Annotated in this window: 52 protein-coding genes, 15 tRNA genes and 3 rRNA genes (1 of these 70 cut by a window edge); 58 read left to right on the top strand and 12 right to left on the bottom strand. The window is 52.3% G+C overall.

Annotated features, from left to right (window positions below):
• Positions 1-61 precede the first annotated feature (61 nt).
• Entirely contained in the window at positions 62-1768 is a 1707-nt protein-coding gene (locus tag PUR_RS04265; protein WP_179034172.1) for an ABC transporter ATP-binding protein, read from the bottom strand.
• A gap of 262 nt (positions 1769-2030) precedes the next feature.
• Here PUR_RS04265 and PUR_RS04270 point away from each other — a divergent pair, with 262 nt between their 5' ends.
• Positions 2031-2345, top strand: a complete 315-nt coding sequence (locus PUR_RS04270) for a hypothetical protein (protein ID WP_179034173.1) — start codon at positions 2031-2033, stop codon at positions 2343-2345.
• A gap of 141 nt (positions 2346-2486) precedes the next feature.
• Here PUR_RS04270 and PUR_RS04275 read toward each other — a convergent pair whose 3' ends face one another.
• Positions 2487-6533, bottom strand: coding sequence for an S-layer homology domain-containing protein (locus PUR_RS04275; RefSeq protein ID WP_179034174.1), 4047 nt, complete (start codon positions 6531-6533; stop codon positions 2487-2489).
• 255 nt (positions 6534-6788) lie between these two features.
• On the opposite strand from PUR_RS04275, the gene PUR_RS04280 reads away from it, so the two are divergent.
• The 12 genes from PUR_RS04280 to PUR_RS04335 all read left to right on the top strand — a co-directional run bounded on the left by PUR_RS04280 (position 6789) and on the right by PUR_RS04335 (position 20357).
• Complete coding sequence (locus PUR_RS04280; RefSeq protein ID WP_179034175.1) at positions 6789-8927, top strand: right-handed parallel beta-helix repeat-containing protein; 2139 nt, start codon at positions 6789-6791, stop codon at positions 8925-8927.
• Positions 8928-9130: 203 nt separating this feature from the next.
• Positions 9131-9877 carry a YveK family protein gene (locus PUR_RS04285; RefSeq protein WP_179034176.1) on the top strand — a complete coding sequence of 249 codons (747 nt, stop codon included), beginning with the start codon at positions 9131-9133 and terminating at the stop codon, positions 9875-9877.
• Positions 9867-10526: a CpsD/CapB family tyrosine-protein kinase gene (locus tag PUR_RS04290; protein WP_232101713.1), complete on the top strand. Its 660-nt coding sequence runs from the start codon at positions 9867-9869 to the stop codon at positions 10524-10526. Before PUR_RS04285 ends, PUR_RS04290 begins: the two co-directional genes overlap by 11 nt.
• Positions 10527-10579: 53 nt before the next feature.
• Positions 10580-12424, top strand: a complete 1845-nt coding sequence (locus PUR_RS04295) for a polysaccharide biosynthesis protein (protein WP_179034178.1) — start codon at positions 10580-10582, stop codon at positions 12422-12424.
• 24 nt (positions 12425-12448) lie between these two features.
• On the top strand, positions 12449-13624 hold the full coding sequence (locus tag PUR_RS04300) for a glycosyltransferase family 4 protein (protein WP_179034179.1): 1176 nt from the start codon (positions 12449-12451) through the stop codon (positions 13622-13624).
• Positions 13587-14774 (top strand): glycosyltransferase family 2 protein, encoded by a 1188-nt coding sequence (locus PUR_RS04305; RefSeq protein WP_179034180.1) that lies wholly within the window; start codon positions 13587-13589, stop codon positions 14772-14774. The genes PUR_RS04300 and PUR_RS04305 overlap by 38 nt, the downstream gene beginning before the upstream one ends.
• A complete protein-coding gene (locus PUR_RS04310) occupies positions 14665-15789 on the top strand; it encodes a glycosyltransferase family 1 protein (protein ID WP_179034181.1) in 1125 nt (374 codons plus the stop codon). The genes PUR_RS04305 and PUR_RS04310 overlap by 110 nt, the downstream gene beginning before the upstream one ends.
• Before the next feature lie 5 nt (positions 15790-15794).
• On the top strand, positions 15795-16742 hold the full coding sequence (locus tag PUR_RS04315; RefSeq protein WP_179034182.1) for a glycosyltransferase family A protein: 948 nt from the start codon (positions 15795-15797) through the stop codon (positions 16740-16742).
• The gene (locus PUR_RS04320) at positions 16739-17812 is read left to right on the top strand and encodes an EpsG family protein (protein ID WP_179034183.1); all 1074 of its coding nucleotides are present in this window, start codon (positions 16739-16741) and stop codon (positions 17810-17812) included. The genes PUR_RS04315 and PUR_RS04320 overlap by 4 nt, the downstream gene beginning before the upstream one ends.
• Positions 17813-17824: 12 nt before the next feature.
• Positions 17825-18568 carry a glycosyltransferase family 32 protein gene (locus PUR_RS04325; protein ID WP_179034184.1) on the top strand — a complete coding sequence of 248 codons (744 nt, stop codon included), beginning with the start codon at positions 17825-17827 and terminating at the stop codon, positions 18566-18568.
• 5 nt (positions 18569-18573) lie between these two features.
• The gene (locus PUR_RS04330; protein WP_179034185.1) at positions 18574-19188 is read left to right on the top strand and encodes a sugar transferase; all 615 of its coding nucleotides are present in this window, start codon (positions 18574-18576) and stop codon (positions 19186-19188) included.
• 2 nt (positions 19189-19190) lie between these two features.
• Positions 19191-20357, top strand: a complete 1167-nt coding sequence (locus PUR_RS04335) for an aminotransferase class I/II-fold pyridoxal phosphate-dependent enzyme (protein WP_179037743.1) — start codon at positions 19191-19193, stop codon at positions 20355-20357.
• A 321-nt stretch (positions 20358-20678) separates the two neighbouring features.
• On the opposite strand, the gene PUR_RS04340 is transcribed toward PUR_RS04335, so the two are convergent.
• Positions 20679-21032, bottom strand: a complete 354-nt coding sequence (locus tag PUR_RS04340; protein WP_179034186.1) for a hypothetical protein — start codon at positions 21030-21032, stop codon at positions 20679-20681.
• Positions 21033-21105: 73 nt separating this feature from the next.
• Positions 21106-21765 carry an acetyltransferase gene (locus tag PUR_RS04345; protein ID WP_179034187.1) on the bottom strand — a complete coding sequence of 220 codons (660 nt, stop codon included), beginning with the start codon at positions 21763-21765 and terminating at the stop codon, positions 21106-21108.
• Between the two features lie 230 nt (positions 21766-21995).
• On the opposite strand from PUR_RS04345, the gene PUR_RS04350 reads away from it, so the two are divergent.
• Genes PUR_RS04350 through galE form a run of 12 tightly spaced genes read left to right on the top strand, consistent with a single transcriptional unit; the run spans position 21996 to position 35017 of the window.
• Positions 21996-23177, top strand: a complete 1182-nt coding sequence (locus PUR_RS04350; protein WP_179034188.1) for a nucleotidyltransferase domain-containing protein — start codon at positions 21996-21998, stop codon at positions 23175-23177.
• 41 nt (positions 23178-23218) lie between these two features.
• On the top strand, positions 23219-23863 hold the full coding sequence (locus PUR_RS04355; RefSeq protein WP_232101714.1) for an acyltransferase: 645 nt from the start codon (positions 23219-23221) through the stop codon (positions 23861-23863).
• Positions 23860-25056, top strand: a complete 1197-nt coding sequence (locus PUR_RS04360; protein WP_179034189.1) for a glycosyltransferase — start codon at positions 23860-23862, stop codon at positions 25054-25056. The genes PUR_RS04355 and PUR_RS04360 overlap by 4 nt, the downstream gene beginning before the upstream one ends.
• Before the next feature lie 27 nt (positions 25057-25083).
• Positions 25084-26115, top strand: a complete 1032-nt coding sequence (locus PUR_RS04365; RefSeq protein ID WP_179034190.1) for a glycosyltransferase family 2 protein — start codon at positions 25084-25086, stop codon at positions 26113-26115.
• 15 nt (positions 26116-26130) lie between these two features.
• Positions 26131-27288 (top strand): polysaccharide pyruvyl transferase family protein, encoded by a 1158-nt coding sequence (locus tag PUR_RS04370; protein ID WP_179034191.1) that lies wholly within the window; start codon positions 26131-26133, stop codon positions 27286-27288.
• A gap of 8 nt (positions 27289-27296) precedes the next feature.
• Positions 27297-28499 carry a glycosyltransferase gene (locus PUR_RS04375; RefSeq protein ID WP_179034192.1) on the top strand — a complete coding sequence of 401 codons (1203 nt, stop codon included), beginning with the start codon at positions 27297-27299 and terminating at the stop codon, positions 28497-28499.
• Entirely contained in the window at positions 28496-29695 is a 1200-nt protein-coding gene (locus tag PUR_RS04380) for a glycosyltransferase (protein WP_179034193.1), read from the top strand. The genes PUR_RS04375 and PUR_RS04380 overlap by 4 nt, the downstream gene beginning before the upstream one ends.
• 12 nt (positions 29696-29707) lie before the next feature.
• Entirely contained in the window at positions 29708-30271 is a 564-nt protein-coding gene (locus PUR_RS04385) for an acyltransferase (RefSeq protein ID WP_179034194.1), read from the top strand.
• Between the two features lie 40 nt (positions 30272-30311).
• Entirely contained in the window at positions 30312-31514 is a 1203-nt protein-coding gene (locus tag PUR_RS04390; protein ID WP_179034195.1) for a glycoside hydrolase family 88 protein, read from the top strand.
• Positions 31511-32392, top strand: coding sequence for a glycosyltransferase family 2 protein (locus PUR_RS04395; protein WP_179034196.1), 882 nt, complete (start codon positions 31511-31513; stop codon positions 32390-32392). Before PUR_RS04390 ends, PUR_RS04395 begins: the two co-directional genes overlap by 4 nt.
• A 38-nt stretch (positions 32393-32430) precedes the next feature.
• A complete protein-coding gene (locus tag PUR_RS04400; RefSeq protein WP_179034197.1) occupies positions 32431-33978 on the top strand; it encodes a lipopolysaccharide biosynthesis protein in 1548 nt (515 codons plus the stop codon).
• Between the two features lie 4 nt (positions 33979-33982).
• The gene (galE, locus tag PUR_RS04405) at positions 33983-35017 is read left to right on the top strand and encodes a UDP-glucose 4-epimerase GalE (protein ID WP_179034198.1); all 1035 of its coding nucleotides are present in this window, start codon (positions 33983-33985) and stop codon (positions 35015-35017) included.
• A 78-nt stretch (positions 35018-35095) separates the two neighbouring features.
• On the opposite strand, the gene PUR_RS04410 is transcribed toward galE, so the two are convergent.
• The 3 genes from PUR_RS04410 to PUR_RS04420 are packed head-to-tail and all read right to left on the bottom strand — an operon-like array spanning position 35096 to position 36199.
• Positions 35096-35425, bottom strand: coding sequence for a helix-turn-helix domain-containing protein (locus PUR_RS04410; RefSeq protein ID WP_124696397.1), 330 nt, complete (start codon positions 35423-35425; stop codon positions 35096-35098).
• 16 nt (positions 35426-35441) lie between these two features.
• Complete coding sequence (locus tag PUR_RS04415; RefSeq protein WP_179034199.1) at positions 35442-35900, bottom strand: lasso peptide biosynthesis B2 protein; 459 nt, start codon at positions 35898-35900, stop codon at positions 35442-35444.
• The gene (locus tag PUR_RS04420; protein ID WP_232101715.1) at positions 35897-36199 is read right to left on the bottom strand and encodes a lasso peptide biosynthesis PqqD family chaperone; all 303 of its coding nucleotides are present in this window, start codon (positions 36197-36199) and stop codon (positions 35897-35899) included. The genes PUR_RS04415 and PUR_RS04420 overlap by 4 nt, the downstream gene beginning before the upstream one ends.
• A 282-nt stretch (positions 36200-36481) precedes the next feature.
• Between PUR_RS04420 and htpG the strand changes: the two genes are divergently transcribed.
• The 6 genes from htpG to PUR_RS04450 all read left to right on the top strand — a co-directional run bounded on the left by htpG (position 36482) and on the right by PUR_RS04450 (position 43528).
• Complete coding sequence (gene htpG / locus PUR_RS04425; protein ID WP_179034200.1) at positions 36482-38362, top strand: molecular chaperone HtpG; 1881 nt, start codon at positions 36482-36484, stop codon at positions 38360-38362.
• A 497-nt stretch (positions 38363-38859) separates the two neighbouring features.
• Positions 38860-40044 carry a nucleotidyltransferase domain-containing protein gene (locus PUR_RS04430; protein ID WP_179034201.1) on the top strand — a complete coding sequence of 395 codons (1185 nt, stop codon included), beginning with the start codon at positions 38860-38862 and terminating at the stop codon, positions 40042-40044.
• Between the two features lie 184 nt (positions 40045-40228).
• A complete protein-coding gene (locus PUR_RS04435) occupies positions 40229-41158 on the top strand; it encodes an ABC transporter ATP-binding protein (protein WP_179034202.1) in 930 nt (309 codons plus the stop codon).
• A gap of 2 nt (positions 41159-41160) precedes the next feature.
• On the top strand, positions 41161-42282 hold the full coding sequence (locus PUR_RS04440) for an ABC transporter permease (protein ID WP_179034203.1): 1122 nt from the start codon (positions 41161-41163) through the stop codon (positions 42280-42282).
• 253 nt (positions 42283-42535) lie between these two features.
• A complete protein-coding gene (locus PUR_RS04445) occupies positions 42536-42973 on the top strand; it encodes a HEAT repeat domain-containing protein (RefSeq protein ID WP_442953827.1) in 438 nt (145 codons plus the stop codon).
• A gap of 90 nt (positions 42974-43063) precedes the next feature.
• A complete protein-coding gene (locus PUR_RS04450; protein ID WP_179034204.1) occupies positions 43064-43528 on the top strand; it encodes a 2-thiouracil desulfurase family protein in 465 nt (154 codons plus the stop codon).
• Between the two features lie 107 nt (positions 43529-43635).
• Here the strand turns inward: PUR_RS04450 and PUR_RS04455 are convergent, their stop codons facing one another.
• The gene (locus PUR_RS04455) at positions 43636-43764 is read right to left on the bottom strand and encodes a DUF4023 domain-containing protein (RefSeq protein WP_124696411.1); all 129 of its coding nucleotides are present in this window, start codon (positions 43762-43764) and stop codon (positions 43636-43638) included.
• 180 nt (positions 43765-43944) lie between these two features.
• Here PUR_RS04455 and PUR_RS04460 point away from each other — a divergent pair, with 180 nt between their 5' ends.
• The 19 genes from PUR_RS04460 to PUR_RS04550 all read left to right on the top strand — a co-directional run bounded on the left by PUR_RS04460 (position 43945) and on the right by PUR_RS04550 (position 51743).
• Positions 43945-44802 (top strand): gamma-glutamylcyclotransferase family protein, encoded by an 858-nt coding sequence (locus PUR_RS04460; protein WP_179034205.1) that lies wholly within the window; start codon positions 43945-43947, stop codon positions 44800-44802.
• A 367-nt stretch (positions 44803-45169) separates the two neighbouring features.
• Positions 45170-46725 (top strand): 16S ribosomal RNA (locus tag PUR_RS04465).
• A gap of 246 nt (positions 46726-46971) precedes the next feature.
• Positions 46972-49898 (top strand): 23S ribosomal RNA (locus PUR_RS04470).
• 123 nt (positions 49899-50021) lie between these two features.
• Positions 50022-50138 (top strand): 5S ribosomal RNA (rrf, locus tag PUR_RS04475).
• Together the 16S, 23S and 5S rRNA genes with 15 tRNA genes alongside form the textbook arrangement of a ribosomal RNA operon.
• Positions 50139-50201: 63 nt before the next feature.
• A tRNA-Ile gene (locus PUR_RS04480) sits at positions 50202-50278 on the top strand.
• A gap of 3 nt (positions 50279-50281) precedes the next feature.
• Positions 50282-50354, top strand: a tRNA-Asn gene (locus PUR_RS04485).
• A 72-nt stretch (positions 50355-50426) separates the two neighbouring features.
• Positions 50427-50515, top strand: a tRNA-Ser gene (locus PUR_RS04490).
• A gap of 44 nt (positions 50516-50559) precedes the next feature.
• Positions 50560-50634, top strand: a tRNA-Glu gene (locus tag PUR_RS04495).
• A gap of 14 nt (positions 50635-50648) precedes the next feature.
• Positions 50649-50724 (top strand) — tRNA-Val (locus PUR_RS04500).
• Between the two features lie 32 nt (positions 50725-50756).
• Positions 50757-50833, top strand: a tRNA-Met gene (locus PUR_RS04505).
• A 25-nt stretch (positions 50834-50858) separates the two neighbouring features.
• Positions 50859-50935 (top strand) — tRNA-Asp (locus tag PUR_RS04510).
• A 49-nt stretch (positions 50936-50984) separates the two neighbouring features.
• Positions 50985-51060: transfer RNA gene (locus tag PUR_RS04515), tRNA-His, on the top strand.
• 27 nt (positions 51061-51087) lie between these two features.
• Positions 51088-51162 (top strand) — tRNA-Gln (locus PUR_RS04520).
• Positions 51163-51232: 70 nt separating this feature from the next.
• Positions 51233-51308: transfer RNA gene (locus tag PUR_RS04525), tRNA-Lys, on the top strand.
• A gap of 14 nt (positions 51309-51322) precedes the next feature.
• A tRNA-Leu gene (locus tag PUR_RS04530) sits at positions 51323-51410 on the top strand.
• A gap of 8 nt (positions 51411-51418) precedes the next feature.
• A tRNA-Gly gene (locus PUR_RS04535) sits at positions 51419-51493 on the top strand.
• A 6-nt stretch (positions 51494-51499) separates the two neighbouring features.
• Positions 51500-51576, top strand: a tRNA-Arg gene (locus PUR_RS04540).
• Between the two features lie 12 nt (positions 51577-51588).
• Positions 51589-51662 (top strand) — tRNA-Pro (locus tag PUR_RS04545).
• A 10-nt stretch (positions 51663-51672) separates the two neighbouring features.
• Positions 51673-51743, top strand: a tRNA-Gly gene (locus PUR_RS04550).
• A gap of 95 nt (positions 51744-51838) precedes the next feature.
• Here PUR_RS04550 and PUR_RS04555 read toward each other — a convergent pair.
• The 4 genes from PUR_RS04555 to PUR_RS04570 all read right to left on the bottom strand — a co-directional run bounded on the left by PUR_RS04555 (position 51839) and on the right by PUR_RS04570 (position 54148).
• A complete protein-coding gene (locus tag PUR_RS04555) occupies positions 51839-53065 on the bottom strand; it encodes a tyrosine-type recombinase/integrase (RefSeq protein WP_179034206.1) in 1227 nt (408 codons plus the stop codon).
• A 1-nt stretch (position 53066) separates the two neighbouring features.
• Positions 53067-53216: a hypothetical protein gene (locus PUR_RS04560; protein WP_179034207.1), complete on the bottom strand. Its 150-nt coding sequence runs from the start codon at positions 53214-53216 to the stop codon at positions 53067-53069.
• 81 nt (positions 53217-53297) lie between these two features.
• Positions 53298-53714 carry an ImmA/IrrE family metallo-endopeptidase gene (locus PUR_RS04565; protein WP_179034208.1) on the bottom strand — a complete coding sequence of 139 codons (417 nt, stop codon included), beginning with the start codon at positions 53712-53714 and terminating at the stop codon, positions 53298-53300.
• A gap of 5 nt (positions 53715-53719) precedes the next feature.
• On the bottom strand, positions 53720-54148 hold the full coding sequence (locus tag PUR_RS04570; protein WP_179034209.1) for a helix-turn-helix domain-containing protein: 429 nt from the start codon (positions 54146-54148) through the stop codon (positions 53720-53722).
• A 219-nt stretch (positions 54149-54367) separates the two neighbouring features.
• On the opposite strand from PUR_RS04570, the gene PUR_RS04575 reads away from it, so the two are divergent.
• The 8 genes from PUR_RS04575 to PUR_RS04610 all read left to right on the top strand — a co-directional run.
• Positions 54368-54610 (top strand): helix-turn-helix domain-containing protein, encoded by a 243-nt coding sequence (locus PUR_RS04575; protein ID WP_179034210.1) that lies wholly within the window; start codon positions 54368-54370, stop codon positions 54608-54610.
• Positions 54610-54891 carry a helix-turn-helix domain-containing protein gene (locus PUR_RS04580; RefSeq protein ID WP_179034211.1) on the top strand — a complete coding sequence of 94 codons (282 nt, stop codon included), beginning with the start codon at positions 54610-54612 and terminating at the stop codon, positions 54889-54891. The genes PUR_RS04575 and PUR_RS04580 overlap by 1 nt, the downstream gene beginning before the upstream one ends.
• A gap of 5 nt (positions 54892-54896) precedes the next feature.
• Entirely contained in the window at positions 54897-55109 is a 213-nt protein-coding gene (locus tag PUR_RS04585) for a hypothetical protein (RefSeq protein ID WP_179034212.1), read from the top strand.
• Positions 55075-55245, top strand: coding sequence for a hypothetical protein (locus tag PUR_RS04590; protein ID WP_179034213.1), 171 nt, complete (start codon positions 55075-55077; stop codon positions 55243-55245). Before PUR_RS04585 ends, PUR_RS04590 begins: the two co-directional genes overlap by 35 nt.
• Positions 55246-55250: 5 nt before the next feature.
• Entirely contained in the window at positions 55251-55481 is a 231-nt protein-coding gene (locus PUR_RS04595; protein ID WP_179034214.1) for a hypothetical protein, read from the top strand.
• 64 nt (positions 55482-55545) lie between these two features.
• Positions 55546-56370: a DUF7666 domain-containing protein gene (locus PUR_RS04600; RefSeq protein WP_179034215.1), complete on the top strand. Its 825-nt coding sequence runs from the start codon at positions 55546-55548 to the stop codon at positions 56368-56370.
• Positions 56371-56398: 28 nt separating this feature from the next.
• Positions 56399-56815, top strand: a complete 417-nt coding sequence (locus PUR_RS04605; RefSeq protein WP_179034216.1) for a hypothetical protein — start codon at positions 56399-56401, stop codon at positions 56813-56815.
• Positions 56812-57426, top strand: partial view of a DUF2800 domain-containing protein gene (locus PUR_RS04610; protein ID WP_179034217.1) — the 5' portion only. It continues 570 nt past the right edge of the window; only the first 615 of its 1185 coding nucleotides appear in the window; the start codon lies at positions 56812-56814; its stop codon lies beyond the right edge, outside the window. Before PUR_RS04605 ends, PUR_RS04610 begins: the two co-directional genes overlap by 4 nt.

Here is a 57426-nt window from a genome sequence, read left to right on the forward strand (position 1 = left end):
TTACTTATATTTCTACGAGAAACGGTGCCTAAAGGCGATACTCGTATCGCCACTTCGGAAGCTAAAGCTTCTGAAAAGACGGCGATGCCGTTTCTTCTTGGTATAACACGCCACCAGACAGGCGGTAGATATGGTCGCAGACATCGAATACAGACAAGCGGTGGGTGATGGCAATGCATGTTCTTGGCGGCTGGGAGTTCCGGATATTTTGCAGGACCGCCCATTCCGTATCCATATCCAGGGCGGAGGTCGCCTCATCGAGCAGCAGGATGGGCGCCGGCCTCAGCAGGGCCCGGGCGATGGCGATCCGCTGGGCCTGGCCCTCGGATAAGCCGGAGCCATGTTCGCCGATAACCGTATGAATGCCTTCCGGAAGCTTCTCTATAAAGCCCCGGGCACAGGCTGTTTCAATGGCGGCATGTATGTCCTCTTCTGTAGCCGCAGGATTGCCGATCCGCAGATTGTCAGCGATCGTACCGGAGAATAACGTGTTGCCTTGAGGAACGTAGGAAAAATAAGACCGGGTATCAGCCGACAGGCTGACGGGTTCGCGGTCCTTGCCGATGATGCTGATGTTCCCGTTCTGCGGTTCGATCAATGCGAGCAGAAGCCGGAGCAGCGTTGTTTTGCCTTCCCCCGAAGTCCCGATAAGGGCGACAAGCTCGCCGGGATGAATGCGGAGAGAAACATCGGTAAGAATCGGCTTGTTTGCTTCATAGCTGTATGAGACATGTTCCATGCGCAGTTCGGATAAGCTTTCCTTGACGGCCGGGGCGGTCTCTTTTTTAGCTTCCGGCTGCAATTTTTGAAATACGATCAATCGTTCCGCGGATGTGACCATGGCGATGAGGATCGGGAAAGTGCGGGCCAGACCTTCAAGCGGTCCCTGAATTTGTCCTACAAGCTGCAAAAAGGCGGTAAACATCCCGAAACTCGCGGCCCCGGTGGATATTCGGAAAGCGCCCCAGATAAAGGCCAGGAAAAATCCGAGCCGGTAACCGATTCCCATTGTAAGGTCTGCCGCCGCGTTAAAACGGGTGCGTTTAAGTATCCAGAACAATCGGTCCTGCTGGGAAGATTGCACTTTCTCCAAGCTGTTTTTTTCATTCTCGAAGGTTTTAACAATGAGCAGATTCTGGACGCATTCATGCAGCAGGGAGCGATAGCGGCTTTCGGCGGCCTGGATTTGATGCTGCAACTTCTTCAGCTTGCTGCCGATATACCAGCTGATGAGTACGGACACGGGTCCAAGCACGAATGCGAACAGGGCCAGCGTTTTGTCAAAGTACAGCAGCGTAAAAAAGGCGGCCGCGAATTGGACAATCAATGCGACGATGTTCGGCAAGGTATTGATTAATCCATCGGTGACGTTGGCCGAATCGCTTGTCAGGTGGGTCAACAGATCGCCGCTGTGGTATTTCCCGGCGGCGCTCCACTCCGTTCTATACAGCCGGTCCATGAAGCTCCGCTGCAGATCATTGTTGACCGCTTCTCTCAGCTTAACGCTTCTCAAGGTCAGCAAGGAGGAAAGGCCCAACTGGAGAATCAGAATTAAGGCAAAGGCGATGGCGTATAATCCGCTAAGGCGCATGCTGCTCTGCACGGCATGATCGATTACCTGCTTGGAGACGATGGCGAGGGCCGCTCCGCTAAGAGAAATGATGACATTGAGCAGAATGATCGCGGACAGCGCACCCCATTTTCTCTTCATGCACTGTGTCAGCCAGCGGTAAATATCGGTGTTAAAGAGATGCCTAAGTTTGTTCATGCGTAATCTCCCCAATCTGCCGGATTGCTGGAAAAAAGTAACGGTTAAAGCAGGGACTAAAGTGCGGGTATGTTCGCTGAAAGAAACGAACGGAAGTAAATACTTGGATATGCCTCTGGTCTTAAGGTGAAGTCTATCAAAGATAAATCAAAAATCAAGATGTATTTACAAATCCCCCATTCCATTATATTCTTTATAAAGAACTACCTTGTAGTTAATTTAGACTATATGAAAGAGAGGACTCGGAAGTATGGTAACGTGTATGAAGAAATACACACGGCTCACGCTGATTGTGCTGCTTCTCAGTGCGGTTATGCTGCCGGCCTCTGCCTATGCATCCTCCAGCTCGGCAGAAGCGAAGTATTCCTCTTCTTATGCGACCTCCTTTTTATCCTCATTGACCAACGTGTTTGCCTCCTGGTTTGACAAGGAAGCAACAACGTCCCACAGCGGCAACAACACATATGGTAATTGGTTAAGTTGGCTAAAAGGCAGGGACTGCGATGATGAAAGGGATTGGTGGGAGGACAATCAGCATGATTCCTACAAGCTGTGGAAAAAGTATTACTCTTACTGAATTAGTATGGCCCGGGATTTTCCCCGGGCCATTTTTTTAAAATATAAGACTTTATAAGCTGCGCGTTTATCGTTTGGTCTTATATTTTTACGAGAAACGGATGCCGTCCTCTTCCAGAGGACGGCATCCGTTTCTTCTTACTTATTGCTGGATATTTCCGCTCTGAACATCATTGCTCTTAAGAGCCAGCACGGCCTTATTAAGGATATTGTTCTTAACTGTATAGGGCGGCGCATTTGTACCCGCATAGATCGTGGAAATGCCTACAGCGGCGATATTGGAAGTGACGGTATTGCTGATAATCGATACGTTGAATACATCGGCAGGATCATTTCGTTTCCAGTAGTCGTTGATTTTGATCAGCTCTACCGAAGTCCGCGCAAGCTTCATGGCCGTCACCGTATTATTTTCGAGAACGACTCGATTAGCCGTTTCAACCGTAATGGCCGAAGCATCACCCTTGACGTTGAACTTGGAGTTCGTGATCTTCAGATCCAGATTGGCATGGCTTGCGATAAGGGCATTGTTGCCGGTAGCGTTGGAGGCAAAAGTGCAATTATCGAAGCTGTATACGCCACTAGCGACAATCGTTGACCCGAACCGGCTGCCGTCCGCCGCTTCAAATATAGAGTTCGTGTACATGCCCTGCGGTAAAGTCATGCCTTGGGCAGAGTTGAATCCGAGCACCTTGATATTATTGAATGCCGATCCCGGTTTGGGATTGCCGTTGAAGCTGGCGAACGCCGCCTCTCCTGTTACTGTAACATTGGAAACCTCAATGGGTTCTCCGCTTACTGCAAAGCCCGCATCCACTTTCTTTGTAATCTGAATATTCACATTGGAGACTTTGACACCTTTCGGATTCTTGGCGCTGACGGACAGTTTGCCGTTGGTGATCTCCATACCGTCGATGACAATATTGGGCCCTTGGAAGAAGGTGCCGGAATCATTCATCCGGTTACCCAGGAAGGATGCATCATGATAGGCGATAATCCGGGTAGCATCAAAGTGATTGTTTACGACCTTTGCATTTTTGAACGTCTCGGATACCGCAAGTCCGATGGTGCCCTTCGAAGCGAGATGGTTGCCCTCAACGGTCGCGTCATGCCCGTCATACAGGATGACGTCATAAACCGCATTATTGTAGAATTCATTGTTTTTAATAAAAATGTTGGTGTTCAGGTTTCCGTTCTCGCCGTATCCGCCTTCCACATCAATGCCCGACTGCGGCGCGATTCCTTTGATGTCGTGCAGGATGTTGTTCATGATCAGCGCATTGTCGGCGCCACCCACCGTAATACCCTGGCGGCGGTTATAAGCGAACTCGGAATTTTTAACGACCGGATTCTGGGTGACGGTCCGGTTCCAAGCCTCCAGATAGGCGCCGGTTGACGAGGCTTTAATAAATACCAGATGGAAGTAAGCCGCGCCGTCCGGTATCGTCATGATTTCTCTCGCCAAAGCCGGTTGACTCTTGATGAAGGACCCGTCCGTACGATAGAAATACACGGTAAAGTTGCTGGGCAGATTGGCTATATTGGAAATTTCAAAGGTCCGCTCCGTCTTGAAGATGGCGTTGTTAAAATAAATGCCGTCTTTTGTCCGAACCTTTGTGCTGTCGCCGATCGGCTGGCCGCTTGCTCCGATTCCGCCGGAGACGAAGCTGGCGGCGTACAGATCCTTAAACATGGTGCCAAAGCCGCCAAGCACCAGCCCGTCGCCGGTGAAATACATCGCTTTGACGCCATCTATCGTTGTATTCTTCGCGCCTTCAACGAAAATGCCGTATCCGCCTTCGTGGGTGCCCGTATTATAAGGGTCCCGCTGGGAATAGTCATGGGTCTGCTTGTCGCCAATATACGTTCCGCCGCGAAGCGTTACATTGTTGGCGCCGTACCCGACATACATGACATCGTATCGTTCTTTGCCGTTGGTTTCCTTCTGAAGGACGGCATCCATCGGCAGATCGAACAGCATATCGCCGACCATGGCGATCCGGCTGTTCTTGTCGATGAGATAGGTTCCAGGCGGAAGCGTTGTTGCCGTGATGCCTTTCTGGCGGGCCCAGATCAAGGCATTGTTAATGCCCTTGACGGTCTCCACCGGGTGTGTGCCGTCGTTATAGATGCCCCACCGCGCCAGCTCAATCAGATAGTGCGTCGGCGATGCCGACACGGGAGCGCTCAGGGGCGAGCGGTTTCCGCTGGTGTCTACGGCTTCCAACTGAACGGTGTACGCCACGCCGAAATCCAGCCCTTTAGCCTCGTAAAAGTTCTGCAAGAGAGGCTCGGCATTCACTTTTTGTCCGCCCACATAAATATTGTAGCCGGCCAAATCGCTTTCCGTACCGGCCGCCCAGGAGATGGAAACTTTGCTTGGACCGCCCGCGGCCGATACCTGCGCGGGGGTAGCCGGCGGTACAATGTCCTTCGTCCGGATGGAAAGGCCGATGCCGTTTGAAGTCTTCACAACCGTATAAACTGTTTTGAGTGTGAAAGAATATTCTGTTTCCCCGGAGAGTCCTTCCGCTTTGTATCTGCCGTCTGATGAAGAACCGATCAGAACGCCGCCCAGGTAAATATCCACCCGGTTAAAATTGGGGGAGGCGGGATTGTTCCAGGTCAGCGTTACGGATGTGCCGTCGTCCACAGCAGTCAACCCGCTGATTTCCTCGGGAGCCGAGTCATCCGCGGCTTGCGGTGTAGCGGATATCGGGATTGAAGGCCCCGATTCAATCTGGGCGTCATTTACAGCGGTCACATACAGACTGTAGCTTTGGCCGTTCTTCAGTCCGTTCAGCATATAGGTGTCTCCGGTTACCGTAGCGGTATTGCTCTTAGTGCCGTCCCGATAGACATTGTAGCCAATAATGGAGCTCTCGCCGTTCTCCGTCCAATTTAGCAGTACGGCTCCGTCCGAAGCGGAAGCGGACAGTCCGGCCGGAGGAGACGGAAGACTGGCAGGCGCTGTCGTCACGCTTAACTCAGTGCCTGCGGACTCCATGCCGGTCATGTTTACGGTCTTCAATACATAGTGGTGGGTTGTGCCGGGAAGCAGACCGGTTTCCTGATAGAACGTATCGGTTGTCGCTGCCTTCAGGCTTCCTTCTTTATAAATGTTAACGGCTTTAAAATCGGGATACGCCGGGTTGAACCAGGTAAATGACAAGCCTGTTTTACCGCTGAGCGACTTCAAGCCGGAAACTTCCTGCAGCACAGGCGCTTCGCTCGGAGCGGGAGTCGGCTCTGGAGCGGGCGTCATGCCGGGCGCCGGAGCCGGCTCAGGAGCCGGAGTGGGAGTAGGCTCGGGTGCCGGAGCCGCCGCAGCCGGATCGGCAGAGGCGGAAGGAAGCGGCGTTGGCAAAGGCGAAGGCGATGGAGCCGGAGCAACCGGAGGGGCCGCACCGCCCCCGCCACCACCGCCGCCGGCTCCGCCACCACCGCCGATGGCAGCCATCAAACCCGCGGCGGCCGGTTCGCTCGCGGGAACGCCTTCCGGCGAAGCGGATGGGCTGACTGGCGGCGGCGCCGATTCGTCGGGCGATCCGGCGGCGCCGATCCGCAGATCCTGGTAGAGCGTTCTGCCGAGCAGGGCGGCGAATTCGGAGCGAGTCACCATTTTGGACGGCTGAAACTTGCCGTTCTCGTCTCCGGCCGCGATGCCGTTCGTTACCAGCCTGGAAATGGACGAAGCGGCCCAGTGGTTGTCGATGTCGGAAACATGGGCTGCGGCATTCGCGCCCTGGCTGTCCAGATTGAAGGCGCGCGCGATGAGCACGGCGCTGTCGGCCCGGGTAAGCGTCTCGCCGGGGCGGAACGTGCCGTCCGCATAACCGGTAATCAGATTGGACTTCTTCGCGGCTTTAATATAGGGATAAGCCCAATATTCCGACGACACATCGGAAATAGCCTGCGGATCATCCCCATTGGAGTCAACGCCGATGCCGCTTGCCTGCACGATGATTTTTACGGCTTCCGCCCGGGTAATCGGATTGTCCGGACGGAAGGTTCCGTCGTCATAACCGCCGATAAGCTGCTGCTCTTTTAAGCGAGAGATTTCTTGATGTGCCCAGTGTTTGGGCGAAATGTCCGAGAACAGAATCGGACTGGCTGCCTCCGCCTGGGGGAATGTCGGCGTCAGCAAGGCGACGATAATAAAAACAATGAGGGTAAATGCTGTGTTTTTCATATGATTATCCCTTCTTCATGGAAATTTTATCAATGGAAATGGATGCCTGACATAGTTTATCGGAATTCGCAATAACGGATTGAAGACGTAAAATAGGAGATTTAAGGAAAAAAGGCGGGTCTAAAGAACTGTTTTTTTGGAGTGGGACTTAAGCCTTTCCATTCGAAAACAAACGTGATAGTCTAAAATAGAGTGGTTCGTTTTAAAGAACGTATGATATGCGGATGGAATCTGGAACGGGAGGACGAGATCGAAATGAGCAAACCATTATTGAGGTTGATTCTGCCTTTGATCGTTTTGCTGCTTCTTTCGGGGGTGCCGCCTCAGATCTATGGTCAGGATTCACCCGAGCCGCAGCAGCCGGTGACGATTGAGCTGTCCAAGTGGAAGATTTACAATGACGGAACCCATCCGTCGGAAACGACCAAAGGCATCAACGCGGCTTTAGCCATGCTGCATAACAACGGGGTTAAAGTTGTGACACTGCCGTCCGGCACGTACCTGATTGATAAGGACAGCCGTATTAACATGGTCAGCGATATGACGTTTATTTTGCCGGATGACGCGGTGCTGCAAAAGGAAGCAAACGGAAAAGAGCGGTACGAAACGATGTTCCTTGGCTACGGGGTCGATAATGTCACCTTAAAGGGCGGAACATACAGCGGTGATAAGGACCGGCATGATTTCTCCAAAAAGGACAGCCCGCACAGCCCGGGTACGCATGAGAACGGATACGGCATATTGATGGAGGGAGCGTCAGATGTTGTGGTCGACGGCGTCAAGACCGTTAATTTTACCGGAGACGGAATGGCGATCGGCGGCGTTGGCACCTTGATCAAAGACTTGTATGAGGGAGGGTTTGTTCCCGGAGCGCTCGATGCCAAAGGATATGCCGTGAATAATAAGAACAAAATCCGCACCCAATCGCCGATCCCGCTTACCGCTCCCGTTCTTCAAACGGAAAAGATTTTTGAAATTTCAAACGTCAAAAAGCTGCCGTATACGTTTGAAGTCTATTTCTACCAAAGCGGCGGAAAGTTCATCAAGAAGATATCGGCCAAGGCCCGTGACCAAATGGCCATTCCGCCCGGAGCCGCCTATTGTCATCTTGTGCTGAATCAGGCGTCCTCCAAGGGCGGCTATCTGGAAGTGTGGAACCGTGTCGTAAGCCGGAACATTACGGTCCGGAACTCGGAGTCCGCATTCAACCGCCGCCAGGGCATTACGGTCGGCGGAGCCGACAATGTTCTGATTACCGGAAATCGGCTTCACGATATCAAGGGAACGGCTCCTCAGTCCGGTATTGATGTGGAGGGCGGATACGGGGAGAACGGAAATCTGAACACCAACATTACGATTAAAAATAATCAGTTCTACAACAACGCCGCATATGACGCCATTCTTTACGACGGCCGGAACGCTTGGGTGGACGGCAATCATTTTGCATCCAAGGGAACCATTGGACTTGCGATATCCCCGCCATTCAGCAACGCGTGGGTATCGGATAACCATTTTGACGGTACGCGCATCTATGCCTACCATGATGTCTATTTGCAAAATAATGCCATGAACGATTCCGCAACCTTTTTCGAAGGGCCGAATATTGTTATTGATGGAATGAAGATCACGAACGGCATACTCGCCTTAAGCGCAAAAAAGGCCTATGGAATCAAGGTGTCCAATATCGATATCACAATTACGCAAAAAGTGGATGCGGGTTTAAGCGTCAACAATCAACCGGTGCGCCTGTCCAATGTCACGATAACCGGGGAGCCCTCCTTGCGGAGTCTTTCAGGAAACGCGGTTTCCGGAAGTGTGTTTGATCATCTGAAGGTTATAGGCTACAACTCGGCTTATGGGTTGTCCCTGCCCCCTGGGACTTACAAAGACAGCCGGTTCGATGCGTCCGAGGGAGGAAAGTTCGGCACACTTTCAGCCGTTCAGGCCGGAGAGTATGTGTTTGATGGCTGTACTTTTAGAGGGAATACCGACGGTGCGGGCATGCTGTACGCCGAGAACAAGCAATTAAAGCTGACGGTGAAGAACAGCGCTTTCGAGGTGCCCGGCAATATGCAGGCTATCAGTATTCAGGCGGCTCAAAGCGTCCTTGTGGAGAATAATGTTGTGAACGCGGAGCATCTGACTTCCAATAGTACGGAGATTGTTAAAATCAACGATTATTGGAAGCGGAACGAACCGTACGATGTGGGGAGCGCCGTGATCCGGAAGAACAAGATTACTAGCAATCTGCAGGCCGTAGGAATCTCGACGGAGTATGCCGGAATACAGGCGCCTCCTTATACAATAGAAGGGAACACTCTTATTAATGCGCAGCTCTCATTGAAAGCCAATGATAGAGTCAATAATAATATATTGCAGCAGCTTAAATATTGATCGGGCAAAGAAGCGGCTCCAAATGTCATGTGGGGATGACTGGCGGCTGCTTCTTTTTTGTGCGTGTAAACGAACGAATGATGATCTTAATAACAAACAAAATCAACATAATTAAGGGGATAATAGTTGACATGTTCTATATAAAGAACTAAAATTAACGCACAACGTTCTTTATTAAGTTACTCTTTAAAGTGGGTGAAAACATGGAAGATGAGAACGCGGCATATGAAAAAGAATCTCCAGCGAGAGCCCCGGTCAAGGAAATCAATCTGAAAGAATGGGCTTTAGTCATCAAAAGGAGAATATGGATTATTCTCCTGCCGACCCTCCTTTTTGCCGTGCTGGGGGGACTCTACAGTTCACAGCCGGAAGTGCCCCTGTACTCCTCTTCGGCCAGAATCATGATTCCCGCGACTACACCCGAGCAGCTCAGCACAATCAAAGTATTCATTCGGGAACCGGTCGTTCTGGAACGAGTGATCCAGGAGACGGGAATCCCCAGATCGCCTGGAGGTTTGCGCGGTCAGATCAGTGTGGACAGTGTGGACAATTCCATCATTACGCTCATTTCGGTTGTCGACACGGACCCTGCGGTCGCGCCGCAGCTCGCCAATGCCGTCGTTCGCGTCTTTGCCGATGAAGTAAGCAAGCGTATGGGCTTTACCGGGATCAGTGTTCTTACGGAAGCGGCGGAATCGCCGAATCCCACGCCGATTAATCCGCCAAGCGACCGTGCGCTGAAGGTAGGGTTGTTTGCCGGTCTTGTCATCGGTTTGGGTCTGGCCTTCTTGCTGGATTCGCTGGATGACACCCTGCGCTCCGAGAAAGACATTGAACAGATATTAGGCATCGATTCACTGGGGCAGGTCTCCAAATTCCAGCGGAAAAACTTCTCGGGCAATTCCAGACGAAAAAATGAGTATATACGAGGTGAAGCCATTGGCTCATAGGGAGAAAAAATTGGATTCGCGGTCGGTTCACGGCTGTCTTCTCGTTCATAATAACCCCGCGGCGGCTGCCTCCGAGCAGTACAGAAGGATAAGGAACAACATTCGGATTGCTGCGGGTAAAAAAGAGCGGCTTTCACTGGTCATTACTTCTCCTTCGACTGGGGAAGGGAAATCGACTTCTGCCGTGAATTTGGCGATCAGCTTCGCCCAGCGGGGAGATAAGGTGCTGCTTGTGGACGCCAATGTCAGGAACCCGATTCTGAATCAGGTATTTGGCATCAAGCAATGGCCCGGGCTCTCCGACGGATTGGCCACCAGCATTGAATTTGACGAAATCGTATATCCGACGAACATTGATGGGCTAACCGTCATTCCTGGCGGGTCGCCTATGCCGGGAGCGGCCGATCTGCTGGATTCCCAGGCGATGAAGGAATTGCTGGAGCGGGCCAAAGCCGAATATACCGTTATCCTGATCGACAGCCCGGCGGTGCTGGATTCCCCCGACGCGATTGCGCTGGCGGGCCGGTGCGATGGGGTCGTACTCATTCTTCGCAGCGGAAAGACACAGCAGAAGAATGCCTTTGAAGCGAAGCGTCTGCTGGATTTCGGGAAAGTGAAAATTTTAGGCAGCCTGCTTAACCGGAGTTAGGAATAGGGACGATAGCCGCACTTCATTTGTTTTAGGGAAGGGGTGAGTGAACGTTGTTTTATAAGCATCGTCTATCCGTTTTAATTGTTTTGGATTCGTTTATTGTGCTGACGGCTATATTTGCAAGCAGCTTTCTGGTAAACGCTACTCTTAACGTATTTACATATCCGGTGATTGTCAGTTCGGTCACATTGCTCTTCAGTCATCACATCTTCGCTTTTGTGTACCATCTCTATCGCAAAGCCTGGAAGTATGCGGGTGTTGAAGAAAGCCTCCTCATTGCGAAAGTGGTGTCTTTCTCCATGCTGGCGGCGGCTACCGTGCAATTCGTCTTCTCGTTTGACGTTCAATACCGGCTGCTGCTGGTAACCTGGATGCTTCATATGATGCTGATCGGCGGATCGCGTTTTTGCTGGCGGGTACTCAGGACCGCTCAGGCGAAGCAGGAGACGGGCAGCACGACGGACGGCGCCAAACGGACGCTGATCATCGGCGCGGGCTCGGCCGGAACAATGGTTGCAAGGCAGCTGCTGTCCGGATCAGACAAGGAGCTGAAGCCGGTCGCTTTTGTCGACGATCATTTGAGCAAGCTTGGTCTTGATATTATGGGGATTCCCGTTGCCGGCAGAATCAAGGATATTGAATATCTGGCCGGGCGGTATAAGGTTGACCATATTGTCATCGCCATTCCTTCACTGCCCAAAGACCGGCTGAAGGCAATCTGCGAAGAATGCGCCAAGACCTCCGCCAAGACCCAGACGATTCCAATGCTTGAGGACATAGCGAGCGGCAAAGTGGCGGTCAGCCAATTCCGGGACGTTCAGGTCGAGGATCTGCTTGGCAGAGAACCGGTGCGGCTTGATCTTGACAGCATTTCGGGATATGTAACGGGCAAGGTCGTTCTCGTCACGGGAGCGGGCGGCTCCATCGGCTCGGAGGTATGCAGGCAAATCTCCAGATTCCGGCCCAAAAAGCTGGTGCTGCTCGGTCATGGAGAGAACAGCATCTATACGATTGAAATCGAGCTTAAAGCGATGTTCCGGGACTCGGGCATTCAATTTTATACCGAGATCGCGGATTTGCAGGATGAGAGCAAAATTATCAGCTTGATGAAATTTCATCATCCGGATGTTGTCTATCACGCCGCTGCCCACAAGCATGTGCCGCTGATGCAGCGCAATCCCGAGGAAGCGGTCAAGAATAACATTATCGGTACGATGAATGTCGCGCAGGCCGCAAGCCTGTCGGGAGTGGGAACGTTTGTCATGATCTCGACGGACAAAGCGGTAAATCCGACCAGCGTCATGGGTTCGACCAAACGGATCGCCGAAATGATCATCCAGCATATGGACCGGTTCAGCTCAACCAAATTTGTCGCCGTCCGGTTCGGCAATGTGCTGGGCAGCCGCGGCAGCGTGATCCCGCTGTTCCGGAACCAAATTGAACAGGGCGGACCGGTGACCGTTACTCACCCCGATATGGTCCGGTATTTCATGACGATTCCCGAAGCGTCGCGGCTGGTCATTCAGGCGGGCGCTCTGGCGCGCGGGGGAGAAATTTTCGTGCTGGATATGGGCGATCCGGTCAAAATTGTCGATTTGGCCAAAAATCTGATCCGCATGTCGGGATACTCCATCGAGGAGATCGGCATTGAGTTCACCGGCATGAGACCAGGAGAGAAGCTGTATGAAGAGCTGCTGAGGGATACGGAAGTTCATGATGGGCAGGTCTATCCCAAGATTTATGTCGGCAAGTCATACGAAGTGAACTTTGAATCCATCAATCACCTGCTCAAGGTCTATGATTCGCTGTCCATCGAAGAGCTGAGAAGCCTGCTGCTCGATATTGCCAACAACCGGATTGAAAAGGTGCCTCTTATGAAAGCAACGGTCGTCTAGACGCCAAGGAAAGGAAGGCCGCCCATGTCCCGAAAAGTGTTGTTTTGCGCAACCGTCGACTTTCATTTCAGAGCCTTTCATCTGCCTGTAATGGAATGGTTTAAAGAGCGAGGCTGGGAAGTTCATATCGCGGCACGCGGAGAACTCGATCTGCCTTCTGTCGACAGGAAATTCAATATCTCCATTGAACGGTCGCCGCTGCGCAGCGGGAATTGGGCGGCTTACCGACAGCTGAAGGATATTATGAAGCGCAACGACTATGACATTATTCATGCGCATACGCCGATGGGCGGTGTTCTTGCCCGGCTGGCCGCGGCCGGCTCACGCAAGAAGGGAACCCGGATGCTGTACACTGCCCACGGTTTTCATTTCTGCCAAGGCTCTTCGCTTGCGAGCTGGCTGCTCTATTATCCGATCGAGAAAGGTCTTTCACGGCTGACGGATTGTTTGATTACAATCAACGATGAAGATTATCGTCTGGCCGTGGGCCGGGGGTTTAGAGCCGGGCAGATTGAACATGTGCACGGCGTGGGCGTAAATACGGACAAATTCAAGCCCGCTGCGCCCGCTGAAAAAGAACGGCTGCGGCAGCAGTCTGCATACGGAACGGAGGAGGTGCTGATGTTCTATGCCGGGGAGTTCAACGGCAACAAGAACCATCAGCTGCTCATCCGCGCTTTGGCCCGGATCAAGGATCAAGGAGCCGGAATCAAGCTTCTACTCGCGGGGGAAGGTCCGCTTCAGGAGCAGTGTCGCCTGCTGGCATCGGAGCTTGGGGTCGCGGGCCAGGTGGATTTTCTCGGCTACCGGAAAGATATTGACCGGCTGCTGCCCTTGTGCGACGCGGCGGTTTCGTCAAGCCTGCGGGAGGGGCTGCCGGTCAATATTATGGAGGCGATGGCCTGCGGCCTTCCCGTTATCGCCACAAGAAACCGGGGGCATGCGGAGCTTGTGAAGCCCGGGGAAAATGGATATCTTGTTGAACCCGGAACCGGGCAAGAAGAGCGGATGGCCGGATATATGCTTGAGCTTAGCCGATCCTCCGAACTGCGGAGCAGGATGGGGAAGAAGAGTTTGGAGCTTGTCCAAACGTATAATTTGACGTCGGTCGTCAAGGAGCTTGGTTCCATCTACATAGGGCATATGCGGGAGGAGGAGAGCTATGAAGCCGGAAATCAGCATTATCATGCCCATATATAATATGGAAGCCTATTTACACCGTTCTCTGGACAGCCTGCTGAACCAAACCTTCAGCGACCTGGAGATTATCGCCGTTAATGACGGGTCGACGGACGGCAGCCTCTCCATCCTCCGGCAATATGCCGAAAGGGACGACCGCTTGATCCCGATCAACCGGAACAACGGCGGCGTATCTTCTGCCCGTAATGAAGGCATCAGAAACGCAAGAGGAAGGTACATCGCCTTTGTCGATCCGGATGATTGGGTGCAGCACGATATGTTCATGGAGATGCGCGAAGCGGCGGAGCGGGAAGATGCGGACATCGTCATGTGCACTTATATGCGTGAATTCGGAACGCATGCGAAAGAGAAAGTATTCCGGATTCCGGATATGGAGGTATACCGTCTCCAAGAGGTTCAGGATCGGATTACAAGACGGCTGTTTGGTCCGCTAAGAGAGGAATTGGCGGAGCCCGATTATCTGGACGCCTGGGGGACCGTGTGGGGCAAGCTGTACCGTGCGGATTTGATCGAGAGGGCGGCAGCCTCTTTTATCGACCTGGAGACGATCGGAACCAACGAGGATTCGCTCTTCAACATCCATGTATGCCACCATGCCCGTTCCTTCGTCTTTCTGAGCCGCCCGTTCTATCATTATTGGAAGGCCAACACTTCATCTATCACCTCACGCCACAATCCCTTGTTGGAGAGCAAATTCAATAATCTGTACGGCCACATGAAATCTTATATCCGGGAGCGCGGGCTGCCGGAGGAATATACGGCGGCGCTGCATAACCGGATTTGCGTCAATACCTTTGGGCTCGGACTCAATATTATAAGCGAGGATTACAAGGCGTCGGCATTCGCCAAAATCAAGGAGATCCGCGCGCTTGTTGCAAAGCCCGAGGTGGCATCCTCCTTTGCCGGATTTGAACTGCAATACTGCACCGGGGCCTGGAAGATCTTTTTTCTGATGGGCAAATGGAAAATGGCTGCAGGGATGTATCTCATGTTAAACGTAATCAACCGATTGCGTTTCAGGAAGACGGGAGGTGTGGATAATGGAGCCCGTTCGAATTCTGCAGGTCGTCACCGTCATGAACAGGGGCGGACTGGAAACCATGCTCATGAACTACTATCGCCAGATGGACCGCGCCGACATTCAGTTTGATTTTATGGTACACAGGCTGGAAAGGGGGCACTATGACGACGAAATCGAGTCTATGGGCGGGGTCATCTATCGGATGCCGCCAATCAAACCGGGGAATTACCGGCTGTATTTCAATAAACTGACGGAGTTCTTTCATGCGCATCATGAATACAGGGTGGTCCATTCCCATATCAACGAGAACAGCAGCTTTGTTCTGAGGGAGGCCAAAAGAGCCGGTATTCCGTGCCGGATTGCCCACAGCCACCTCAGCGATCTAAGGCTGGACCTGAAATTTCCTTTCCGCGTATACGCCAAATATGTGATGAAGGATAATCCCAACCGGTATTTTGCCTGCTCGAAGAAAGCGGGACGCTGGCTGTTCGGCAGAGAGATTGAGGAACGGAACTCTCTCGTTGTGATGAATAATGCGGTCAACCTTCGGGAGTTCGCCTTTGACCCCGCCGTCCGCGAGAAGGTCAGGAGCGAGTTTCAGGCGGGCGAACGTTTGGTTATCGGCCATGTCGGGAGGTTCAACGAGCAGAAGAATCACTCGTTCTTGATTGACATCTTTCACAGCGTTTACCAGAGGAACCGCAATGTGCTCCTGGTTCTGGTCGGAGAGGGATATCTGGAGCCGGCGATCAGGCAAAAAGTCGAACAGCTCGGATTAAAGGATCATGTCGCCTTTCTGGGTGTCCGTTCGGATATCCCAAGGCTGATGCAGGGCATGGACTTGTTCCTGTTCCCGTCCTTGTTCGAAGGGCTGCCGGTCGTTCTGGTGGAAGCGCAGGCGGCGGGACTGAGATGCATCGCTTCCAGCTCGATTACCCCGGAGTCGGATTTGACGGGCAGGGTGAGGTTCATCAGTCTTCAGGAGCCGGCCGACCTTTGGGCGCGGGAGATTCTGGACAGTTCCTGTGAGCGTGCGGATACATCGGAGCAGCTGCGCGAAAGCGGATATGACTCCGCGAAGACCGCAGAGTGGCTGGCCTCTTTTTACCATACGGAATGTCAGCCGATTCTTAATCAGAGGTGAGCAAAATGGCCCCAACGCTTACGGTCTTTACCCCGACCTACAATAGAGCGCATACGCTGCATTTATGCTACCAGAGCCTGATCAGGCAGTCCTGCAGCGATTTTGTCTGGCTGATCATCGACGATGGCTCGACGGACCGGACAAAGGACCTGGTAGAGGGTTGGATACGCGAGGGCAGGGTGCCCATCCGTTACCATTACCAGGACAATCAGGGAATGCACGGCGCGCATAACGCCGCCTATGAACGGATCGATACGGAGCTTAATGTATGTATCGACTCCGACGATTATTTGGCCGATGACGCCGTGGACACAATCATCTCGTTTTGGAGGGAGCACGGAAGCGGGGAATATGCCGGCATCGTGGGCCTTGACGCCTCGCCTGACGGAGAGGTTATCGGAACGAAAATGCCGGAGAAGCTGAAGGCTTCCACGCTGAGCGGCCTGTACGCCAAGTGGAAGGTCAAGGGCGACAAGAAGCTGGTCTACCGCACGCGGGTGACAAGCGGCGTTCCGCCATACCCGATTTATCAGGGCGAGCGGTATGTCCCGCTCTCGTATAAATACTTGCTGATCGATCAGCAGCTTCCGCTGCTGGTTATGAACGAGGTGCTGTGCCATGTGGAATATAGAACCGACGGCTCAAGCCTGAACATGCTTAACCAATACCGCAAGAACCCGCAGGGCTTCGCCTTTTTTCGGAAAGTGGCGATGCAGTATGCGCCGTCGTTTAAAGAACGGTTCCGCGAAGCCGTTCATTATGTGTCCAGCAGCCTGATCATGGGGAACCGCCAGTTTGTTGCGGAGTCGCCCCGCAAGGGGATGACGCTGCTGGCGTCTCCGCTCGGAATCTTGCTGTACCTGTACATCCGGCGGACGCAGCGTTCCGCGCCGGTCTCCGCGCCGGAAACGCCGAATCCGGCCAGGCTGGTGCAGGAGAGTGACGCGCAATGACCGTGTTATGGATTCACTTGGCATTTGCTTATCTGTTCTCGCTTTCGGCCAGGTATTTCTCCACCCCGGATGCGGCGCTTCCTGTAAACGTCAGACCGAATCGTCTTCTGTTCTTCCTGACAGCGTTGTGGTTCTGCCTCATTTCCGGGCTGAGAAAAAATATCGGAGACACGGAAACGTATATCCACACCTACCGGACCGCCGATTTCACCTGGGAGTACATCTGGAAGACGGGCGACATCGGGTTCAATATTTTTCAAAAGATCTTGAAGATGTATACGGGCAACCCGCAGTATATGATTCTGATTACGGCGTTTGTCACCAACATGCTCATTATTATGGTGCTCTACAAATATGCCCGGCTGTTCGAGCTCGGCGTATTTATCTATATCACTTCCGGCTCGTTTATTGTCTCGATGAACGGAATCCGGCAGTTTCTGGCAGCTTCGATCGTTTTCGCCGCGATGAAATATCTTTTTGAAGGCAACTGGAAGAGGTATATCCCGGTTGTGCTGTTCGCCTCTTTGTTTCATCAAAGCGCGCTGGTTCTTATTCCAATTTTTTTCATCGTCCGCAGAAAAGCCTGGACCGTTTCGACCCTGCTGCTGCTGGGAGTCGCGGTCATCATCGTCTTCGGCTTCAACCAATTTTCGGAGCTGTTGTTCTCGGCGATCAAGGATACGAACTACGGCAAGTATGAGACCTTCTCGGAGGGAGGCGCCAACATGCTGCGGGTGGTCTTTTACGGATTGCCGCTGGCTGTTGCTTACCTCGGGAGGCAGAAGCTGAGCGCAATCTTCTCCGACATCGATGTGATCGTGAATATGGCTCTGATCGGCTTCGTATTGATGCTCGTTTCTACCCAGAACTGGATTTTTGCAAGACTGGCGATCTATTTCAACCTTTATCAGATTTTGCTAGTGGCTTGGATCGTGAAAGCGTTCCGGAAGAAGGATCAGAAGCTGATCTACATGATTGTGCTGGGTGTGTACCTTGTCTATTTCTTTTATGAAAATGTGCTCACTCTCGGCATTGAATATCGAAGCAATTTCATTACTTGGTTTAATTAAGGAGGCAGCCGGATGAATTCTTCGGAGAAGATCCCCAAGGTTGTCCATTATTGCTGGTTCGGACGCGGAGAGAAGCCGAGAAAGCTGCAGAAGTGCATCAAAAGCTGGCATAAGCACCTGCCTGAATTTCAATTCGTGGAATGGAACGAGGACAACTTCGATGTGACGGTTAACCGGTATGTACAGGAAGCCTACGAACAGCGGAAATATGCTTTTGTCAGTGACTATGCCCGGCTGCATGCTTTATATAGTCAGGGCGGAATTTACATGGACACGGATGTTGAGGTCATCAGACCGCTGGACCGTTTTCTGGAGCTGGAGGCTTTTTCCGGATTCGAGGATGGGCATTTTCTGCAATCCGGCACGATGGGGGCGGTCGCCGGGCATCCCTGGATCAAGGAACTTCTGGATTATTACGAAACCCGGAGCTTTCTTCTGCCGGACGGCTCGCCCGATACGACAACGAACACCGCGGTGATCAGCGAGATTTGTATGCGGCACGGTTTGGAGCTTAACGGACAGTATCAGGTGACGGAGAACGGCGTAAGCTTTTTTCCCCGGACTTACTTCAGCCCTTACGACTACATAAACGGCGGTAGCTATCTGACCGGAGAGAGCTATACGATTCATCATTTCGCGCAGTCCTGGCTGCCGCTTCACGTCAGGATCAGGAGCGGCGTGAAGCGGACGGTCAGCCGTGTGGTGGGTCCAAATAATATCGCGAGAATGCGAAAGCTATTTTCTCAAGGGTCGTGAAGAGGATGAAAAGATGGTTTGATCTCGCCGTGTCGGTGCCGGTATTGCTCCTGTTCTCTCCCGTTATCGCGGCGACGGCGCTGCTGGTCCGTCTGAAGCTCGGCTCGCCCGTTCTGTTCAAACAGCAGAGGCCCGGACTGCATGGTCAGCCGTTCGATGTCTATAAATTCAGGACGATGACGGATGAGCGGGACGAATCGGGACAGCTGTTGTCCGACCATATCCGCCTTACGCCGTTCGGACTATTTCTCCGGAAATACAGCCTTGACGAGCTTCCTCAGTTGTGGAATGTGGTCAAAGGCGATATCAGTCTGGTCGGCCCCAGGCCGCTGCTTATGAGCTATCTGCCGCTGTATACGGAAGAGCAGGCCAGACGTCATTTGGTCAAGCCGGGAATAACCGGATGGGCCCAGGTGAACGGACGCAACGCGATTTCCTGGGAAGAGAAATTCAAGCTCGATACGTGGTATGTCGACCACTGGAGCTTCGCTCTGGATCTGAAAATTTTGGTCTTGACCCTGCTTAAAGTAGTCAAATCGGAAGGCATCAGCAGCGGAAATCACGTGACCATGCCTGTATTTCAGGGAGGCGTGAACAAAGAAGAAGGAAGTCGAGGTTGATGATGATGGCAAAAGAACGGATATTTCTGTCCCCGCCCCATATGAGTGGCCGGGAGCAATTTTATATTGATGAAGCGTTCGAGACGAACTGGATTGCTCCGCTCGGCCCCAATGTCGACGCCTTTGAAAGGGAGATTGCCGAATATACCGGCGCCCTCGGAGCGGCTGCGCTGAGCTCGGGCACGGCCGCCATTCATATCGCGCTCTCCCTGCTTAATATCGGACCCGGGGACCGGGTGTTCTGCTCAAGCTTTACGTTCATAGCGAGCGCCAATCCCGTGCGTTACGTCGGGGCCGAGCCGGTCTTCATCGATTCCGAGCCGCAGACCTGGAACATGTCGCCCGAAGCGCTGGAAAGGGCCTTTGAGGACGCCGATCGGGAGGGCCGTTTGCCCAAGGCGGTCATCGTTGTTCATTTGTACGGGCAGAGCGCCAAGATGAACGAAATCCTGGCCGTATGCAACCGGTATGAGGTGCCGGTAATTGAGGATGCCGCGGAATCGCTGGGCTCCACCTATGAAGGAAAGGCGAGCGGCACGCTCGGCAAGTTCGGCATCTACTCGTTCAACGGCAACAAAATCATTACGACCTCCGGCGGAGGCATGATCGTTTCCGATGACGAAGAAGCGTTAAACAGAGCGCGCTTCCTGGCGACGCAGGCGAGAGACCAGGCGCCGCATTACCAGCACAGCGTCACGGGATATAATTACAGGCTCAGCAATCTCCTCGCGGGAGTGGGCCGAGCCCAGCTTCAGGTTCTGGAAGAGCGGGTGGAGGCTAGAAGAAAGATATTCGAGAACTACCGGGCGGCTTTCGGTGAGCTGAAGGGCATCGAGTTCATGCCGGAACTGCCGAATACGCACTCCAACCGATGGCTGACCGCCCTTACTGTTGACGAAGAGGAAGCCGCGGTCAAAATAAGCGATCTGCTTCAAGCGCTTGCCGCCGATAATATCGAAGCCAGACCGCTGTGGAAGCCGCTCCATCTTCAGCCGGTGTTCGAAGGCTCGCGCTTTTATCCGCACAGCGAGACGTTATGCGTATCCGAGCGGCTGTTCCAGTCCGGAATTTGTCTTCCTTCCGGCTCGAGCTTAAGCCTGGATCAGCAGCAGCGGGTGATTGAATGCATTCAGCGCTCACTGGGGAAGGTAGCGAACCCTGCCCGTTAGGCGCCCGGATTTCCGGACGGTCCCGCTGTTCGCGAATCCGTAACCTTGCGGAATCGGGAACAGGCATGGATTATCGCCGTGATCGGAGGAACGGGCAAACATGTGGTTCGATACGAGCTGCAGCGAGGTGCTACGAACCAAACGAACCAAACGAACCAAACGCACTCATGAACCAAATGAACCCATGAACCCATGAACCCATGAACCCATCAACCAAACGAACTCATGAACCAAATGAACCCAATAATGCAAAAACCTGAAATTGTACATCTTTTTTCGGACTTGGAGCTTTCACTGGATGGGATGCCTGCAAAAATACAGTTATTGCCGGTTCAACTCTCCAATCCAGCCGGAAAAGCCTGAAATTCCTGCACCATAGCAGGTTTTTCCCGCTGACTCTCGTTTCTGCTCGAAAAAACCTGCACTTTCGCCGTTTTGCAGCAGGAGACCAAAACTAATCCGTAACCAACGGGATTCTTGCGGTGTCGCCGCCAACGAGATCTTGCGGTGCGGCTGCCAACGGGATTCTTGCGGTGTCGCCGCCAACGGGATTCTTGCGGTGTCGCCGCCAACGAGATCTTGCGGTGCGGCTGCCAACGGGACTCTTGCGGTGCGGCCGCCAACGGGATCCTTGCGGTGCGGCTGCCAACGGGATTTTTGCGGTGTCGCCGCCAACGGGATCCTTGCGGTGCGGCTGCACCGCGCATCCCCGCCGCGCCGCTCCCCGTTCATCCCTGCCGCTACAAATCTACAAATACCGCTCGCCCGCGGCGCGCGATCTTGCGATGACGGCAGGCGTTCCGTAGGCCACGGCGTATCCGCCGATATCGGCAAGCACGGTGGCCCCCGCCCCAATTACGGTATGCTCCCCGATGCGAACGGAGTGAATGACGTTCGCCCCCAGAGAAAGAACGCTGTATTCGCCGATCGACACGTTCCCGCCGGTCGTGGCGCCCGGCGCCAGCGTGGCATAATCCCCGACCCGGCTGTCATGATCGACCGATGCCTTCGGATACAGCACGCAGTGTTCGCCGATGACCGTGTCGCTGTTAACGACAGCCCCCGCCATCACGACGGTGCCTTGTCCCAATACGGCTCCCCTGGCGATCCAGGCGCCCGGATGGACAGCCGTAACGAAGGGGAAATCCGGGCAGAGGGAGGAGATGCGGTCGACGATGCCTGCCCGGCCCCAGTTGTCTCCGATGGCGACGATGCCGCCGTCTATTTCCTCCCGGTGCTCCAAAAGATATTGTTCGTTTCCGAGAATCCGGTATCCATAAACTTCGGAGCCGGCGGCCTTGTAGCTGTCGAGCAGCCCGGCGATCCGGTACCGTCCTTCTCGCTCAATGGCATCAGTCACCGCTTTGGCATGTCCTCCCGCTCCGAATACGACGATGTTTTTCTTCAAACCTCAGTCCCCCTTTCTGATTTCAATATAGCATACCGCCAACGATCCCGGATCAATTTATAGTTTTGTGCAACTTAGCAATTGACAACTTTCAGGCAGGAGTGTTACGCTTTACTTGTGTTCGTTAAATAGAACAAAAATGATAATTTTTGTTCGCTATGTTCTCGTTCGCAATGTTCTCGTTCGCTATGTTCTCGTTCGCTATGTTCTCGATAGTAAGGAGATATCCCATGGGAAATCTATTTGCCCTGAAGACGGAAGTTCTGTCAACCGAAATGCGTCTTCTGCTGGCGCTTCTCGCGGCGGAGAAGACCTGGGACTTGCCGGATCGCTTCCCGGACCTGTTCCGCACGGCGGATTGGGAAGAGTTTGTAAAGCTCGCGCTGCATCACCGCGTATATCCCAATCTCTATCCCAAGATGAAGAATCTGGGGGAGGATGCAGTGCCCGCCGAAGTGATCGGCTGCCTGTATGCGCACTACAGCCGAAATACGTTTCAGATGCTTCATTTAAGCGCTGAAATGGAATTTCTCGACGGAGAGCTGGCCCGGAGAAATATCCGCGCGCTCTTTCTTAAAGGGCCTGTCATTGCCAAGGATCTGTACGGGGACATCTCCCTGCGGACCTCCTGCGATCTGGATCTCCTGATCCCGATGTCTGAACTGTCCGGTGCAGAATCCATGCTGTCCAGTCTGGGGTATATCAAGGACGATTATATCCATACCGTTCTGAACGATTGGAAGTGGCGGCATCACCACACGACCTTCACCCATCCGAAAAAAGGCGTCAAGGTGGAGCTTCATTGGAGGCTGAATCCGGCTCCTTCCGGAGAACCCGATTTCGAGGAGCTGTGGGGACGAAGACGGATCAGCGGGCTGACCAGCCGGCCGGTTGCCTATTTGGGGAAGGAAGACCTGTTTCTGTTCCTCGTGTCCCATGGGGCGCGGCACGGATGGTCGAGACTGCGGTGGCTGCTGGATATTAAACAGCTGCTGCTTCAGCGGCCGGATGCCGGCAAGCTGACCGCTCTGCTTCGCAAGTACCGCTACTACCACGTCGGCGGACAGGCGCTAACTCTGGCCCAGGAATTGCTGGACGCCGAGATCGCAGGTGAGCTTGGGCGAATGGAGCGCGCTCCGAAATCGCGGGCGATGGCGCAGGCGGCGATGTTCTATCTGGAACGGATGGTTAATCTGCATTCGCTCCCCGTTCCCGACGATGTGGCCTCCTATCACAAGCGGCATCAATTCGCGCTGTTTGCGCCGGTTCAGAAGCTCGTATTCATCCTGAGCTTTCTCTTTCCCTACCCGGAGGATGCGGAGACGCTGCCGCTGCCCAAACCGCTGCATTTCTTGTATGTTCCGCTCCGGCCTTTTTTATGGGCCTGGAGGAAGAGCAAACGCTTTACCTGATTTCGGCTTCGGCCGCTTAACGAAGGGAGATGAGGCTACAGATGATTGGAAAAGTGTTGAAGACGGTCTACAGGCAGTACCGCGAACGGGGCCTGTTAAGTACGCTGGCCATGAACCTGTCTCATTTCATCGGATTTGTGCGGGGGCTGTTCTATAAGCTGATATATTTCGGCAGCATTTCATATGCCCCGTTCTCCATGCAGGGCAACAGCACGATCGAGATCTTCAACAGGAACTCCAGACTGAAGCTCGGCAGCTTCGTTTTTATCCGCAAGAATGTCAGCATCCGGCTGGATCACGGCGGCGAGCTGAGCCTGGGGGATAAGACGTTCATCAACGATAACTGTACGATCAACTGCGTTCACCGCATCGCGATCGGCGATTATGTAAAAATCGCCCCGAATGTCTGCATCAATGATCATGACCATAATTATAAGCCGGATTCGGAAAGCCATCTGCTTCAGGATGAGGTCATTATTGGCAGCCATGTATGGATCGGGGCGAATACGGTGATTTTGCGGGGAACCGTGATCGGCGACCATTCAGTGGTTGCGGCCGGGAGTGTGGTCAAAGGGACGGTGCCGCCGTACACCTTGTTCCTTAACAAGCGGGAGAACAGCTATAAAGAAATTGCAGGGGCGAACGTATTCGCTATGGCGCCTGCCGTATCGGGAGGACAGCCATGAAGAAGAACATCCTCATATCGGTGTACGATCTGGAAATCGGCGGAATCGAGCGAAGTCTGATCAATATGCTGGAAGCTTTCGATTACGAGCGTTACGAGGTCGATCTGCTCGTGTTCCGTCACCAGGGAGACTTTATGGAGATGATTCCCCGGGACGTAAATCTGCTGCCGGAAAAGAAGCCGTATACCGTGCTCCGAAAGTCGCTTCGAGAGTGTCTTACGGACGGAAGCTATCTCGCCGCTGGCGTGCGGCTGGTCTCGAAGGCCATGGCCCGCATCCGGGCTATGCGAAGAAAGCTGAACGAAGGTCCCGGCTATATCCAGATGCAGTGGGAGGCCAAGCTGTCTTCCTATTATTTTCCCGGTCTCCGTAAAACGTACGATCTAGTTATCAGCAACGGCTGGCCGCATGACATCACCCTCAAAAAGGTGAAGGCGCGAAAAAAACTCGCCTGGATTCATACGGATTACAGCAAGCTGGAAATCGACAACAGGATGGATCTCAAGGTGTGGCGGGAGTTCGATTACATCGCTTCCATCTCAAACGACTGTACGGCCTCTTTTATAAGTACATATCCGGAGCTCCGCCACAAAATTGTCCAGATCGAAAATATTATCTCTCCCGAATTCATCAAGAAGATGTCCTCTGCGGAAGATGCGCCCGAGGTTACGAACACGTTTAACGTTGTGTCTGTCGGCCGGCTATCCTATGTCAAGGGTTACGACATGGCCGTTCGGGCTTTAAAGACGCTGCACGACCGCGGGATGACCGACATCCGGTGGTATGTGATCGGATATGGAGGCTATGAGCAGGAGCTGAAGGAGCAGATCGCCCGAAACGAACTGGAGGAGAGCTTCATCCTTTTGGGCAAAAAATTAAATCCCTATCCCTATATCAAAAGATGCGACGTGTACGTCCAGCCGTCCCGCTATGAAGGGAAAGCCATAACGATTACGGAAGCGCAGATTCTGGGCAAGCCCGTCATCATCACGAATTACCCCACGGCGCCAAGCCAGGTCACAGACGGAGTCGACGGAAGAATCTGCGAGCTCAGTCCGGAAGGGATTGCGGAAGCCATTCAAAGCCTGTACCAAAGCCGCGAGACGAGAAACGTCCTCATTCATAATCTTAAAGATAAAGACTACAGCAACAGCTATGAATTGAACAAGCTCTATGAGCTGATCCCTTCCTAAATGAATGCGAAGGAGCCGCCTAAACCTATGAGTGTTAAAGTGAGCGTTGTTATTCCGGTATATAATGCGGGCTCCCATCTTAGAGAATGCATAGAATCTCTGATGAAGCAGACGCTCGGAGAGTGCGAGTTTATTTTTGTGAATGACGGGTCTACGGATGACAGCAGAGCGATTATAGAAGAACATCTTCCGCTTGACCCGAGAATTCGATTCATCAATCAGGAAAATGAGGGAGTCAGCATCGCGCGCAATGCGGGCCTTAAGGCAGCCAGAGGACAATATATCGGGTTCGTGGATGCCGACGACACCGTGGAACCCGATATGTTTGAGGTGTTATATACCGGCGCCGTTCAATGGGGCTGCGATGCCGTCATTTCCGATTTTGAAAGCAGCGCAGGTTCTCATCGCATCGTTACGAGTTTTCCGCTGCCCCGAAACGTAAAGCTTGACCGGGGATATATCCGCGAGCAGCTGTTGCCCGAATTTATCAAATCGGATGTGCTCAATTCCGTATGCAACAAGCTGTATAAGGCGGAGGTTGTAAAAGAAAACCGGGTCGCTTTTCCCGCAAAGGTTGCGCTGGGGGAGGACGGATACTTTAATGTCCTTTTTTTCAGCGGGGCGGACAGTGCGGTATACATCGATTATTGCGGGTACCACTACAAAGAAACGGCAGGCAGCGCTACCCGGAATATAGCGGAGAAGGATTATTTCGCCAGGGCGGTTCAGGTTTATGAAGCCCGGCTGCCGCAGATTTATACGGGCCTGCTGGGCGAGAAGGAAATTGCCGAATTGAAATCGGAGAAGCTGATCAATACGGTGATGTCCATCATTCATCTATATTTTGAGCCTTCCCGGGAGATGGGGCTGCGCCAAAGATACAAGTATATCAGGAACATGATCGGCAGCCGAACCGTGAGGGAAGCACTGCCCATCTATTTGGAGAATCATTTCAGCAACTCGGACCGGTACCGGAGAATGCTGCTTGGAATGATCCGAAGGAAGGTCGTGCCAGGCTTATATTTAGCAACTGCATACAGCAGAATGCGAAACAGATAACGAGGAGGCGGAGCCATGAAGATCATGATGTTTTTACATGGCGGGAGTTTAAACAGGGGATGCGAGGCGATTGTACGCTCCTCCACAACCATCATCAAGGAGAAAATCAATGATTCCAAAGTCTATCTGGCCTCGAACCGGCCGGAAAGCGACCGGGTGATCACGGCTCTGGACGGGATTTACGACGGGTCTGACAAGTCGATCAGGAAGTACTCGTATGACTGGCTCCTGTCCTCGTTTAAAGTGAAGTTTTTTAAAGATGAATCCTTTATTTTCGGTAAAATCCATCACAACATTATTAAGCACATCAACGATATGGATGTCTATCTCTCGATTGGCGGGGACAACTACTGCTATGGCGAGCAGCCGGGGTGGTATGAAATTGACCGTAGAGTCAAGGAAGAGGGCAAGAAGCTTGTCCTGTGGGGCTGCTCCATCGGAGAGGAGGATATGACCGCTCTGAAATTGGAGGATCTGAAACGGTTTGATCTGATCCTGGCCCGCGAATCGCTGACCTATGACATGCTGAGGGGCAAGGGACTGCACAATGTCCGTTTATGCGCTGATCCGGCTTTTACGATGGAAAAAGAAGAGCTGCCCTTGCCCGAAGGCTGGCAGACCGGAAATACGGTCGGCTTCAACTTCAGCCCGCTGGTGATGAACCGCAACAAGCAATCCGGTACAGCCGCCCGGGAACTGATCCGTTACATTTTGGACACTACAGATATGACGATTGCTCTCACTCCCCATGTTATCGAGAACGGGAATAATGATTATGAGGTATTGAAGCAATACTTCGAGGAGTTTAAGCATACCGGCCGGGTGATCCTGCTGCCCGATCATCTAACAGCCATCCAGTATAAAGGATATATCGCGAGAATGAGATTTTTCATCGGAGCCCGGACCCATGCCACGATAGCCGCTTATTCCAATTTGGTGCCGACCATGGTACTGGGCTACAGCGTGAAGTCGAAGGGCATCTCCAAAGATATTTTCGGCGAGGAGAAGCTGGTGCTCGGGATCGAGGAAATATCCAGCGGAGCCAAGCTGATTCATAAATTTGACGAAATGCTGAGAGAAGAGGACCGGATCAGGCACACCTTGCAGAAGTCCATTCCCCAAATCAAAGCCATGTCATACAAAGCCGTCGATTATTTAAAAGAACTGGCGTGAGGCCCGTTATGAAAAAGAACATACTGTTCGTCATGCCCAGTCTGTCCGCCGGCGGAGGAGAAAAAAGCTTGGTTAATTTGCTCTCCCAGATTGATTTCGAGCAATATGCCGTCGACCTGTTCCTCTTCAACCACGAAGGGATTTTTATGGAGTTCCTGCCCAAAGAGGTAAATGTGCTGCCGCTTCCGGAGAGCTTCAAGCTGTTCAATCTGCCGCTTGCCCGTTCCGTCAAGGAGCTGGTGCTCCGGCAAAAGCTCCCTCTGGCATACAGCCGGGCGATGTTTGCTTTCAAGAATGCCACCTCGCAGAGCCACGCGGTTACCGAGCAATACAGCTGGAAGTATATTTCAAGGTCGGTGGAGCCCTTGGAGAAACGATACGATGTTGCTATCGGCTTCCTTGAGAAGACATCTACTTATTTCTGCGTCGATAAAGTGAGCGCTGTCAAAAAGATCGGCTGGGTTCACATCGATTACGACAAACTGGGCATGGACCCGGAGTTTGACAAAGGGTATTTTCAGCGGCTGGACCACATTGTCACTGTGTCGGAGGAATGCGCCGACATTCTCGGCAGACGGTTTCCGGAGCAGCGGCACAAAATTGAATTGATCTACAATATTATTTCCCCGAGAATCATCCGGCAAATGGCCGATCAGGCCAAAGGTGACGTCTACGGACGGTCCGGGAATGAAATCGTGATTCTATCCATTGGCCGCCTGCATCCCCAGAAGGGCTATGAATTGGCGATTGCGGCTTGCAAGCTCCTGGTTACCCAAGGATACGATATCCGCTGGAATATTATTGGAAGCGGAGAGGAGAAGGCCAAGCTGACAAGGCTCATCCGGGAGAACGGTCTGGAGAAGAATTTCAAGCTGCTGGGGCTTATGACCAATCCGTACTCCTATATCAAGCATGCCGACTTCTATGTGCAGACCTCCCGGTTCGAGGGCAAATCCATTGCCATTGATGAGGCGAAAATCCTGAATAAACCGATTCTCGTCACCAATTTCAGCACCGCCAAGGATCAGATCAGACATGAGCATAACGGCTTGATTGCCACAATGAATCCGGAGGATATCGCCCGCGGAATCGTGCGGCTGATTGAGGACCCGGAGCTGAGAACCCGGCTGTCCCGCAATCTTTCCTGGGAGAAGCTGGGCACGGAGGAAGAGATCGATAAACTTTATAAGCTTGTAGGTGAGGCGCAATGAAGAAGAAGCTGCTGTTCATTATGAATAATCTTCACTGCGGCGGCGCGGAGAAGTCCCTGATTTCTCTGCTGCAGACATTGGATTATTCCCGCTACGAGGTCGACCTGTTTCTGTTCAGGCATGAGGGCTTGTTCATGTCCCAGATTCCGGGGTCCGTGAATTTGATGAAGCCGCCTCCGGATAATCTTTATTTTAATATGTCGATCAAAACGGCGTTCGCCGACTGCTTCCGTAAAGGCAAGCTCAAGGTGGCCCTTGCCCGGCTGTTCGCGCAGTACATCTTTGTAACCGAGAAGAATGAAGCCCGCTCCGAGCAGCGGGCGTGGAAATATGTTTCCGCTTCGATCCCCCGGATTGGCGGCAAATATGATGCGGCCATCGGTTTCCTTGAGAAGAATCCGATCTATTGCGTCATCGACAAGGTGGATGCGAAGGTCAAGATCGGCTGGATTCATACCAATTACGCCAGCCTGCGGATGGATGCGGCGATCGACAGGCCTTTTTTTGACCGGCTGGATTATATCGTTACCGTCTCTGACGAATGCGCCAGCGCGCTGCACAAGGCGTTTAAGAATCAAACTAGCAAGATCAAGGTGATCCATAATATCGTTTCACCATCCATTATCCGGCGGATGTCCGATCTGGCAATGCCGAAGCCGCCCGCTTCCGGCAAGGATTGTACGAATATTACAACCGTGGCGCGGCTCAGTCCAGTGAAGGGAATCGACATTGCGATAGAAGCCTGCCGGATTCTGGTGGAGCAAGGATACCGAATCCGCTGGAATGTTCTCGGTTACGGGACCGATCAGGAATTGCAGGAATGCACCCGGCTGATCCGGCAATACGGTCTGGAAGAATGCTTCAAGCTGCTGGGAACGGTCGATAATCCCTATCCTTACTTGAAGTCGGCAGACATTTACGTCCAGCCCTCGCGGTTCGAGGGGAAATCCATTGCCGTCGATGAAGCCAAAATCATGGCGAAACCGATCGTCGTCACCAATTTCAGCACCGCCAAGGAACAGATTGAACATCGGCTAAACGGCTGGATCGCCGGGATGAATCCGGAAGAGCTTGCCGAGGGAATACGGAAAGTCATCGAGGACGTACCGCTGAGGACCCGTTGGGCGGAACGTCTGTCCCGGGAGAAGCTGGGGACGGAAGCGGAAGTGAATAAACTTTATGAATTGATCTCGTGAAGGGGTGAGCCCATGTTCGAGAGAGTTAAGAAAGCCATCGCATTTCGGCTGGGGAGAATCAGCGCGGAGGAATTGAACATCAATGCATGTATCAACCAGGGAATGACGGTCGGACGGGGCTGCCACGGGTTAGGCGCCGCCACAATCGACTACGCGCACTGTTGGCTGATCGAAATCGGCGATAATGTCACTTTCGCTCCGCAGGTGTATTTATTGGCTCACGACGCAAGCACCAAGCGGCATCTGGATTATACGAAGATAGCGAAGATCGTCATTGAAGACGGGGCCTTTATCGGAGCAAGAGCTTTGATAATGCCGGGCGTAACCGTAGGAAAGAACTCAATCGTGGCCGCAGGCAGCGTCGTGACCAAATCCGTGCCGGAGGGCATGGTCGTTGCAGGCAATCCTGCAAGAGTTCTGTCCACAACCGAGGCGTATATTCAAAAGCATAAGGAGAAGATGGAACAGTCGGACTTGTACGACGAGACTTGGACGATCGGCCGCCGGATTTCGCCGGATATGTGCAGACAAATGTCGGATCAATTGATGGACGGCTCCGTCGGCTATGTGAAGTGAGCCTTGAGCCTAAATACGATCCCGAAAGGATTTGCCCGAGATGGTTATACAGCTTCTGCTTTATCTCATTCTTGCTATTGTTGTCATCGCCGTTGCCATTGATCTTATCCCTGTCTGGAAAAGCTGGTTTGGGCGGATACATATCGGCCGCTATAGCGACAAGCAGGTCTGGAGCCGCGCTCTGACCGTGAGGGGCTTATTCTGGCTTAGCAGAATGCCCGCGATTAAAGTCACCGATAATACCCGCCTCATCGTGCTGGATATGCTCAGGGGGAATTATACGAAAAGCGCGATCCAGCATTGGCAGGAGGCCGCCCTGCTGCTCGGCCTCAGCGAATATTTGCGGCATAACGACGATCCTGCCGCCAGGCAGAGCATCATGAAATTCCTGGATTCGAAACTGGACGGCGGCGGCCGATGGAAAGAACAGCCGAAGCATGTGGACACCGCTATTCTTGCCTACGCGATCATGAGCCTTGATTTTATCGATTCTGACCGGTATGAGCCGGCAGTGCACGCCATCTGGGAACTGATCCGGGAGCATCTGGGCGGCGACGGGACCGTAAGCTACCGCCAATCGATGGAAGGGTACCGCTATGTGGACACGGTCGGTTTCATCTGCCCTTTCCTTGTGGCCTACGGCTTAAAGTACGATCAGCCGGAGTGCGTTGATCTGGCGGTTAAGCAGATTGCCGAATACGAGCAATACGGGATGCTTGACTCCCATCATATCCCGGTGCATGCCTACAAAGTAGAGAACCGTATCCCGCTTGGGCTGTACGGATGGGGCCGGGGGCTCGGCTGGTTCGCCATCGGACTCATCGACGCCTGGAGCCAGCTGCCCCCGGATCACCGGCACAAGTCCGCTCTTGAACGCAGCGTAGAGAGGTATGCCCGGGCGGTCATGCGCTTCCAGCATCCGGACGGCAGCTGGAAATGGACGGTTACCCGCGGCGAATGCCGGCCGGACTCTTCAGCGGCGGCTACCCTGTCCTGGTTTCTCATGGGGGCTTCCGCCATCGAACGCATTTCTGCGGATTGCCGTTTATCGGCAGAAACCGCCATGCAGTACCTTATGGGGGTGACGAGACGCAGCGGAGCCGTCGATTTCTCGCAAGGAGACACGAAAGATATCGGCGTCTACTCGATGCTGTTCGATGTTCTGCCCTTTACCCAAGGCTATGCGATCCGCACGGTCAACCGGTATCTGAACACTTTCCATGAGAAGGGGGAGCCGAGATGAAAATAACCGTCTTTACCCCGACCTATAACCGGGGGTATATCCTCCCCGAGCTGTATCAATCGCTGCAGGCCCAGACCTTCGCCGATTTCGAATGGCTGGTGATCGACGACGGCTCGAACGACCGAACGCATGAGCTGTTTGACACCTGGCTGCGAGAGCAGAACCGGTTCTCTGTCCGCTATTACAGGGTGGAGAACGGGGGGAAGCACCGGGCGATCAACAAGGGGGTGGATCTGGCGGAAGGCGAGCTGTTCTTTATCGTCGATTCGGACGACCGCCTGACGCCGGATGCGCTGGAGAGCATCATGAAATGGGAAGAGGGGCTTACGGACAAGAGCCGTTTTTGTGGCGTCGCCGGAAACCGGGGAGCGAATGAACAGCATGTTTTGGGGACCACTTTCGAGGGCGAATATGTGGACGCCACCTCGCTGGAAAGAACCCGGCTCGGCATTACCGGCGATAAGGCCGAGGTTTTTTATACAGAAATTTTAAGAAATTACAAGTTCGACGAAATCGAGGGCGAAAAATTCATTACGGAATCGACGGTGTGGGACCGCATGGCCTACGACGGTCTGAAGCTGAGGTGGTTTAATCAAACCATTTATATTTGCGACTACCTCGAAGATGGGTTGACCCATAATATGAAACGGATTTTTTCAGAAAATCCGCAAGGAACGGCTCTTTATATCAAACAGCAGATTAAGCATTATGACTATGATTTGCGGGGAAGGCTTTCCAACTACAACTTGTACTACGATTTTGTGGGAGGCAGAACCGGTCTGAGAAAGGCGGCCCGCTATTTGGAAATACATCCTTTGACTTTATTCACCGCCACATGTCTGGTGCGGCTGAGGAAGCTTATGCTGCAGCGGCCCTAGCTCGTTCAAGCACACTGAAAAGGATATAGGGGATGGCCATGAGAGTAAAAAACTCCATCATCAACATAACGGCGGGCATCGGCAATCAACTGGTAATAACCCTGCTGAGCTTTGTATCCAGAACCGTCTTCATTAACAGCCTCGGCATCGAGTATCTGGGCGTGAATGGACTGTTCACGAATATTCTCGCGATGCTGACGCTGGCGGAGGCGGGAATCGGAACAAGTATTATGTACAGTCTATATAAGCCGATTGCGGAGAACGATTACGAGAAGATCAACAAGCTGATGCGGCTGTACCGCAGCGCCTATCTGGTCATCGCACTGGTCGTCACGGCGCTGGGCCTGTCCCTTCTCCCTTTTCTTGATGAAATCGTCAAAAACACAAGCATACATCATCTATATCTTATCTATCTAATATTCCTGCTCAATACGGTGACGCCTTATCTCTTCTCTTATAAAAATTCATTCCTGAATGTGAACCAGAAGAGCTATATCGTGACTGTGGCGTATTCCGCATCCTCCATTCTTTCAACCAGTCTCAAAATAGGCATCCTGTATTTTACTGCGAATTATATCCTGTTCCTGATCATCGACAGCATCCTGACTATCGTTACCTCGGTATTTCTGACCATGACCGCCAACCGGAAATATCCCTATCTGAGGCAAAAGGCCGCAGGCAAGCTCGACGCGGAAACCAAAGGCGGAATCATCAAAAATGTCAAAGCGATCGTCATCCAGAACATCGGCAGCTATCTGGTGCTCGGGACGGAGAATATTCTGATTTCCACCTTTGTCAGCATCGCGGCCGTGGGCCTGTATTCCAACTATAAAATGCTGATCGATATTGCCAGAACCTTTATCAATCAGGTGTTCAGCAATTTGTACCACAGTGTCGGGAATCTCGTATCCAGTGAGAGCGGGGAGAAGATATACAGTGTCTATAAAGTGATGCTGCTGCTCAGTTTCTGGCTGTATTCCTTGCTCACGATCCTCCTGTATCTCCTGATCGAACCGTTTATTGCGCTCTGGATCGGCGGAAAGTTCCTGATGACCGGCGGGGTTCTGCTCGTCCTGCTGCTGCTGTTCTATGAACGGGGAATGCGCAATCCAATCAGCACAGTGAAGACGACGGCCGGTATTTTTCATGAAGACCGCTTCGTTCCGCTGGCCCAGGCCGTCCTCGGACTTGGCGTTTCCATTATTCTTGTGCGGCAGATCGGCATTGCCGGCGTCTTTATCGGCTCCCTGTTCGGCACCCTGGCCATGCCCTTCTGGACGACGCCCTATCTGGTCTATAAAAAGGTGTTCCATCTGCCCGTCGCCGACTATTACCTGAAATATGCCTATTATTCATTGATTGGGATAAGCGCTTTTTTTGCGGCGTACTATACAAGCGGTTTTATCCATGCGGGGAATTTTTCACAACTGATAGTGAAAGGAATTGTCGCGTTTGCAACCGTCAACCTGATCTACTTCGCGGTATTTCATCGGAAGGAAGAATTTAAATACCTTCAGGGCATTACCAAGATTATGTTTGGCAAAGTCACCTTAAAGTTCAAGCCCCATTTGAAGAACGGAGGATGATGGCATGGCTATTCTAATTACCGGAGGCGCCGGCTATATCGGCAGCCATACTGCGGTGGAACTGCTCGAAGCGGGATACGAAATTGTGATTGTCGATAATTACGCCAACAGCCATCCCGAGGCAATCCGGCGGATCACGGAGATCACGGGCCGGACATTTCCATTCTATGAGCTCGATTTATTGGACAGTGAAGGGCTGGACGACGTATTTGCCCGGCACCCTATCGAGGCCGTGATTCATTTTGCGGGGCTTAAAGCGGTGGGGGAGTCGGTGGAGAACCCGCTCAAGTACTATCATACGAATCTGCTGAGCACCCTGACGCTGTGCAAGGTGATGCAGAAATACGAGGTGTTCCGCATTGTCTTCAGCTCATCGGCGACCGTATACGGCGCTCCGGAGTCTGTGCCGATTACGGAGGATTCTCCTGTCGGCGCCACCAATCCTTATGGACGCACCAAAGAAATGATCGAACACATTCTGCGTGATGTTGCGGTGTCCGATTCCCGCTGGGCCATTTCGATCCTGCGCTATTTTAACCCGATAGGAGCCCACAAGAGCGGGCGGATCGGCGAGAATCCGAACGGCATTCCGAACAATTTGCTGCCCTATATTTCCCAGGTAGCCGTCGGCAAGCTGGCCACGCTCAGCGTATACGGGAATGACTATCCGACAGTCGACGGCACGGGCGTAAGAGATTATATTCATGTCGTGGATCTGGCGCATGGCCATTTGAAGGCGCTGGAGCGGATTATGGGGCGCACCTCTGTGGATGTGTACAATCTGGGAACGGGCCGAGGCTTAAGCGTGCTGGAGATGGTGAGGGCCTTCGAGAAGGTGTCGGGCCAGGCCATACCTTACCGGGTTGCAGAACGAAGAGCGGGCGATATCGCCGTCTGCTACGCAGATACGTCCAGGGCGAATGAAGAATTGCAATGGCAGGCTGTCCGCGGAATTGAAGAGATGTGCGAAGATACGTGGCGGTGGCAATCGGTGAATCCCGGAGGCTATGCGGAGAGTGAACTGGAAAAAGCGAAGTAAAACAGAGCCGTCTCGAAGGCGTAATTGCTGGAGAGAGGGCTTTTTTTTGAAATATCAGAAAGTATAAGTTCACGCTGGCTACCGTCGTTCCATCCTCCATTTGTTGTACTCCAGGAAGTCGCGAAACTCTCTTTTGCTGATGCCGGAGTGCATTGCTTCCTTAATTAAGTCGTTCCATTCCATATCCGTCTGCTCGGCGTCTTCCTTCCGCTGATCCGAATGCAGGAATTCTTCTACGGTTATGCCCAGAACGGAGCCGACTTTTTCCAGAAACTGAATGGAGGGATTCTTCTGGATTCCGCGTTCGATCGAGCTTAAATAAGATTTGGCAACTCCGGCTCTTTCGGACAATTCCGTAAGGGAATAGTTCTTCTTTTTACGAAGCTGTTGTATCCGTTTACCGATCATAGCTGACCTCCGTTACTTAGCTGGTACCCGCAGATTTGGCGAATTTGTCGACAACAACGAACTGATCCATGACTTCCGCTCCGGAAATATAATAAGGACCGCTGCGAAGCCAAGCATGGGCTATCAGATTTCCGTCCTTGTCCTTGGCCGTTCCTAAATAAAGGGTGCTGCCGATGCCCCTTCTCTCCAGCATTTTCATACCCGCTATAGCCCTTACCAGGCATTTGCTGTCCCACGGTGTATATTTGCTGATCGTATTAATGGAATTGGCAATATGCCTCATGGAGGGAGTATGTTCTGAATCGCTGTCCCGATCCGTCTCTTGTCCTCTTTCACCGAGCGAAGGCGCCACTTTGGAGAACTTGTAGAAGAGGAGGGTGCGGGCCCATCCCAATAGCACAAAGGCTTCCAAATAAAACAAAAGGGTAGTCTTGTCCAATGTGAACAACAACCGGAGTTTGCTTACGAGCTTCATTCGGCATCAGCCACACGGATCAGATCTTCTTTCAGCAGATGCTGTAAAAAAGGAATGACGTCCTGCTCGCAAATGTCAGCGTCAATTTCATAGATTTGCTGAAGAGATTCTATAATTTCCTTTACAGACCGGGGAGTGCTGATTGCGCTCCAAATATCTCCTCCAACCTGTCCCAGGTTAAAATACTTTCCTTTTTGTACGCTCAGCATCACCTTTTCGCCATCCATATCGCTGACAATGTTTCCTTCGCATTGAACAAGAACGGTATCTATCGATAAAATCTTTGGCTGTTTCATCATTGATAATCCACTCCTTAATAGGAAATTTGGGAGGATAAATCAAAGGAATTCAATACGATTCCATGTTCTTTATAGAGAACGTTATTATAATAATAAGTTAACATTCAGCTATACCAAAGTCAACTGTCCACAGGGGTAATTTTAGATTCGACTTTAGGATATTGACCTCATTTTATGAATGTGGTATATAAAAATAGGGATTAGCACTCAATGAGTTAGAGTGCTAAAATATACATTACAACGAACCGTTCATTTGTATTTTATCTTGGAAGGAGACTAGGCATGGTCAAAAAGCAGTTTCAAGCGGAATCCAAACGATTGCTGGAAATGATGATCAACTCGATTTACACGCAGCGCGAGATTTTTCTCCGCGAACTCATTTCCAATTCCAGCGACGCCATTGACAAGATTTATTACAAAGCGCTGACCGACGATACGCTCACATTCAACAAAGAGGATTATTTCATTAAAATCACTGTCGACAAAGCGAACCGCACCCTGAGCGTCTCCGATACTGGAATCGGCATGACGCAGGAAGAGCTGGAGAGCAATCTCGGCGTTATCGCGAAGAGCGGCTCGCTTGCCTTCAAGAAGGAGAACGAAGCGAAGGACGGCCATAATATTATCGGCCAGTTCGGGGTAGGCTTTTATTCCGCTTTCATGGTAGCCGACAATATTACGGTGATCAGCCGGCCGCTCGGCAGCGATACGGCTCTCAAATGGGAGTCCGAAGGCGCGGATGGCTATACGATTGAGCCTTGCGAGAAGGCTTCGGTCGGCACCGATATTATTTTGAAGATCAAGGAGAACACCGAGGAAGACAACTACGACGAATATCTGGAAGAGTACCGGCTGAGATCGATCATCAAGAAATACTCCGATTTTATCCGCTATCCGATCAAGATGGACGTTACCCGTAGCGTGCCGAAGGAAGGCGCGGAGAACGAGTACGAGGAAATTACGGAAGAGCAGACCGTCAACAGCATGGTCCCGATCTGGCGCAAGAACAAGAGCGAGCTGAAGGACGAGGACTACGAGAACTTCTACCAGGAGAAGCGCTACGGTTTCGATAAGCCGCTGAAGCATATCCATATCAGCGCCGACGGCGCGGTGGTGTACAACGCGATCCTGTTCATTCCGGAGAATACGCCTTTCGATTATTACACCAAGGAATATGAAAAAGGCCTCGAGCTGTACTCGAACGGCGTCCTCATCATGAACAAATGCGGCGACCTGCTTCCCGACTATTTCAGCTTCGTGAAAGGCATGGTCGATTCCGAGGATCTGTCGCTGAACATCTCCCGCGAGCTGCTTCAGCATGACCGCCAGCTGAGCCTGATCGCGAAGAACATCAAGAACAAGATCAAGAGCGCTCTGCTAAGTCTGCTCAAGGACGAGAGAGAGAAGTACGAATCTTTCTACAACGCGTTTGGCAGAGGGTTGAAGTTCGGCGTATACAATGATTATGGCGTCAACAAGGATACGCTTCAGGATCTCCTGCTGTTCCATTCCTCCAAGGAGAAGAAGCTGGTCAGCCTGGACGAATACGTATCGAGAATGCCCGAGGATCAGAAATACATCTACTACGCTTCCGGCGAGTCCATCGAACGGATCGAGAAGCTGCCGCAGACGGAGCTGGTGGCCGATAAAGGCTACGAAATCTTGTATTTTACCGACGATATCGACGAATTTGCCATCAAAATCCTGATGAGCTACAAGGACAAAGAGTTCAAATCCGTCTCCAGCGGCGACCTTGGCATCGACACGGAGGAGCAGGAGAAGGCGGCGGAAAGCGCCGATACCGAGAACAAGGATCTGTTCGAAGCGATGAAGGACGTGCTCGGCGGCAAGGTCAAGAGCGTCAAGGCGTCCAAACGGCTGAAATCCCATCCGGTCTGCCTGTCCTCTGAAGGCGATCTGACCATCGAGATGGAAAAAACGCTCCGGGCGATGCCGAACGCCGGCGATGTCCAGGCCGACAAGGTGCTGGAGATCAACGTGAACCATGACGTCTTCAAGTCGCTGAAGGATGCCCAGAACAAGGACAAGGAGAAGCTGGCGCTCTACACGAATCTGCTGTACAACCAGGCGCTGCTTATCGAAGGGCTGCCGGTCGGCGATCCGGTGGAGTTCACAAACGATATTTGCAAAATAATGGTGTAAGGCAGTCCGCCATTTCCAAAATGAAACGACAGCTTCAACCCGTATTCGGTCTAAACGCCGGAGCGGGTTGTTTTTTTACATAGCTTGATCCCCTTCAAGGCAAGGTGGCCAAAGTGGCGGCAGTTGCGAGGAATGCCTGCAGGTGTACACCTTTTTTTCTATAAGCTTCTACTCCAAACCCAATACCTGCAAAGATGCATGCATTACACTTCCATTCTCCTCATTCCGGCGTGTATGCATCCAATGCCTGCACGATCGCAGCTATTTCCTTCTTTCCAAGTAAATCAGCCGACAAAACCTGCAGGTTTGCAGGAAAACACAGGCTCCGCCTGAACAGCCGATCCGCTGAGGGGGCCATGGGAATTAGACCAGGCGGAATTAGTAGCCTAGTAATGATTAGTAGCCAGCTAATGCAAGAGAGGCATAGAGTTTGACATATTTCTGGCAGCGGTGATACGCTCTCTTCAAAAGACATCGCGGCAGAAGGAGAATTCCCTATGGATGAACGGAATGTGATAGATCACGGGATTTTATCTAAGGAACTATTGCTTCTTCTTGCTCTGCTTGCCGCGGACAAAGTTGACGAGGTGGCAGACCGGCAGTCGGAGATGTTCGCGGACATCGATTGGAAGCAGTTCATGCGGCTTGCCATGCATCATCGCGTGTATCCTTTTCTGTATCCCAAGCTTAGCCGCATGCGTGAAGGGCGGATTCCTTCAGAGCTCGTCCAATGGCTGAAGCAAGAATACTGTAAAAATACCGTTCAGATGCTCCACCTCAGCGGCGAAATGGGCAGGCTGGCCGATAAGCTGGCTGACGCGGGCATCCCGGCCCTTTTCCTGAAAGGGCCGGTGCTGGCGCAGGATTTGTACGGCGATATCTCGCTCCGCACGTCCCGCGACCTCGATTTTATCGTGCCCATTGGCAAACTGGCCGAAGCGGAAGCCCTGCTAGTCAGGCTCGGCTATGTAGAGGAAGAAGAATTCGAGACTATTCTGGGAGATTGGAAATGGAGGCAGCATCATAAGACGTTCCACCACCCCGGCAACAATATTAAGGCCGAGGTCCACTGGAGACTGAATCCGGCGCCTTCCAGAGAGCCGGACTTCGATGAACTGTGGGAGCGGAGGGGGACCAGCAACCTCCTGGGCCGGAATATTCATTATTTGGGACCGGAGGATTTGTTTCTGTTCTTGTCCGCGCACGGAGCCAGGCACGGCTGGTCAAGATTGAGATGGCTGCTGGATATCAAGCAACTGCTGCTGAAGCAGCCGGACCCCGGCACATTGACCCGGCTTCTTCATCGGTATGGCTATGATGATGTCGGAGGACAGGCCCTTCTGTTGGCCGCCGATTTATTGAAGGCGCCGATCGATCCCGGCCTGTCCCGCTTGGCGGAGAGGCCAAAAGCCCGCCGCCTGGCCCGGCTTGCCATGTTCTACGTGGGGCGAATGGTCAATCTGCATAATCCGCCGCTGCCGCCTGAAGTAGAGCGGCATTACCGGTATTATCAGCCGGCGATTTTGTCGTGGGGGCAGCAGCTTCTATACGCGCTCGGATTTCTGCATCCTTATGCGGCGGATGCGAAGACGCTGCCGCTGCCGAGGCGCCTGCACTTTCTTTACTTCGCTTTGCGGCCCTTTTTATGGACATGGAGAAAAGCATTTGGCGAGGAGAAATGAGCAGCGCGCCTTCTGAGAAGCCTACAGAACTAAAACCCGCATTCGGCCCAAACGACGAAGCGGGTTATTTTTGACTACGTCCCTGGACCGAGTCCAAAATCGGCTTGCGGACGGTTTGGGCCATTTCGGCCTTCGGATTATAATAGAGCTGAATTGCAGAAACGGAGATATGGGAGGGGTACCATTGACGATCCTTGAGGTTAAAAACTTGAGAAAATATTTCGGCGAGGTCAAGGCTGTTCAAGACATCAGCTTCACGGTGGAAGCGGGAGAAGTCTTTACGATTATCGGACCGAACGGAGCGGGCAAGACGACAACCCTGGAGATGATCGAAGGCTTGCAGCCGCCGGATGCCGGCAGTATTGCCATTGCGGGACTGTCCTGGGGCAAGGACGAGAGCGAGATCAAGACGCGGATCGGCGTACAGCCCCAGTCGAGCGCCTTGTTCGATCTGCTCACCGCCGAGGAGAATCTGGACTTATTCGCTTCATTTTACCCTAAGCGCAAATCGACTGCAGAGGTGCTGGGAATGATCAATCTGACCGAGCACCGGAACAAGCGGGTTAAATCGCTGTCCGGCGGGCAGCGACAGCGTCTGGCTATCGGCCTTGCGATGATCAACGACCCGCAGGTGATTTTTCTCGATGAGCCGACAACGGGACTCGACCCTCAGGCACGCCGCAACATTTGGGATATTATTCTCCAATTGAAGCAGCTGGGCGCGACGATTATTTTGACGACGCACTACATGGAAGAGGCGGAGAAGCTGAGCGACCGCGTCTGCATCGTCGATCAGGGTACGGTGATCAGTCTCGACACGCCGGCGGCTCTAATCGGCAAGCTGACGCGGGAGCGGGAAGTGCGGCTGTCTTTTTTCGATGGGGAAGATGCGGCTGCGCGGACCGAGCAAGCGCTAAGGGACCTTCAAGAAATTGTAAGGATGGAACGGGACGGCGCGAACCTGACGCTCTGGTCGCCTGAACCGGAGCAGGCGCTGTACGGACTGCTTGGATTCACCAAGGAGCAGGGTTACCGGGTCGAGCATGTATCCATTCGCGAAATGAGCCTTGAAGATGTCTTTATTGCCTTCACGGGCAAGGAATGGAGGGATTGATCATGAACGCAGGCACCCAGCTCAAGAAATTATTTATTGCTCAATTGAAGACGATGTTCCGCGAGAAGGCGGTCTGGTTCTGGAATTTATTTTTCCCGGTTATTCTCATGGTGCTGTTTATGGTTATTTTCGGCGGAGGCGGGGACGGCGGAGACTTCAAGGCGAAGGTGGCGCTGGTTAAGCCGGCGTCTAGTGCGGCCAGCGATTCTCTGGAGGCCGGACTGCGGAAGATTCCGGTCTTCGAGTGGAAGTCGGAGCAGGCCGTGGATAGTGCCCAGGCTGATAAGTGGGTGAAGGGCAAGGATGTGGACGCGGCCATCGTTCTGCCGGAGAACGGCAGCGGCGGCGACATCCGCCTGATCGTCAATGCCGAGAATGAGAGCAACGCCACCACCCAGGCAATCCGGGGCATTCTGGACCGGTACGTCCAGGAAGCCAGCTTTGCCGCGGCGGGAATCGAACCGGCTTACCGGCTGCAGACGTCGTCGGTGTCCAGCGGCAGCAAGGACATCAGCAGCGCCGATTTCCTTCTGACCGGCATGATCTCCCTGTCCATCGCCCAGGCCGGACTGTTCGGGATGGTCGACATGGTCGAGATCCGCAGGTCCGGCCTGCTCAAGCGGCTGCGCATGACCCCGATGCGGATGGGGCTGTACGGCCTCGGCGGGATGATGGTCCGCTTCGTGCTCAGCTTCGTGCAGATTGTCCTGCTGACCGTCATCGGCGTCTTCGGCTTCGGCGCGAACCTGCATCTTAATCTGCCGGTGCTGATAATCGCCTTCTTCATCGGGGTTCTGGCCTTCAACGCCCTCGGCTATCTGATTTCTTCCTTCAGCAAATCCCTGGAGTCCTACATGGGCGTGGCGAACATCACCAGCTTCCTGATGATGTTCATCAGCGGCGTCTTCTTCACCACCAGCAGTCTGCCCGATTGGCTGAAACCAGTCACCCGGGTGCTGCCGCTGACCTATTTCGTGGAAGGGATGCGGGACGGCATGGTATATGGTTCCGGCCTCTTCAACGCCGCGTTCTGGAGCGGCATCGGCATCCTCACCCTGTGGGGCGCGGCGGCGTTCTCCCTCGGGGCGCTGATTTACCGGAAGGCTAAGGTGGAGGTACGGTAGGGTTGAGGCAACAGTTATACGGGAAATGCATGGCTATACATGAACGGGTGGCTGTCCCATAAGGGGTGGCCGCCCTTTTTTGCTTTGATCCGAAAAAGCGAGCAATATCTGACTCCCCCGTTTTACATAAAGAGCCCTGTTTTAGTGCGAATGTTGAGTCCTGCCCCGGACTAAGCTAAAATATCCCTATCACAAGATTGATCACAGAAGGGGATTGTGCCGTTTGAATAATGAAGAAATGAACGTTGAGGAAATAAGCACCGAAGAAGCGAGCAATGGACTGCCTGAGAATTATGCGGAATTGAAAAAGGCTGCAGGACGTTCCGCGGATTGGAGAGCCCGTCTTGCCGCGGTCGAGGAGCTGGGAAATTACCCTCACAGACAGGTTATCGACATCCTGACGCGTCTGGTGGAAAGCGATCCGGTGTACACTGTGCAGGAAGCGGCTTACCGGAAGCTTGAAGCATTCGGTGAGAGTGTGGCGGCGCCTTCCAAGGACAAGCCCGAGCTGTTCAAAGGCTTGGCCAAAATTCTGCTGCGGATCAAGAAAAGCCTTCCCAGGGAACATACGTATGAAGAGTTCAAAGAGAAGCTGAAGAAGATGAGAATCGACGTGTATGACGCCTATGAAGGCGAAAAGGGCGAAGGCTTCGACAAGTGGCTGGAAAGCAAATGGTCTTCGGTAAAATAACCGAACCAGATTTTAAACAGGGATGTGCCTGGCAGCCAGAGAGCAGCTCCAGCCTGCGGTTAAGTATCTCCAGCAAAGGAGGAAACAGCCATGATTCTCGTCAGCTCTTGCCTTGCCGGTGTCGAGTGCAGGTATGACGGCTCACATAATGTGCAGGAGAAAATTCAACAATTGACCCGTGAGAACAAGGCTGTGCTTGTCTGCCCTGAAGTGTTCGGCGGCTGTCCTACGCCGCGCGAGCCGGCCGAGATTGCCTTTGGAACAGGAGAAGACGTTTTAGCCGGGAAGGCCAAGGTCATTGACCGGTTCGGCAAGGATGTAACCGGGCTTTTTGTCGCGGGGGCCTATAAAGCTCTCGAAACGGCGCGGGAGCACCATGCTTCGCTCATCGTTCTAAAAGAAAACAGCCCCTCTTGCGGCAGTAACATGATTTATGACGGCTGGTTTGCGGGCAATAAAATCCCTGGAGAAGGCGTAACGGCGGCTTTGCTGAGACGGGAAGGGTTCAAGGTGATTTCGGAGAACGAGTTTGCTTCGGGAGAATATGGTGTTTGATAGGCTTATCTTCATATAATGCAAAAGCGCCCCGGTCATCATAAGCTCGGGGCGCTTTTTTGCGTAAGGTCCATTACCATTCGCTAACGCTACAGCCATAGCGCATGCTATTTGTTCGTGCTGTGCTGCTTGTTCGGGAGCTTGCTGCCTTGATTGCCTTTTGCGCGGTGCTTGTTTTTTTCGTCTTTTTTCTGAGTGTCGTGCAATTTTTCTACAAATTCATGGGTACTGTCCATGGTTCTCCTCCTTTAGGCGATAAGCATGGTATTAATGTAACCCGTTTACTTGTAATCCATGTGCTCTAAAGCATCCGGTTAGGCAATTTACTGTCCTTTTAAATCTCTTCATAGTAAGTAGTGAGTGGTATGATAGAGCGAAAAGAAAGTCTACATCCTGATAAGAAGGGAAAACACAACATGGAACTTGTTTTTGTATACGGAACATTGCGGCAGGGTGAGGAAAATCATCATCTATTGTGCAACGCCCGGCCGATTGCGCTGATGGCGCAAACCAAGGGAGTTTTAATGGATACGCGGCAGGGCTATCCGGCTATGGTACAGGAAGGCTCCGGCGTGGTGGCAGGCGAGCTGTATGAAGTGTCACCGGAAGTGCTGGCCCGGCTGGATGAACTGGAGGATTATTACGGCCAGGGGGATCCGGCGAATGAATATGAGCGGATTAGAGCGGTTGTGACGACGGACAGCGGACAGCAGGAAGCCTGGGTGTATGTATACCTGAAGCGGAAGCAGGACGACGTGATTGCCCACGGGGACTGGAAGCTGCATCTGGTGAGGCAGAATTCGCATGTGTTTTATTTTGCCTATGGAAGCTGCATGGACTTGGAAAGAATCACTCACGCAGGAGCTGCAGGATGGTTTGAGGATGTGAAGGGGCGTGCGGCAGCGGACGGATTCAATCTTCTATTTACGTATAGGGCCAAGGACGGCGGGCGGGCCGATCTCGTTGAAACCGGGGGCAAAACGGAGGGGAAGCTTTACCGGATACCAACGGAATGTCTTGATGAGTACCTATATCTCAGGGAAGGCGTAGACAGCGGGATGTATCGTCCAGCGGTTCTGCCTGTTCAGTGCGAAGACGGAAGCGTGCAGGATGCGGTAACGTTCGTTGTTGTGGACAAAAACTTAGAGATGTCCCCGCCAGGGCACTATCTCCGGGAAATTTTGCGCGGAGCCCGCCCAGTCGTCTCTCCGGAGTATTATACCGAATTGGAAGAACGGTTCTGGACGAGGTATGGATTTCAGCTTGCGGAATAACGAGTGGCCCTGAAGTCAAAATCAAATTAATGCTTGCATTCATTTTGAGTTCATGGTATATTCTAATTCCGGCCAAGAAATACGAGTTCTGCTTCAAAAAGAAATTAAAAAAAGAGCTTGCATTAAACGGCCCGATATGATATATTATAAAAGTTGCTGCTGAGACATTAAGTTGAACGGCGACAAACAAGTTTGATCTTTGAAAACTGAACAACGAGTGAGTGGGAATTCGCTTCTGGCGAGTTCCAAAATGAAGAGAATGCAAATTCTCGTCAGATGTTTCAAAATGAGCGAATCGCTCTATCGATAAACTTTTCGGATGGTTATTTTCTCGGAGTGATTCGGGTGGTAACCGCACGAAAAAACCTTATTGGAGAGTTTGATCCTGGCTCAGGACGAACGCTGGCGGCGTGCCTAATACATGCAAGTCGAGCGGAGTCCTTTTGAGAGCTTGCTCTCAAAAGGACTTAGCGGCGGACGGGTGAGTAACACGTAGGCAACCTGCCCCTTGGACTGGGATAACTACCGGAAACGGTAGCTAATACCGGATAAGACCTTCTGGTGCATACTGGAAGGCGGAAAGGCGGAGCAATCTGCTACCAGGGGATGGGCCTGCGGCGCATTAGCTAGTTGGTGGGGTAACGGCTCACCAAGGCGACGATGCGTAGCCGACCTGAGAGGGTGAACGGCCACACTGGGACTGAGACACGGCCCAGACTCCTACGGGAGGCAGCAGTAGGGAATCTTCCGCAATGGGCGAAAGCCTGACGGAGCAACGCCGCGTGAGTGATGAAGGTTTTCGGATCGTAAAGCTCTGTTGCCAGGGAAGAACGTCTTGTAGAGTAACTGCTACAAGAGTGACGGTACCTGAGAAGAAAGCCCCGGCTAACTACGTGCCAGCAGCCGCGGTAATACGTAGGGGCAAGCGTTGTCCGGAATTATTGGGCGTAAAGCGCGCGCAGGCGGCTGTTTAAGTCTGGTGTTTAAACCATGGGCTCAACCTGTGGTCGCACTGGAAACTGGGCAGCTTGAGTGCAGAAGAGGAAAGTGGAATTCCACGTGTAGCGGTGAAATGCGTAGAGATGTGGAGGAACACCAGTGGCGAAGGCGACTTTCTGGGCTGTAACTGACGCTGAGGCGCGAAAGCGTGGGGAGCAAACAGGATTAGATACCCTGGTAGTCCACGCCGTAAACGATGAGTGCTAGGTGTTAGGGGTTTCGATACCCTTGGTGCCGAAGTTAACACAGTAAGCACTCCGCCTGGGGAGTACGGTCGCAAGACTGAAACTCAAAGGAATTGACGGGGACCCGCACAAGCAGTGGAGTATGTGGTTTAATTCGAAGCAACGCGAAGAACCTTACCAGGTCTTGACATCCCTCTGAATCGTCTAGAGATAGGCGCGGCCTTCGGGACAGAGGAGACAGGTGGTGCATGGTTGTCGTCAGCTCGTGTCGTGAGATGTTGGGTTAAGTCCCGCAACGAGCGCAACCCTTGACTTTAGTTGCCAGCAGGTGAAGCTGGGCACTCTAGAGTGACTGCCGGTGACAAACCGGAGGAAGGTGGGGATGACGTCAAATCATCATGCCCCTTATGACCTGGGCTACACACGTACTACAATGGCCGGTACAACGGGAAGCGAAGCCGCGAGGTGGAGCCAATCTTATAAAGCCGGTCTCAGTTCGGATTGCAGGCTGCAACTCGCCTGCATGAAGTCGGAATTGCTAGTAATCGCGGATCAGCATGCCGCGGTGAATACGTTCCCGGGTCTTGTACACACCGCCCGTCACACCACGAGAGTTTACAACACCCGAAGTCGGTGGGGTAACCCGCAAGGGAGCCAGCCGCCGAAGGTGGGGTAGATGATTGGGGTGAAGTCGTAACAAGGTAGCCGTATCGGAAGGTGCGGCTGGATCACCTCCTTTCTATGGAGAATCGTTTCCCGAGCGGAAACATTCAAATACGGAAGCTAAGCTTCCAAAATTCAGGTTTAGGCCTGTTACTCACTCGTTGCTCAGTTTTGAGAGCTCAAACTCTCAATCTTGATCCTTGAAAACTGGATACCGAAACGAAAATTGCGTTTTAGAACATCTTTTAGCTGAACTTGTGTCAAGCGATTGATCAAGTGAAGTGAATAGTGGTTCATGATTTTCCCTAACGGGAAAACATGTGGTTAAGCTACTAAGAGCACACGGAGGATGCCTAGGCGCCAGGAGCCGATGAAGGACGTGGCGAACAACGAAAATGCCTCGGGGAGCTGTAAGCAAGCGTTGATCCGGGGGTGTCCGAATGGGGAAACCCGGCTGTGGTAATGCACAGTCACTCCTACCTGAATTCATAGGGTAGGTGGAGGCAGACCAGGGGAACTGAAACATCTAAGTACCCTGAGGAAGAGAAAACAAGAGTGATTCCGTCAGTAGCGGCGAGCGAACGCGGAACAGCCTAAACCAGGGAGCTTGCTCCCTGGGGTTGTGGGACGTCTCACATGGAGTTACAAAGGAACAAGATAGGCGAAGAGGTCTGGAAAGGCCCGCGATAGAGGTAAAAGCCCTGTAGCCCAAATTTGGTTCCCTCCGAGACGGATCCCGAGTAGTGCGGGGCACGTGAAACCCCGTATGAATCCGGCAGGACCATCTGCCAAGGCTAAATACTCCCTGGCGACCGATAGTGAAACAGTACCGTGAGGGAAAGGTGAAAAGCACCCCGGAAGGGGAGTGAAATAGTACCTGAAACCGTGTGCTTACAAGAAGTCAGAGCCCGTTATAGGGGTGATGGCGTGCCTTTTGTAGAATGAACCGGCGAGTTACGTTTAACGTGCAAGGTTAAGGCGAGAAGCCGGAGCCGCAGCGAAAGCGAGTCTGAATAGGGCGACTTAAGTACGTGGGCGTAGACCCGAAACCGTGTGATCTACCCCCGTCCAGGGTGAAGGTGCGGTAACACGCACTGGAGGCCCGAACCCACGCACGTTGAAAAGTGCGGGGATGAGGTGGGGGTAGCGGAGAAATTCCAATCGAACTCGGAGATAGCTGGTTCTCCCCGAAATAGCTTTAGGGCTAGCCTCGGTGATTAACAGTACTGGAGGTAGAGCACTGATTGGGTGCGGGGCCCGCAAGGGTTACCAAGCTCAGTCAAACTCCGAATGCCAGCTACTGATGCACCGGGAGTCAGACAGTGAGTGCTAAGATCCATTGTCAAAAGGGAAACAGCCCAGACCATCAGCTAAGGTCCCCAAGTGTGTGTTAAGTGGGAAAGGATGTGGAGTTGCACAGACAACCAGGATGTTGGCTTAGAAGCAGCCACCATTGAAAGAGTGCGTAATAGCTCACTGGTCGAGTGACTCTGCGCCGAAAATGTAACGGGGCTAAACACACCACCGAAGTTATGGCTTGATGCTTTGCATCAGGGGTAGGGGAGCGTTGTATGTGGGTTGAAGGTTGACTGTAAGGACAGCTGGACAGCATACAAGTGAGAATGCCGGTATGAGTAACGAAAAGATCAGTGAGAATCTGATCCGCCGAAAGCCCAAGGTTTCCTGAGGAAGGCTCGTCCGCTCAGGGTAAGTCGGGACCTAAGGCGAGGCCGACAGGCGTAGTCGAAGGACAACAGGTTGATATTCCTGTACCACCGTAATCCGCTATGAGCGATGGGGGGACGCAGGAGGGTAGTGACGCGGACTGATGGATGTCCGTCCAAGCAGCGAGGCTGGTGTATAGGCAAATCCGTACACCATAAGGCTGGGCTGTGATGGGGAGCGAAAATTACAGTAGCGAAGGTCATGATCTCACACTGCCAAGAAAAGCCTCTAGCCAGGAGAAGGTGCCCGTACCGCAAACCGACACAGGTAGGCGAGAAGAGAATTCTAAGGCGCGCGGAAGAACTCTCGTTAAGGAACTCGGCAAAATGACCCCGTAACTTCGGGAGAAGGGGTGCCTCGGTAGGGTGAATAGCCCGAGGGGGCCGCAGTGAAAAGGCCCAAGCGACTGTTTAGCAAAACACAGGTCTGTGCGAAGCCGCAAGGCGAAGTATACGGGCTGACGCCTGCCCGGTGCTGGAAGGTTAAGGGGAGCGGTTAGGGGTAACCCGAAGCTGTGAACCGAAGCCCCAGTAAACGGCGGCCGTAACTATAACGGTCCTAAGGTAGCGAAATTCCTTGTCAGGTAAATTCTGACCCGCACGAATGGCGTAACGACTTGGGCGCTGTCTCAACGAGAGATCCGGTGAAATTTTAATACCTGTGAAGATGCAGGTTACCCGCGACAAGACGGAAAGACCCCATGGAGCTTTACTGCAGCTTGATATTGAACTTGGGTACGATCTGTACAGGATAGGTGGGAGCCTTAGAAGCCGGAGCGCCAGCTTCGGTGGAGGCGCCGTTGGGATACCACCCTGATCGTATCTAGGTTCTAACCTGGCACCCTCATCGGGTGCGGGGACCGTGTCAGGCGGGCAGTTTGACTGGGGCGGTCGCCTCCTAAAGAGTAACGGAGGCGTCCCAAGGTTCCCCAGAATGGTTGGAAATCATTCGAAGAGTGCAAAGGCAGAAGGGAGCTTGACTGCGAGACCAACAAGTCGAGCAGGGACGAAAGTCGGGCTTAGTGATCCGGTGGTACCGCATGGAAGGGCCATCGCTCAACGGATAAAAGCTACCCTGGGGATAACAGGCTTATCTCCCCCAAGAGTCCACATCGACGGGGAGGTTTGGCACCTCGATGTCGGCTCATCGCATCCTGGGGCTGAAGTAGGTCCCAAGGGTTGGGCTGTTCGCCCATTAAAGCGGTACGCGAGCTGGGTTCAGAACGTCGTGAGACAGTTCGGTCCCTATCTGTCGTGGGCGTAGGAAATTTGAGAGGAGCTGTCCTTAGTACGAGAGGACCGGGATGGACGTACCGCTGGTGCACCAGTTGTTCCGCCAGGAGCATGGCTGGGTAGCTACGTACGGACGGGATAAGCGCTGAAAGCATCTAAGCGTGAAGCCCCCCTCAAGATGAGATTTCCCAATTAGTAAGACCCCTTGAAGACGACGAGGTAGATAGGTTGGAGGTGGAAGTGCAGCAATGCATGGAGCTGACCAATACTAATCGGTCGAGGGCTTATCCAAATTTCTAAAATGCAAGATTCGTTTCGGTCCAGTTTTCAGGGAGTAAGATCTCTGTAGCGCGTTTTCTGTAGTCGATGATTTTCCTGAAGAGATTCGGGAGGCGAAGCGACCGGAAAACATCCGTTTGGTGGCGATGGCGGAGGGGTTCCACGCGTACCCATCCCGAACACGACCGTTAAGCCCTCCAGCGCCGATGGTACTTGGACCGAAGGGTCCTGGGAGAGTAGGACGCCGCCAAGCGGACAGTCATATATTTTCGTTGGGGTATTTTTTTTGCCCGCAACGTTTACATATTATCCAAGAGGGCCCTTAGCTCAGCTGGTTAGAGCGCACCCCTGATAAGGGTGAGGTCGGTGGTTCGAGTCCACTAGGGCCCACCATGGTCCCTGATAGCTCAGTTGGTAGAGCACTCGACTGTTAATCGAGTTGTCACAGGTTCGAGTCCTGTTCGGGGAGTTACCTCTCCGGAAAGCAATAAATGGACAGCAATGTTTATTTACCCGCTTTCCGGGGTACCTTACACATCATGGAGAGGTGTCCGAGTTGGCCGAAGGAGCACGATTGGAAATCGTGTAGGCGTCAAAAGCGTCTCGAGGGTTCGAATCCCTCTCTCTCCGTTGGATTCTCGTCGGATGGGATAATGATGGCATATTTATAGCATGGCCCGTTGGTCAAGGGGTTAAGACACCTCCCTTTCACGGAGGTAACAGGGGTTCGAATCCCCTACGGGTCACCAACTACTATTTATATGGAGGCTTAGCTCAGCTGGGAGAGCATCTGCCTTACAAGCAGAGGGTCGGGGGTTCGATCCCCTCAGCCTCCACCATGATACTACAAAATAAATACTTGTATTACTGACGCGGGGTGGAGCAGCCCGGTAGCTCGTCGGGCTCATAACCCGAAGGCCGCAGGTTCAAATCCTGCCCCCGCAACCAATTCTTCTTAGAGAAGAAGCCTCGTGGAACCGTGGTGTAGAGGCCTAACATGCCTGCCTGTCACGCAGGAGATCGCGGGTTCGAATCCCGTCGGTTCCGCCATTAACTTACCTATTCTTGAACAACCATTACACCGAATCATTTTACTATGGCGGTCGTGGCGAAGGGGTTAACGCACCGGATTGTGGCTCCGGCATTCGTGGGTTCAAGTCCCATCGATCGCCCCATTAATTTAAAAATTTACGTATCGTTGTTGGGGATTAGCCAAGCGGTAAGGCAACGGACTTTGACTCCGTCACGCATAGGTTCGAATCCTATATCCCCAGCCACTTCACCCCAAAAAGTGAAGTTAAGCTTAGATGATGACTCCGAGTACTTTTCGGGGACCCCATCTTACACGAGCCATTAGCTCAGTTGGTAGAGCACCTGACTTTTAATCAGGGTGTCGAAGGTTCGAGTCCTTCATGGCTCACCATGTTTCATTCTTTTGCGGTCGTGGCGGAATTGGCAGACGCGCACGGTTCAGGTCCGTGTGGGCTAACCCCCCGTGGAGGTTCGAGTCCTCTCGACCGCACCATATTTATTGCGGACGTGGCTCAGCGGTAGAGCATCGCCTTGCCAAGGCGAGGGTCGCGGGTTCGATTCCCGTCGTCCGCTCCATATTTTGCGCCCTTAGCTCAGCTGGATAGAGCGTTTGACTACGAATCAAAAGGCCGGGAGTTCGAATCTCTCAGGGCGCGCCATTATTATATTAACGGGATGTAGCTCAGCTTGGTAGAGCACCTGGTTTGGGACCAGGGGGTCGCATGTTCGAATCGTGTCATCCCGATTTTACACCTGCGGGTGTAGTTCAATGGTAGAACTTCAGCCTTCCAAGCTGATAGCGTGGGTTCGATTCCCATCACCCGCTTTGCCCTAAACTTTTACTGAAACCCTTGTGGCGCAAGGGTTTTTTCTTTGCGCATTTTCGACAAATGACAGACGACTTTGTGCTTATGGGGCAATTCATGGGGCAATTTTCTGCTTTCTTGGATTCATGTCTTCGAGTGGAGAAATTAGGCTGCGGTGGACAGTTTCTTTCTCATGCGTATAACGATCGGTAGTCTCCAATTTTGCATGTCGCAAAAATTTCTGGATACTCCGTTGATCGGCCCCATGCTCCCGGAGCAAAGTTGCAGCTGTGTGCCGTAGGCCGTGCAGCTTTACATGAGTGAAGCCGTTCCGTTTTAAGAACTTCGCCCAAGTATTGGTTGCAGTAGAGGGGTAGTACATAACGCCCTTACCGCTATGAAAGAGGTACTGCTTATCTCCGCCTAACCACTTACGACATTGCAGCTTTTCTTTTCGCCACTGGCGCTCATAAGCCCGCAATTCTTCCATATACCATTGAGGCATCGGAACCCATCCTTCGGATTCAACTGTTTTGACTTCACTTTCGACCTTCTGACCTTCTTCGTCAATCGTGATTTGATTTTCGATATAGATCATTGATTCCTCATAATTCAAACAAGGTAACTCGACGGCTAAATATTCACCGCGCCTGAATCCTCCCAACATAACCCCAGTAAAGTATAATCTCCATCTGGTAGGCAGTTTGTACATAGTAAGCAGCAGCTCGGCAACTTCAGTTTTTGTATAGTTCTGCTTTACATCCTTGATTCTCTTCTTCTCCTTCTTATTCATGGAGGGCCGATCAACGCCATCTATCGGGTTTTCTGTTATCACTCCCCATTCATGAGCTTTATCAAATATTGACTTTATGCATTTATAAATATTTAATTTGGAGTTTGTAGCAAGCAAATTGCCATTCTTCAAATTTCGAAGGTCGGCAAACCATTCAGCAAGCTCAAGTGTTGTAATCTCATCAAGCCAAGAATCACCGAATTCAGGAATTAATCTTGATTCGATAATGTTATTGCTGTTAAAAATGGTTTCCCCGCTCATATTCTCTTGAGCATAGACCTTTTTCCATGTAGGAATAAATTCTTTAAAGGTTTTCTTTTTCGAGCGGCTTCTATTCTTGCCTTTGTCCTGGTACTTTCCAGTTGTCACGAGCTGGCTCCATTTGTCTTCTTGAACGGCCAGCCAATTATCTCTTTTTTTGTCTGACCGTGCGTTGACGATCTCTGGTGGCATCTCCACAACCATAGATCGTTTGGGCCTGGATGCTTTTGATGGGTCTCGCTCGACAAGCTTATACTTATTTCCTCCAAGATGTTCGCTCCAAGCCATCCTAATTCACCATCCTTACATATGCGATTACGACTCTGCGGTTCGTGTTTTCCATGATGGCAATCAATTCATTTCCTTCACGGATAATGCGCCTGAAGACAGGGACTTCTCTGGAAATCCCGACATTCATCATTTCATTTTTGTAATACATTGTCTTTTTCACCTCCTTTCAAGAACTGGTGTTCGGTTTAACGGCATATGTAAATAGCCTTGCGGTTGTCATCACGAAAGGTTATATGTAAAATTGCGACATTTCAATAGGGATGCTGTTACGGCGCAATATATCGTATATGGCTTCTCCAGCTGTTAAGCTATCATCGCCGATTAAGAGTTGAACAGCGAATCTGTTAGCCTCTCGTTCAAAACGACCAGTACAGAAGAAGGAATGCTCATCTATCCAGAACCTACTGATCCCGGGATGAAGTAAGGCGTGTGCCAATTCATGAGCGCAGATAAATCGTTGCCACTGCTCAGACATCCCGGAATGAATCACAATATATTTCCTGCGCAGTGTACGCCTGAACATACCACGTGTATTTTCACCTAAGTCTCTGAACCATACTTCTATATTTAAAAACTCCGCTAGTCGGAAGGGGCAATTTGTGTTGTATTTGCGGAGAAGCCTTCGGATCACGGGGTTTATTTCCATGTAGTTTAATCACCCTTTTTCTTCCGTCCATACGTCTTCTTATTTTTCTCTTTAGCGTCCCAGAACATTGCTTCCATAACGCGCTTAATTTTCTCTTTATCTTCGTCGCTGATCGGCACGCCATCGAACATGACTGGAGCATCTTCCTCCAGCATCTTCTTAAAGTCACGCTTATCTTTGGTCGTGGCCCACTCAGGGGCAGGCTGAGCGTCTTCATTCACGTGTCCGGCTGCCGCCATCAATTCGTCGTAGTCTATTTTGAGTGCTTGCGCCAATTTACGAAGAGTTTCTGGTTTAGGTGGTTTCCGCAGACCATTTTCAATCCGGGATATTTGGGCGTTGCTAACCCCTGAATAAAGTGCCAACTGATTGATACTTAAATCTCTTTCCTCTCTCAATGCGCGTAAATAATTACCGAATTCCTTAGCGTCCATAAGCAACCTCCAGTTTGTTACCTGTTGGTAATAAATATAATCGAATTGTCCCAAAAGGTAAAGGTATTTGGTGAAAAACTATTACCAAAAGGTATTATAAGTGAAATTTCAATGAATATGCAGGAATACGAGGAAATTCGACGAAAAAGTGATGTTTACCATTTGGTATCGTTCGGGGTATCATACATACCATAAGGTAACAGAGAGGAGGTAATACTCTTGAGGCTTGAGCTCAACGTGAAGGCGGTAGAGAAATTCATGAAGCGTAAAGGTTGGGATGACAAGGATCTGGCGAATAATATCGGAGTTTCCAAGGTACAAGTCTACCGTGTTTTTAAGGGACAGCGCTCGCCCGGAAATGAGTTCATAGCCGGTTTACTCTCTTGTGAGGGGGCAGGGCTGAGTCTATTTAGGTTTGAAGGATCGTTACCAAAAGGTATAGAGATTGAGGAGGACGGCTGATGCCAAACACGAATGATCTGATCGAAGCTCTACGCGCCGACATCCGGCAGGGGCTCCGCGAAGAAATCCTGGCCGAGCTTCAGCCCGAGATTGATCAGCGCTTGTACAGCAACATCTTTGATGTAAAGGAGCTCTGCCGATATCTGAAGGTTTCCGATCGAACCATTCGGCGAATGGTTAAAGATGATGAATTGCCGCACTTCTGGCAGCGTGGGCAGATGTATTTCCGGCAGACTTCGGTGGACCAATGGGTCGCCAAACGAGAGCAGAAAGGAGAATAACCATCTTGGATATGGATAACGAATTGACTGTGAAAGACCATCTAGCCCTCGCAAAATGGCATCTGGACAAGGCCATCGAAGCCGAACTGGCCGCCCGAAGAGTACAGCACCTTGGAAAGCTCGGGGCAGCCAGATACGAGATCGCAGAAGTACACGCTATCCGCGTAAAGGAGGAGGCTGGCCGTGAAAGTCAGTTGCAATTCTCAGACGTCGGCTGATACGACTTGGCGCCGGCTTGAGCTCAAGCGTTTGAAATGGCAGATTAACAACGGACGCGCCAAGTGCAATCCGGAGGTGACGCCGGCAGCATTGGATTGGCTGGACGGCGAGATCGCAGAGCTTGAAGGGAGGTGAACCATTTGAGCAAAGTGACGAAGCTGGCCGAAGTCATTGACTTCTGCGCCAATCCAAAATGTCAGGCTGAAATTATGTTTGGCCAGAGAGTAGTCAGACACGGCAAGGATTTGTATTGCGGGAATAACTGCTTATGCGAAGGCATTGGCGCTGTAGTAATCAAGGCAGACGACAGCCCTGAAAGGGGTGATGCTTCAGAAAACGAAAAAGACGATTCTCAGGCTCCTACCCCTTAGAATCGTCCGCAATACAAACCACTATTATGAGGTCAGTTTAGCACTGATCGAGAGGAGAGGCAAGATGTCAAAAGGTTACAAAGCGTTTGGTAAAGGTTTGGTTTGCCGGAATTTTCAGTACAAGGAGAATGAAGTATTTGAGCACACAGGCCGTATCGAGCCGTGTGATTCCGGCTTCCACTTCTGCGAGAACCCACTGGATACCCTGGATTACTACCCGCTGATCGACAGAAACGGTGATCTCACCGAGTTTACGGAAGTGGAAGCCGTAGGTGATGTTAAGACGGAAGACAACAAGTCCGTGACCAATAAACTGCACGTTGGCGCAAAGCTGGGTCTTCCTGGATTCGTTAAGGCTTCATTCGACTTCCTTTGGGAGAAATGCTCTTCCAATCCTTCTGAGCCGGATTCCGGATTCAATGCCCAGCTCGCCAGCAGCGGAGACTCTGCCCAGCTCGCCAGCAGCGGAGACTCTGCCCGGCTCGCCAGCAGCGGACGCTATGCCCAGCTCGCCAGCAGCGGACGCTATGCCCAGCTCGCCAGCAGCGGACGCCATGCCCAGCTCGCCAGCAGCGGAGACTCTGCCCGGCTCGCCAGCAGCGGAGACTCTGCCCAGCTCGCCAGCAGCGGACGCCATGCCCAGCTCGCCAGCAGCGGAGACTCTGCCCAGCTCGATCTGAAAGGTTCTGATTCCGTCGGCGCTGCTATCGGATCGGGAGAGAACCGGATTCGCGGCACAGTGGGATGCTGGATCACCTTGGCCGAATGGGGCTGGGTCGATGATAGGCTTGTCCCGCTGTGCGTCAAGACAGTTCAAATCGACGGCGAGGTCATCAAGGCGGATACCTGGTACAAACTCGAAGACGGTCAGTTTGTTGTAGTCGAATAACCAATTTTACTTATAGGAGGACTTATATATGTCAGTTCAAATTACGATTAATGGCGAAAACGCCAGTGAAGCCATCTCCGAATTTGCCGTTCTTTCTGCTGCCTTCACCGGCTCTGCTCCTGCTGCTCCCGTAGTGGACAAGCCTAAGACACGCAGTAAAGCAACGCAAAAGCAGGAAGAACCTGAAATAAAGACCGCGGATTCGGAACCAGAGATCAAGCAGGAAGCCGCCAATTCGGAGCCCGAGACTAAGCAAGAGGATCCTGATCCACTGCAAGAGGTCACCGTCGAAGATATCCGTGCGAAAGCTGGAGAGGTCGGCCAAATGGGCAAGAAGGCAGAGGTTAAAGCTCTGCTGGACAAGTTTGGCGCGAAGACCGTCAGCACCGTTCCCGCTGAGAAAAGAGCCGAGTTTCTCGCTGCGTTGAAGGCGCTTGTGGAATGACGGCCGATCACGCCAATCGGGCGCATGCGAAATTGTCTGCCAGCGGCTCCAAGCGCTGGCTCTCCTGCACCCCGAGCGCGGAGCTTGAGGCTCAATTCGAAGATAGTACATCAAGTTTTGCCGAAGAGGGTACGGCAGCACATGAGCTGTCTGAAATCTGGCTCAAATACCACCTTTCCCAAATCAAGGCTTGGGATCATGGCGAGCTGTGGAAGCAGGCTCAGAAAGGTAAGTATTACTCGCGGGAAATGGAAGATTACGTTCAAGGCTATGTGTCCATCGTGCTGGAACGGGCGAATGAAGCTTTCAAACGATCCAAGGATGCCATCGTGCTACTGGAACAACGACTCGATTTCAGTGAGTGGGTTCCTCACGGTTTCGGCACGGGTGACGTGCTGATCATTGCAGACGGGATAATGGAAGTCATTGATCTGAAGTATGGGAAAGGAGTACCTGTTTCAGCTGAGGAGAACAGTCAGATGCGTCTTTATGGTTTGGGCGCTCTTGATGGATACGGGTACCTCTACGACATTCAGACCGTTCGAATGACTATCGTTCAGCCACGCCTAGACAGCGTATCAACAGAGGAATTGACTGCCGATGACCTGCTT

It is taken from the genome of Paenibacillus sp. URB8-2 (assembly GCF_013393385.1).
Lineage (GTDB): Bacteria > Bacillota > Bacilli > Paenibacillales > Paenibacillaceae > Paenibacillus_AQ.

Excerpts from the sequence above, each read along its gene's own strand:
- PUR_RS04440 (WP_179034203.1), top strand. The coding sequence starts at position 41,161 with ATGAACGCAGGCACCCAGCTCAAGAAATTATTTATTGCTCAATTGAAG.
- PUR_RS04395 (WP_179034196.1), top strand. The coding sequence starts at position 31,511 with ATGAAAATAACCGTCTTTACCCCGACCTATAACCGGGGGTATATCCTC.
- PUR_RS04360 (WP_179034189.1), top strand. The coding sequence starts at position 23,860 with ATGAAGAAGAACATCCTCATATCGGTGTACGATCTGGAAATCGGCGGA.
- PUR_RS04310 (WP_179034181.1), top strand. The coding sequence starts at position 14,665 with ATGGAGCCCGTTCGAATTCTGCAGGTCGTCACCGTCATGAACAGGGGC.
- PUR_RS04555 (WP_179034206.1), bottom strand. The coding sequence starts at position 53,065 with ATGGCTTGGAGCGAACATCTTGGAGGAAATAAGTATAAGCTTGTCGAG.
- htpG (WP_179034200.1), top strand. The coding sequence starts at position 36,482 with ATGGTCAAAAAGCAGTTTCAAGCGGAATCCAAACGATTGCTGGAAATG.
- PUR_RS04385 (WP_179034194.1), top strand. The coding sequence starts at position 29,708 with ATGTTCGAGAGAGTTAAGAAAGCCATCGCATTTCGGCTGGGGAGAATC.
- PUR_RS04420 (WP_232101715.1), bottom strand. The coding sequence starts at position 36,199 with ATGATGAAACAGCCAAAGATTTTATCGATAGATACCGTTCTTGTTCAA.
- galE (WP_179034198.1), top strand. The coding sequence starts at position 33,983 with ATGGCTATTCTAATTACCGGAGGCGCCGGCTATATCGGCAGCCATACT.
- PUR_RS04305 (WP_179034180.1), top strand. The coding sequence starts at position 13,587 with ATGAAGCCGGAAATCAGCATTATCATGCCCATATATAATATGGAAGCC.
- PUR_RS04350 (WP_179034188.1), top strand. The coding sequence starts at position 21,996 with ATGGGAAATCTATTTGCCCTGAAGACGGAAGTTCTGTCAACCGAAATG.
- PUR_RS04320 (WP_179034183.1), top strand. The coding sequence starts at position 16,739 with ATGACCGTGTTATGGATTCACTTGGCATTTGCTTATCTGTTCTCGCTT.
- PUR_RS04390 (WP_179034195.1), top strand. The coding sequence starts at position 30,312 with ATGGTTATACAGCTTCTGCTTTATCTCATTCTTGCTATTGTTGTCATC.
- PUR_RS04450 (WP_179034204.1), top strand. The coding sequence starts at position 43,064 with ATGATTCTCGTCAGCTCTTGCCTTGCCGGTGTCGAGTGCAGGTATGAC.
- PUR_RS04375 (WP_179034192.1), top strand. The coding sequence starts at position 27,297 with ATGAAAAAGAACATACTGTTCGTCATGCCCAGTCTGTCCGCCGGCGGA.
- PUR_RS04315 (WP_179034182.1), top strand. The coding sequence starts at position 15,795 with ATGGCCCCAACGCTTACGGTCTTTACCCCGACCTACAATAGAGCGCAT.
- PUR_RS04560 (WP_179034207.1), bottom strand. The coding sequence starts at position 53,216 with ATGTATTACAAAAATGAAATGATGAATGTCGGGATTTCCAGAGAAGTC.
- PUR_RS04415 (WP_179034199.1), bottom strand. The coding sequence starts at position 35,900 with ATGAAGCTCGTAAGCAAACTCCGGTTGTTGTTCACATTGGACAAGACT.
- PUR_RS04580 (WP_179034211.1), top strand. The coding sequence starts at position 54,610 with ATGCCAAACACGAATGATCTGATCGAAGCTCTACGCGCCGACATCCGG.
- PUR_RS04370 (WP_179034191.1), top strand. The coding sequence starts at position 26,131 with ATGAAGATCATGATGTTTTTACATGGCGGGAGTTTAAACAGGGGATGC.
- PUR_RS04400 (WP_179034197.1), top strand. The coding sequence starts at position 32,431 with ATGAGAGTAAAAAACTCCATCATCAACATAACGGCGGGCATCGGCAAT.
- PUR_RS04570 (WP_179034209.1), bottom strand. The coding sequence starts at position 54,148 with ATGGACGCTAAGGAATTCGGTAATTATTTACGCGCATTGAGAGAGGAA.
- PUR_RS04565 (WP_179034208.1), bottom strand. The coding sequence starts at position 53,714 with ATGGAAATAAACCCCGTGATCCGAAGGCTTCTCCGCAAATACAACACA.
- PUR_RS04280 (WP_179034175.1), top strand. The coding sequence starts at position 6,789 with ATGAGCAAACCATTATTGAGGTTGATTCTGCCTTTGATCGTTTTGCTG.
- PUR_RS04460 (WP_179034205.1), top strand. The coding sequence starts at position 43,945 with ATGGAACTTGTTTTTGTATACGGAACATTGCGGCAGGGTGAGGAAAAT.
- PUR_RS04380 (WP_179034193.1), top strand. The coding sequence starts at position 28,496 with ATGAAGAAGAAGCTGCTGTTCATTATGAATAATCTTCACTGCGGCGGC.
- PUR_RS04330 (WP_179034185.1), top strand. The coding sequence starts at position 18,574 with ATGAAAAGATGGTTTGATCTCGCCGTGTCGGTGCCGGTATTGCTCCTG.
- PUR_RS04275 (WP_179034174.1), bottom strand. The coding sequence starts at position 6,533 with ATGAAAAACACAGCATTTACCCTCATTGTTTTTATTATCGTCGCCTTG.
- PUR_RS04600 (WP_179034215.1), top strand. The coding sequence starts at position 55,546 with ATGTCAAAAGGTTACAAAGCGTTTGGTAAAGGTTTGGTTTGCCGGAAT.
- PUR_RS04335 (WP_179037743.1), top strand. The coding sequence starts at position 19,191 with ATGATGGCAAAAGAACGGATATTTCTGTCCCCGCCCCATATGAGTGGC.
- PUR_RS04365 (WP_179034190.1), top strand. The coding sequence starts at position 25,084 with ATGAGTGTTAAAGTGAGCGTTGTTATTCCGGTATATAATGCGGGCTCC.
- PUR_RS04355 (WP_232101714.1), top strand. The coding sequence starts at position 23,219 with ATGATTGGAAAAGTGTTGAAGACGGTCTACAGGCAGTACCGCGAACGG.
- PUR_RS04430 (WP_179034201.1), top strand. The coding sequence starts at position 38,860 with ATGGATGAACGGAATGTGATAGATCACGGGATTTTATCTAAGGAACTA.
- PUR_RS04410 (WP_124696397.1), bottom strand. The coding sequence starts at position 35,425 with ATGATCGGTAAACGGATACAACAGCTTCGTAAAAAGAAGAACTATTCC.
- PUR_RS04265 (WP_179034172.1), bottom strand. The coding sequence starts at position 1,768 with ATGAACAAACTTAGGCATCTCTTTAACACCGATATTTACCGCTGGCTG.
- PUR_RS04270 (WP_179034173.1), top strand. The coding sequence starts at position 2,031 with ATGAAGAAATACACACGGCTCACGCTGATTGTGCTGCTTCTCAGTGCG.
- PUR_RS04285 (WP_179034176.1), top strand. The coding sequence starts at position 9,131 with ATGGAAGATGAGAACGCGGCATATGAAAAAGAATCTCCAGCGAGAGCC.
- PUR_RS04605 (WP_179034216.1), top strand. The coding sequence starts at position 56,399 with ATGTCAGTTCAAATTACGATTAATGGCGAAAACGCCAGTGAAGCCATC.
- PUR_RS04325 (WP_179034184.1), top strand. The coding sequence starts at position 17,825 with ATGAATTCTTCGGAGAAGATCCCCAAGGTTGTCCATTATTGCTGGTTC.
- PUR_RS04300 (WP_179034179.1), top strand. The coding sequence starts at position 12,449 with ATGTCCCGAAAAGTGTTGTTTTGCGCAACCGTCGACTTTCATTTCAGA.
- PUR_RS04455 (WP_124696411.1), bottom strand. The coding sequence starts at position 43,764 with ATGGACAGTACCCATGAATTTGTAGAAAAATTGCACGACACTCAGAAA.